The sequence below is a fragment of the uncultured Porphyromonas sp. genome (assembly GCF_938023125.1).
Taxonomy (GTDB): Bacteria; Bacteroidota; Bacteroidia; order Bacteroidales; family Porphyromonadaceae; genus Porphyromonas.
Genome location: NZ_CALHDW010000003.1, coordinates 57,672 through 111,480, shown reverse-complemented (window position 1 = coordinate 111,480; position 53,809 = coordinate 57,672). Strand labels below are relative to the sequence as shown.

General features: G+C 49.2%; 44 protein-coding genes, 3 tRNA genes and 1 riboswitch (1 of these 48 running past the window's edge). Of the genes, 12 read left to right on the top strand and 35 right to left on the bottom strand.

All coding sequences use genetic code 11. The features are described from left to right. From Q0090_RS01250 to rplU, 5 genes are all read right to left on the bottom strand, one after another. Positions 1-568: DHH family phosphoesterase (locus Q0090_RS01250; protein ID WP_297946695.1), on the bottom strand; the 568-nt coding region annotated here is incomplete at its 3' end. A 121-nt stretch (positions 569-689) separates the two neighbouring features. Continuing rightward, positions 690-1,160 (bottom strand): SsrA-binding protein SmpB, encoded by a 471-nt coding sequence (gene smpB, locus Q0090_RS01245; RefSeq protein ID WP_297946693.1) that lies wholly within the window; start codon positions 1,158-1,160, stop codon positions 690-692. A gap of 26 nt (positions 1,161-1,186) precedes the next feature. Then, positions 1,187-2,458, bottom strand: a complete 1,272-nt coding sequence (gene serS, locus Q0090_RS01240; RefSeq protein WP_297946691.1) for a serine--tRNA ligase — start codon at positions 2,456-2,458, stop codon at positions 1,187-1,189. Positions 2,459-2,786: 328 nt separating this feature from the next. Beyond that, positions 2,787-3,047, bottom strand: coding sequence for a 50S ribosomal protein L27 (gene rpmA, locus Q0090_RS01235; RefSeq protein ID WP_297946690.1), 261 nt, complete (start codon positions 3,045-3,047; stop codon positions 2,787-2,789). A gap of 24 nt (positions 3,048-3,071) precedes the next feature. Continuing rightward, positions 3,072-3,389: a 50S ribosomal protein L21 gene (gene rplU, locus Q0090_RS01230; protein ID WP_004332077.1), complete on the bottom strand. Its 318-nt coding sequence runs from the start codon at positions 3,387-3,389 to the stop codon at positions 3,072-3,074. Between the two features lie 299 nt (positions 3,390-3,688). Here rplU and Q0090_RS01225 point away from each other — a divergent pair, with 299 nt between their 5' ends. Beyond that, on the top strand, positions 3,689-4,372 hold the full coding sequence (locus Q0090_RS01225; RefSeq protein WP_297946687.1) for a hypothetical protein: 684 nt from the start codon (positions 3,689-3,691) through the stop codon (positions 4,370-4,372). Between the two features lie 184 nt (positions 4,373-4,556). On the opposite strand, the gene Q0090_RS01220 is transcribed toward Q0090_RS01225, so the two are convergent. The 10 genes from Q0090_RS01220 to Q0090_RS01175 all read right to left on the bottom strand — a co-directional run bounded on the left by Q0090_RS01220 (position 4,557) and on the right by Q0090_RS01175 (position 17,434). Then, complete coding sequence (locus Q0090_RS01220; protein WP_297946685.1) at positions 4,557-6,107, bottom strand: MBOAT family O-acyltransferase; 1,551 nt, start codon at positions 6,105-6,107, stop codon at positions 4,557-4,559. Between the two features lie 27 nt (positions 6,108-6,134). Next, entirely contained in the window at positions 6,135-7,292 is a 1,158-nt protein-coding gene (locus Q0090_RS01215; RefSeq protein WP_297946683.1) for a GDSL-type esterase/lipase family protein, read from the bottom strand. 5 nt (positions 7,293-7,297) lie between these two features. After that, a complete protein-coding gene (locus tag Q0090_RS01210) occupies positions 7,298-8,743 on the bottom strand; it encodes a GDSL-type esterase/lipase family protein (protein ID WP_297946681.1) in 1,446 nt (481 codons plus the stop codon). A gap of 67 nt (positions 8,744-8,810) precedes the next feature. Further along, positions 8,811-10,157 carry a Na+/H+ antiporter NhaA gene (nhaA, locus tag Q0090_RS01205; RefSeq protein ID WP_297946679.1) on the bottom strand — a complete coding sequence of 449 codons (1,347 nt, stop codon included), beginning with the start codon at positions 10,155-10,157 and terminating at the stop codon, positions 8,811-8,813. Between the two features lie 82 nt (positions 10,158-10,239). Beyond that, positions 10,240-11,244: a tRNA dihydrouridine synthase DusB gene (gene dusB, locus Q0090_RS01200; protein ID WP_297946677.1), complete on the bottom strand. Its 1,005-nt coding sequence runs from the start codon at positions 11,242-11,244 to the stop codon at positions 10,240-10,242. Further along, positions 11,244-11,720, bottom strand: coding sequence for a hypothetical protein (locus Q0090_RS01195; RefSeq protein WP_297946675.1), 477 nt, complete (start codon positions 11,718-11,720; stop codon positions 11,244-11,246). The genes dusB and Q0090_RS01195 overlap by 1 nt, the downstream gene beginning before the upstream one ends. Positions 11,721-11,789: 69 nt before the next feature. Then, the gene (locus tag Q0090_RS01190; protein ID WP_297946673.1) at positions 11,790-13,916 is read right to left on the bottom strand and encodes a M3 family metallopeptidase; all 2,127 of its coding nucleotides are present in this window, start codon (positions 13,914-13,916) and stop codon (positions 11,790-11,792) included. A 36-nt stretch (positions 13,917-13,952) separates the two neighbouring features. Continuing rightward, positions 13,953-14,159: an exodeoxyribonuclease VII small subunit gene (gene xseB / locus Q0090_RS01185; protein ID WP_276774806.1), complete on the bottom strand. Its 207-nt coding sequence runs from the start codon at positions 14,157-14,159 to the stop codon at positions 13,953-13,955. Positions 14,160-14,955: 796 nt separating this feature from the next. Further along, positions 14,956-15,141, bottom strand: a riboswitch (cobalamin riboswitch). 188 nt (positions 15,142-15,329) lie between these two features. Continuing rightward, positions 15,330-15,402: transfer RNA gene (locus Q0090_RS01180), tRNA-Gly, on the bottom strand. 67 nt (positions 15,403-15,469) lie between these two features. Further along, a complete protein-coding gene (locus Q0090_RS01175) occupies positions 15,470-17,434 on the bottom strand; it encodes a mucoidy inhibitor MuiA family protein (RefSeq protein ID WP_297946670.1) in 1,965 nt (654 codons plus the stop codon). Between the two features lie 432 nt (positions 17,435-17,866). Here Q0090_RS01175 and Q0090_RS01170 point away from each other — a divergent pair, with 432 nt between their 5' ends. The 10 genes from Q0090_RS01170 to Q0090_RS01125 all read left to right on the top strand — a co-directional run bounded on the left by Q0090_RS01170 (position 17,867) and on the right by Q0090_RS01125 (position 27,724). Next, positions 17,867-20,440 (top strand): DNA translocase FtsK, encoded by a 2,574-nt coding sequence (locus Q0090_RS01170; protein WP_297946668.1) that lies wholly within the window; start codon positions 17,867-17,869, stop codon positions 20,438-20,440. Continuing rightward, positions 20,437-21,084 (top strand): outer membrane lipoprotein carrier protein LolA, encoded by a 648-nt coding sequence (locus tag Q0090_RS01165; RefSeq protein ID WP_297946666.1) that lies wholly within the window; start codon positions 20,437-20,439, stop codon positions 21,082-21,084. Before Q0090_RS01170 ends, Q0090_RS01165 begins: the two co-directional genes overlap by 4 nt. A 44-nt stretch (positions 21,085-21,128) precedes the next feature. Then, entirely contained in the window at positions 21,129-21,479 is a 351-nt protein-coding gene (gene panD, locus Q0090_RS01160; protein WP_297946664.1) for an aspartate 1-decarboxylase, read from the top strand. Between the two features lie 39 nt (positions 21,480-21,518). Continuing rightward, positions 21,519-22,847, top strand: coding sequence for a signal recognition particle protein (gene ffh, locus Q0090_RS01155; protein ID WP_297946662.1), 1,329 nt, complete (start codon positions 21,519-21,521; stop codon positions 22,845-22,847). Between the two features lie 17 nt (positions 22,848-22,864). Then, on the top strand, positions 22,865-23,761 hold the full coding sequence (folD, locus tag Q0090_RS01150) for a bifunctional methylenetetrahydrofolate dehydrogenase/methenyltetrahydrofolate cyclohydrolase FolD (RefSeq protein ID WP_297946660.1): 897 nt from the start codon (positions 22,865-22,867) through the stop codon (positions 23,759-23,761). Positions 23,762-23,930: 169 nt separating this feature from the next. Then, positions 23,931-24,845 (top strand): hypothetical protein, encoded by a 915-nt coding sequence (locus Q0090_RS01145; RefSeq protein WP_297946658.1) that lies wholly within the window; start codon positions 23,931-23,933, stop codon positions 24,843-24,845. Then, the gene (locus Q0090_RS01140) at positions 24,826-25,332 is read left to right on the top strand and encodes a S4 domain-containing protein (RefSeq protein WP_297946656.1); all 507 of its coding nucleotides are present in this window, start codon (positions 24,826-24,828) and stop codon (positions 25,330-25,332) included. Before Q0090_RS01145 ends, Q0090_RS01140 begins: the two co-directional genes overlap by 20 nt. Before the next feature lie 28 nt (positions 25,333-25,360). Then, positions 25,361-25,894, top strand: coding sequence for a histidine phosphatase family protein (locus Q0090_RS01135; RefSeq protein ID WP_297946654.1), 534 nt, complete (start codon positions 25,361-25,363; stop codon positions 25,892-25,894). Positions 25,895-26,064: 170 nt separating this feature from the next. Continuing rightward, entirely contained in the window at positions 26,065-27,084 is a 1,020-nt protein-coding gene (locus Q0090_RS01130; protein ID WP_297946652.1) for an NAD-dependent epimerase/dehydratase family protein, read from the top strand. Between the two features lie 52 nt (positions 27,085-27,136). Then, on the top strand, positions 27,137-27,724 hold the full coding sequence (locus tag Q0090_RS01125) for a hypothetical protein (RefSeq protein WP_297946650.1): 588 nt from the start codon (positions 27,137-27,139) through the stop codon (positions 27,722-27,724). A 331-nt stretch (positions 27,725-28,055) separates the two neighbouring features. On the opposite strand, the gene Q0090_RS01120 is transcribed toward Q0090_RS01125, so the two are convergent. The 3 genes from Q0090_RS01120 to Q0090_RS01110 form a co-directional block, all read right to left on the bottom strand. Then, a tRNA-Lys gene (locus Q0090_RS01120) sits at positions 28,056-28,131 on the bottom strand. Between the two features lie 53 nt (positions 28,132-28,184). Further along, positions 28,185-28,258 (bottom strand) — tRNA-Arg (locus Q0090_RS01115). A gap of 530 nt (positions 28,259-28,788) precedes the next feature. Further along, entirely contained in the window at positions 28,789-30,498 is a 1,710-nt protein-coding gene (locus tag Q0090_RS01110; RefSeq protein WP_297946648.1) for an AMP-binding protein, read from the bottom strand. A 152-nt stretch (positions 30,499-30,650) separates the two neighbouring features. On the opposite strand from Q0090_RS01110, the gene rmuC reads away from it, so the two are divergent. After that, positions 30,651-31,994 carry a DNA recombination protein RmuC gene (gene rmuC / locus Q0090_RS01105; RefSeq protein ID WP_297946646.1) on the top strand — a complete coding sequence of 448 codons (1,344 nt, stop codon included), beginning with the start codon at positions 30,651-30,653 and terminating at the stop codon, positions 31,992-31,994. A gap of 138 nt (positions 31,995-32,132) precedes the next feature. Here the strand turns inward: rmuC and Q0090_RS01100 are convergent, their stop codons facing one another. The 17 genes from Q0090_RS01100 to Q0090_RS01020 form a co-directional block, all read right to left on the bottom strand. After that, positions 32,133-32,768, bottom strand: coding sequence for a nitroreductase family protein (locus Q0090_RS01100; protein ID WP_297946644.1), 636 nt, complete (start codon positions 32,766-32,768; stop codon positions 32,133-32,135). Between the two features lie 5 nt (positions 32,769-32,773). Further along, on the bottom strand, positions 32,774-33,868 hold the full coding sequence (locus Q0090_RS01095) for an FMN-binding protein (protein ID WP_297946642.1): 1,095 nt from the start codon (positions 33,866-33,868) through the stop codon (positions 32,774-32,776). A 59-nt stretch (positions 33,869-33,927) separates the two neighbouring features. After that, complete coding sequence (gene tilS / locus Q0090_RS01090) at positions 33,928-35,349, bottom strand: tRNA lysidine(34) synthetase TilS (RefSeq protein ID WP_297946640.1); 1,422 nt, start codon at positions 35,347-35,349, stop codon at positions 33,928-33,930. Between the two features lie 89 nt (positions 35,350-35,438). Beyond that, entirely contained in the window at positions 35,439-36,260 is an 822-nt protein-coding gene (locus tag Q0090_RS01085) for a C4-type zinc ribbon domain-containing protein (RefSeq protein ID WP_297946637.1), read from the bottom strand. A gap of 5 nt (positions 36,261-36,265) precedes the next feature. Then, positions 36,266-37,363 carry a Nif3-like dinuclear metal center hexameric protein gene (locus Q0090_RS01080; RefSeq protein WP_297946635.1) on the bottom strand — a complete coding sequence of 366 codons (1,098 nt, stop codon included), beginning with the start codon at positions 37,361-37,363 and terminating at the stop codon, positions 36,266-36,268. Between the two features lie 8 nt (positions 37,364-37,371). Then, positions 37,372-39,132 carry an aspartate--tRNA ligase gene (gene aspS, locus Q0090_RS01075; protein ID WP_297946633.1) on the bottom strand — a complete coding sequence of 587 codons (1,761 nt, stop codon included), beginning with the start codon at positions 39,130-39,132 and terminating at the stop codon, positions 37,372-37,374. Between the two features lie 214 nt (positions 39,133-39,346). After that, positions 39,347-39,523, bottom strand: a complete 177-nt coding sequence (locus Q0090_RS01070) for a hypothetical protein (RefSeq protein ID WP_297946631.1) — start codon at positions 39,521-39,523, stop codon at positions 39,347-39,349. A 136-nt stretch (positions 39,524-39,659) separates the two neighbouring features. Beyond that, positions 39,660-41,057, bottom strand: a complete 1,398-nt coding sequence (gene asnS, locus Q0090_RS01065) for an asparagine--tRNA ligase (protein WP_297946629.1) — start codon at positions 41,055-41,057, stop codon at positions 39,660-39,662. Between the two features lie 28 nt (positions 41,058-41,085). Next, the gene (locus Q0090_RS01060) at positions 41,086-42,468 is read right to left on the bottom strand and encodes a pseudouridine synthase (RefSeq protein WP_297946627.1); all 1,383 of its coding nucleotides are present in this window, start codon (positions 42,466-42,468) and stop codon (positions 41,086-41,088) included. A 258-nt stretch (positions 42,469-42,726) separates the two neighbouring features. Then, the gene (gene purB / locus Q0090_RS01055) at positions 42,727-44,067 is read right to left on the bottom strand and encodes an adenylosuccinate lyase (protein WP_297946625.1); all 1,341 of its coding nucleotides are present in this window, start codon (positions 44,065-44,067) and stop codon (positions 42,727-42,729) included. 36 nt (positions 44,068-44,103) lie between these two features. Further along, a complete protein-coding gene (gene ispF / locus Q0090_RS01050; RefSeq protein ID WP_297946623.1) occupies positions 44,104-44,583 on the bottom strand; it encodes a 2-C-methyl-D-erythritol 2,4-cyclodiphosphate synthase in 480 nt (159 codons plus the stop codon). Positions 44,584-44,618: 35 nt separating this feature from the next. Continuing rightward, positions 44,619-45,803: a type IX secretion system outer membrane channel protein PorV gene (gene porV / locus Q0090_RS01045; RefSeq protein ID WP_297946621.1), complete on the bottom strand. Its 1,185-nt coding sequence runs from the start codon at positions 45,801-45,803 to the stop codon at positions 44,619-44,621. A gap of 89 nt (positions 45,804-45,892) precedes the next feature. Further along, positions 45,893-49,432 carry a type IX secretion system sortase PorU gene (gene porU / locus Q0090_RS01040; protein WP_297946619.1) on the bottom strand — a complete coding sequence of 1,180 codons (3,540 nt, stop codon included), beginning with the start codon at positions 49,430-49,432 and terminating at the stop codon, positions 45,893-45,895. A gap of 197 nt (positions 49,433-49,629) precedes the next feature. Further along, the gene (gene lpdA / locus Q0090_RS01035; protein WP_297946617.1) at positions 49,630-50,988 is read right to left on the bottom strand and encodes a dihydrolipoyl dehydrogenase; all 1,359 of its coding nucleotides are present in this window, start codon (positions 50,986-50,988) and stop codon (positions 49,630-49,632) included. A gap of 4 nt (positions 50,989-50,992) precedes the next feature. After that, a complete protein-coding gene (gene gpmA / locus Q0090_RS01030; protein ID WP_297946615.1) occupies positions 50,993-51,739 on the bottom strand; it encodes a 2,3-diphosphoglycerate-dependent phosphoglycerate mutase in 747 nt (248 codons plus the stop codon). A gap of 257 nt (positions 51,740-51,996) precedes the next feature. Next, positions 51,997-52,176 carry a hypothetical protein gene (locus Q0090_RS01025; RefSeq protein WP_297946613.1) on the bottom strand — a complete coding sequence of 60 codons (180 nt, stop codon included), beginning with the start codon at positions 52,174-52,176 and terminating at the stop codon, positions 51,997-51,999. 268 nt (positions 52,177-52,444) lie between these two features. Next, positions 52,445-53,809, bottom strand: partial view of an outer membrane beta-barrel family protein gene (locus Q0090_RS01020; RefSeq protein ID WP_297946611.1) — the 3' portion only. It continues 1,152 nt past the right edge of the window; 1,365 of the gene's 2,517 nt are visible here — the last part of the coding sequence; its start codon lies off the right edge, out of view — the gene reads right to left on this strand; the stop codon is at positions 52,445-52,447.

Genomic DNA, 53,809 nt, shown 5'->3' with positions numbered 1-53,809 from the left:
CTATCTTGGCGCGAAGGACCTCTGCTTGTGCGGAGGGGAGGGGAGTAGAATCTGTTGATTCGGGGAGACGGATCCAACGCTCGTCGGGAGACAAAAAAAGACGAGTAAGCACTTCGCAGGTAGCTGCTGCCTCCGGGCAACTCCATTGCCAGCTAAATTCGTCGCTGGGATAGGGGTGATGGTCGATCATCAAAACGGGGATACTCCGTTGTGCTAGGGTGGCTCGGAGACGCTCCTCTAGTAAGGGACCGATGCGATACAGCGCGTTGAAGTCCAAGCAGATAATTAAGTCGGAGAGCGATAGAGCCTTGTCAATCTCTTCGTCTTGACGCCCCTGCTGTAATATCTCGGTTGCCCCTGGCATCCAACGCAGGTTGAGAGGCATTCCACCGGCCATGATAACCTGAACAGATTTGCCCAGACTCTCCAAGAGCATTCTCATTGCCAAGGTGCTCCCAACGGAGTCGCCGTCGGGGCCTTTGTGACCGAAAAGTACGATATGATGTGACTTGGCAAGGAACTCGGAAAGTTCGTCGTATGCTTTGCGATAGTCTCTACTCTGTTCCATTATTCTTTGGCTCTGCTGATGCAAATATAGTGTATTCTGCCTAGAGAGAAGGCTTTGCGAGGAAACGAATAAAGGGGGAAGATGATGCCATATCCTCTCCCCCTTCTGGTTCCTTATTCACTTAGTGTTTCATTATGCGAGCTAGGGTGCGCTTGTCTTCCCGCTCTTTGATGGAGGCTCGTTTGTCGTAGAGTTTTTTCCCTCTAGCCACCCCGATAACTACTTTGGCATAGCCTCTATCATTGATAAAGACAGAGAGGGGGACAATGGTGACTCCAGGGGTCTTTACCGAGCTTCCCAGTTTGGCAAGCTCCTTGCGAGAGAGCAGAAGCTTGCGATCCCGACGCTCTTGGTGATTGTTGTAGGTGGCGTAAAAATACTCCGCTATGTACATGTTTTTGAGCCACAACTCTCCGTTGGCAAAGAAGCAATAGCTATCTGCCAAGCCAGCCTTACCCAATCGGATAGACTTTATCTCTGACCCCACGAGCACAATACCGGCGGTGTAGCGATCAAGAATCTCATAGTCGAATGTAGCTCGCCTATTCTTGATGTTTACCCGACGGTCCAGCTGAAGTTTTTTATTTGCCATAGACTACTCTTGAGTATATAAATGGGTTAGTTGATGATATCGAAGCCGGTGTAGGGGCGGAGCACCTCAGGCACGATAATACCCTCTGGAGTTTGGTAGTTTTCGAGGATTGTTGCTACAATACGGGGGAGGGCAAGGGCGCTACCATTGAGGGTGTGACAGAGCTCTGTCGCTTTGTCTTTGCGGTAGCGGCACTTGAGTCGATTGGCTTGATAGCTCTCGAAGTTGGATACGGAGCTAACCTCTAGCCAGCGCTCTTGAGCGGCAGAGAAGACCTCAAAATCGAAGGTAAGAGCCGATGTGAAGCTGATGTCTCCCCCACAGAGGCGAAGGATACGCCAAGGAAGCCCCAACTCATCTACTAGCCCCTGTACGTAGGAAACCATGGAGTCGAGTGTAGCATAAGAGCGTTCGGGAGTATCGATGCAGACAATCTCTACCTTGTTGAATTGGTGCAAACGATTGAGCCCTCGTACGTCTTTGCCATACGATCCCGCTTCGCGACGGAAGCAGGCCGAGTAGGCTACGTTCTTTATTGGGAGCTGGCTCTCTTCGAGGATGACATCTCTATATATATTGGTAACGGGTACCTCGGCTGTGGGTATGAGGTAGAGGTTGTCGGCAGGAGCGAAGTACATCTGCCCCTCTTTGTCGGGCAATTGCCCTGTACCGTACCCTGAGTCTTCATTCACCACATAGGGAGGTTCCACTTCTTGGAAGCCTGCGGCGATGGCTTTGTCGAGGAAGTAATTGATAAGGGCACGCTGAAGGCGAGCGCCTCGACCCTTGTACACGGGGAAGCCTGCTCCGGAGATTTTTACTCCCAACTCAAAGTCGATGAGGTCGTACTTCTTCGCAAGATCCCAATGGGGGAGCTTGTTGTCTGGGGTGAGCTGAGGCATGGTGCCTCCTGTTTTTATGCATACGTTGTCTTCTGCGCCATTCCCTTCGGGCACACTCTCGTGGGGCATGTTGGGGATGGTGAGAAGGAGCTGACGAATAGATTCTTCTGCCTGCTTTTTGCTCTCCTCAGCCTCCGAGCTCTGCTCTTTGAGGCTCTGCACTTGAGCACGAAGAGCCTCTCCGGCGGCTTTATCGCCACTCTTCATTTTCTCTCCGATCTGCTTTGCCAGTTGCTTTTGCTCCTGCAGTGAGGTATCCATAGTTTGCTGTGCACTACGGCGTTGTGCATCTAGCTCTGTGATACGAGCTACGGCCTCTCTTGCATCGAAGTGCTTTACTCCTAGGCGAGCGATTACCTCTTCGGGTTGCTCTTTTATTACTTTGATTGTGAGCATATATAGTCTATACTGCTTATATGATTCGTCTCCATAAAAACAACAAGAGAGGTACCTCCAGGCTCTTCTTGCGCCGCCTAAAGCGACCAAGTAGCCTATGTGCACCTCTCCTTGTGATGGATCCTCTCCCCTCTATAGGCCCCTTAAACTCCGCCGGCAGACCCTCTCGGAGGATCCTCTTCGGTGTCGAGTTTGTGGGGATGGTGGGGGAGACCCCTCTTTTGATTGGGCAAGGATAAACAGAGAATGCCGCTGCCTCTCTTCTATTGAGAGATGCTTTTGCTACGGCTTAAACTCTCTGTCTAACTTACCAAAATGTTGCGTTCCCTTACGCTTCTACCACTTCGATAGATACGAATGAGCGATCTTCACCTTTGCGAGTGAAGACTACCTTACCGTCTACAAGGGCATACAACGTGTGGTCTTTTCCCATACCCACGTTTTCTCCGGGATGGTGCTGCGTACCGCGTTGACGCACCAAGATATTACCGGCTTTTGCAAAATCGCCACCAAAGATTTTGATCCCTAGGCGTTTGCTCTGTGATTCGCGACCGTTCTTAGAACTGCCGACACCTTTTTTATGTGCCATGTCTCTTTACTTCTTTAGTTTGGGTTATGCAATAATCTCTTTTACCTTGACTTCGGTAAACTGCTGGCGATGACCATTGAGTTTACGATAGCCTTTTCTACGCTTTTTGTGGAAGATAAGTACCTTATCACCCTTTACGATGGGAGATACCACCTCGCATACCACCTTAGCGCCTTCTACAAGAGGAGCACCTACCTTTACGGCACCATCATTGTCTACGAGCATTACTCGGTCGAATGATACCTCAGCACCTGCTTCCACATTTTTGATGTGGTGCACATACAATTTGCGACCGGCTTCTACCTTGAATTGCTGGCCTTGAATCTCTGCAATTACGTACATACTACGTTTTTCTATTACTAATAATTTAGTCCCGCAAGGCGGTCTGTTGTACGCTACAACACACTCTTAATGAGCCCTACATAGGATTTGCGCCTGCAAAGGTAGCACTTTTTGGCTATTTGGCAATGGATTTACCTCTCTCTCTTCGTGCGTAAGTTTATTTCTTACCAGCCTAAGAGACAAATGCGAGTTTTCCATGTACCTTTGTAGTGGAGGGCTTGGGATTTTCGCCTCGCTCCTAACCCATGATTACCTTTTGGTGATGCAATAAAATTGAACCCAAGAAAATGGAACATACCATGAAACGAAAGAGTCTTCTACTACTGCTCATGATGGGGCTGTTTGGGATCCTAAATATCCATCCGATGGCAGCCCAAACAAACAAAAAGGATCAGCTTGCAAAAGAGGGACGTACTATCGAAGAGGTTGTTCCCAATGGTTGGGAGGTACAATCCGCTACAGGGGACCTCAACAAGGATGGAATAGAGGATTTTGTCTTAATTGTCCGCCCCAACGACCCTGCGCACATCAAGACGAGAGACGACGGCTTTGAGTACAATTTCAATCCTCTGTTCCTTGCTGTCTATTTTGGTTCGCCCTCCGGAGTATACAAGAGGTTCAAGGTATGGCACGATACTGTTAGCGGTCGAGAGAATGAGGAGAGAGACATAACAAATGAACTCTCTATTACGCCCAAAGGGGCAATAGACATACGGGTATCCTATTCGTCAAATATCGGAACTGACGAAACGGGTAGTATAACCTATAGATACAGGTTTCAATCGGGAGACTTTTACCTTATCGGCGAAGAATCTACTTGGGGAAATCGTTTGGCCGCGGAATGGGAGAGGACTAGTATCAACTATCTTTCCGGACAAAGGGAGGTCACTTCTGGGGATCTGATAACAAGAAGAAATCTGAAAACCAAGCAGGTTAAGATCAAGAAAGAGCCTCTTCGCCTCTTGGGTTCATTCCAGATGTAAGGCCATAAGAGAGAAGAAAGTACCTCCCCATCTTTCTAGGTGAAAATCCTTGTAGAAGCTGCCTAGAAATAAAAAGTTTTCAGACCTATACTTTTTCGGATATAGGTCTGAAAATTTTTCTTTTTTACCCAGAGAGGGATCCTAAAATCAGCCAGGGTTTCTCTGAGTTGTGTTCTGTCTGTTTTTAGAACTGGAAGTAGATAAAGGGTTGTACATCGGCACTCTTCATCTGGAATACGAGGAAGATGAGAGTGACGAGTAGCAGGGTTTGTACCCAAAATGGTGCACGCGTTAGGGCTCTCTCTGCCGCTCTTCTTTGGCTGAAAGGCAGGTAGTGTAGCACGTAGCCTATGACCATGAGAAGGAGTACCCAGTGGTAGCCGGATATAAACTCCAGGATGATTTCCGGATGGAAGTTGTCGGTAATTTGCGTGAGTACCTGATTTACCGTCTCGATGCTGTCGGCTCGGAAGAAAATCCAAGCAAAGCAAACGAAGTGGAAGGTGAGGATACCTCCGATCGTCTTGCCAATGGGATTTCGTTTGAGATGGGGTCTGTCTTTTGGATAGAAGAGGGTGCTCCATCCTTTGTGTAGCGCCAGTGCTATACCGTGCATTCCTCCCCATAGGATAAAGCGGAGGGCAGCTCCGTGCCACAATCCCCCTAGTAACATGGTTATGATCAGGTTGATATAGGTTCGGATACGCCCCTTGCGATTGCCCCCGAGGGGTATGTAGAGGTAATCTTTGAGCCAAGTAGAGAGGGAGATATGCCACCTATGCCAGAACTCTGTGATATTGGTGGAGGTGTAGGGGACATCGAAGTTTTTGTTGAATCGGAAGCCTAGGAATAGGGCAATACCAATGGCCATATCCGAGTAACCGGAGAAGTCGCAATAGATTTGGAGGGCATAGCCATAGACTGCCATTAGGTTTTCTAGGCCGGAGTAGAGCGTGGGGGCATCGAATATTCGGTCTACAAAGTTGAGACTAATGTAGTCCGAAATAACGGCTTTTTTGAATAATCCCAGAAGGATAAGAAAGAGCCCTCGCCCAAATTCCCCACGAGTAACCCACGGACGGCGATGTATTTGTGGAATGAAGTCTTTGGCTCGTACAATGGGCCCTGCCACCAGCTGTGGAAAAAACGACACGTAGAAGAGGTAGTCGATCCAGCGTCTGAGCGGTTTTATATCTCCTCGGTAGACATCAATTATATAGCTCATGGTCTGGAAGGTATAGAACGAAATCCCTACGGGAAGGAATATATCCCAAGGCTCCCATTGCATGGTACTTACGGTCTCCATACCCATAAGTCCGCCTATGCTGGCAAATGCTTGTACTACAAGGTCAAGTAAGAAATTGAAGTATTTGAAGTAGGATAGTATCCCCAAATTGATGACCATACTCAAGGCTACCCACTTTTTCCTGTTGGGGGAGTCTTTGGGGGTATTACTCAGCGCCTGAGCTATGAGAAAGTCGCTTGTGGTGGCAAGCATTAGAAGCAGTACATAGAATCCGCTACTCTTGTAGTAGAAAAAGAGAGAGAAGCATACGACATAGATGATGCGGAGTGTAGTGGTGCGCTTCGAGAGCCCCAGTAGCCCGTAGATCGGCAGAAAGAGTAGAAAGAGGACAAAGAACAATCCACTAGAGAAGATCATTGGGGAGTCTTCGTGGTAGCGAAGTAGGTCGGGGAGTAGGGACCCATCGAGTGTAGAGAAAAAGTCGATCATATACCGGAGTTAGTAGGGGGAGCTATTTTACTGTAAAAGGTCAAGTAGGGCATTGCCGATGAGTTGACCTTGGTGTGTATATCCATAAGGGGAGAAGTGAACGCCATCGTAGGCATAGTAATCTCCCTCTTGGCGACGATTGTAGCCGCCTTCTTCGCAGCCGAGCGCTTCGTACATATCGAATAGCTCCAGATTTTCTCGAGCGGCAATTTGACGCAGCACCTCGCTTACAACCTCTACCTGGTCGTTGTATGTACGATTGCGACGGAAGCTCGGTGGCGGCGTTGTGAGCATAAACACAGCCTTGGGATGCTGCTTGCGTAGAAGGCGAATGAGTTGCATTACTTGTGCTTCAAAGCCACTCCTGCTTACTTTTCGCGCTTGGGCCTCGTTTGTGCCAAAGGATAATACAATATGGGTTGGGTGTAGCCACTGAGTTTGCTGGGCAAATCCCTCGTGGGTAAAGGTGGAATATATAGCCCCGTTAATGCCAATGGCATGGTACTCAACGGACTGCTTTTGTTTGAGTAAGACAAAGCCTCCATAGGTTGCTCCCTGGGAGGGCATCTGTTCATTTCTTAGGAAGATCCTTCTCTGCTCTGTGGGGAAGAGAAGGGTGTCTGCCACAAAATTCCCAATTCTCTTTTTCCCCTCAAGTAGTGTTGCACTCCCAATAGAGGGCACGAGAGAGGGGGTGGATGGTGTGCGATAGACAATAAGTTGGTCGAAGGGGTGTGCGTTGCTACTGATCGTAAAGGTGTAAGGGCTGTTGTCTGCTTTGGAGAGAATCATTCCCGAGACTCCCACCTGTAGTGGGGGGCGTTTGATGTACAACTTCTCGCTATTCCACTTGACAGAAGACTCGATTTTGTAGGAACGTGGCGCATTGGTGTGGGCTAGCTCGTAAGGAATAATCAATCCAGGACCCTGCAAAGGTAGCTTTCGAGCGAGCGTTGTACGGATGGCCTCGGGCAAGAAGCCGGCTTGTAGGTGGCTATCCCCCAAGTGTAATATCGATACTTTTTGAGGGGAACTCCGGTGTATCATGGCAGACAGTAGGGCTGTTTCCTTTTCATCAATTTTGATGGAAGGAGCCTGAGCTACTGCTGCAACCAACGAGACGAAGAGCAGGATTGCCAGCGTCAGAAGATGGTGATGCCATCGGTTGTATAGCAGTCTTGGCAACCCTTTCATTGGTGAATGCGTTGGTAGTATTTTTCTTCGAATAGGAAACTATTATAGAATACATCAGCGAGTCTCTTGCCGCCTTTGAAACTCAAATGGGTATAGTCTTTGGCTGCCCATCCCTGTTTTACAAAGTGACCCATACTATCCTCTCCACCCATGGCTTCGAAGGTGTCCCAGAAGACAATGCCCTTTTCGCTTGCCAGTTTTCGCTGTGCATTGCGTAGAGCATATATGGAAGACATGGTGTGGGGTTCGCCACTAGAGCGCTTGGCCCTGTCAGAAACCCCCATAATTATGATATCGGTATGAGGATAAAGCTCTCTTAGATGATCGATAACCTCAGACATTCGCTTGGTGTAGTAGGTATAGTCTTTGGTCTTATCAGAGGCCACGTTAAGCCCATATTGTAGGACAATAAGGTGGTAGGGGCGAAGAGCGGCAAAGCGCTTGCCTAGCTGTGTGTCTATCTGCCCCAGCTGGAATCCGGAGCTGCCTCTGTGCGAGAAGTTGTCTAAGATCACCCCGCCTCCTTGTTTTGTTCTGTCGAGGGCAAGTCCGTAGAATTTGGCTCCTTCGGCTCCGGAGAACGAGAGATTCATCTCACCATTTTGTCCCTTTATGGCATAGGCATTCATCTCCGAGGAGGGAGGAAGGCTGTAGCGTTGCGTACTATCGACTCCACTTACGGTTACTTGTACTTCTTTGTTGGAGGTGTAGAAGATGGTGGCACAGTCCCAAGACGAGTATCCCTTGGCTACTTTGTATTGTAGAGAAGCGCTGCCTTCGCAAGTATAGTAGTGCCCCGTGAGAGGATACAGATCCTTAGATTGTCGGATAATGAAGTGATCTTTCCATCCGGAGAAACTATGGGTAATCCCTTGTCGATAGCCGGATACTTCGCTAGAGAAGGGCATCCAGCCAACACCTCCCCCACCGTAGCGACTCTGCAAAAGGCTACGAAGGTCGATGGTAAATATATCAGCCTCGATAAAAGAGTCGCCTAAGAAGGCAATTCTGAGCGGGGAGCCTTCGATTTTCCGTTTGGCCAGTGCGGCATACGTATTGCGTAGCCCAAGGTGAGAGGGATCGAAGTCTTCGAAGTAGACTTTGGGAGTGGTTTGAGTTTCCTTTTGCTCCGGCTCTGAGGCCTCGGAGGGTACTTTACTCTCGAGGGTTATGTCTTGTTTTTTGAGTTCTTCGTAGATGGCATCGCGCTTTTTCACCTCCTTTTCCGAGTCGCCATTGGCCGCTGCCGAGTTGCGAGCCAATTGCTCTTTGTCCTTTCCGTTGGGAGAATCCGCACCGGAGGGGCGCAGCTCAGAGAAAATATCCACCTTTTGTAGGGATATCCCAAAGATCTTGTCGGGCAGGTAATAGAGCAGCGAAATAATGGCAAAAGTGGAGAGAAGCATTCCCCAAAGGTACCACGTGTAGTTCTTTTTTTTCATTACCGAGAGAGTATAAGTATGGTACTTTTGGTACTTAGTTTAGCACACTTTTCTACAAAGTAAATACCTATCCGTGATGTTCGTGCTTGAGCACAGCCTTTAGGAAGAAGTACCCTAAGAATCCTGAGAGAATACTCCCTGTGAAGATACCGATCTTGGCATCGTTGAGGAAGTGTGCAACCTCGGGCTGAGTATACGATAGGGAAGAAATAAATAGAGCCACCGTAAAGCCGATACCACCCAGGCAGGAGAGTGCCAATAGGTTCTTGGTCGTCATCCCCTGGGGGAGTCCGCCCTTGGATAGTTTGGCAAAGACGATAGAGAAAAGGAAGATGCCCAAAGGCTTGCCCAATAGTAGTCCCAAAACGATGGCCAAGGGCACACCTACCAAAGACTCCATGGAGACACCCCCGAATGCGACCCCCGCATTAACGAAGGCAAAGAGGGGCAGTACAAAAAAGTGAACGATGGGGGTAATCTGTTGCTCCATGCGTTGTACGGGGCTTACAGCACCGCGTACGTCTCGTGCCATAGACTGTACAACGGCAATTTGTTGGTGCGGGAGCAGTACGTTCTTACCCTTTGTCTTGTGTTCACTCTCGGGTAGTAGGCGGAGCATGGAGCGCATTCTGTCTGCCATGTGGTCTGTGCTAAGTTTGGGTCTGGCGGGTACCAAGAAGGCGACTAGTACGCCGGCGACGGTCGTGTGTACACCGGACTTGAGGAAGAAGGTCCACACAACGAAAGCCCCGATGTAGTAAACGAGAAGGTTGCGCACGCCCAATCGTCCCAAGAGATAGATGACGCCCAAGCAAACGGCTGCCCAGAGGAGCATCATTAGATTGAGGTGTGTGCTATAGAAAATAGCTATGACCAAAATGCCGCCTATGTCATCGGCTACCGCCAGTGAGGCTAAGAAGGCTTTGAGTGACGATGGAACGCGTTTCCCCAAGAGGGAGAGTACGGCAAGAGCAAAGGCAATATCCGTAGACATCGGGATGGCCATACCATTGCTGGCAGGGGCCTGGTGGCACACAAGTAGGAAGAATAGGACCGGCACAATCATCCCTCCCATTGCGCCTACAACGGGGAAAACGGCACGTCGTACTGTGGAGAGCTCTCCTACCAAACCTTCCTGCTTTATTTCTAATCCCACTTGGAGGAAGAAGAGTACCATCAGTACATCGTTGGTAAAATCGAGGAGAGTCATCGTCTCTCCGGCGTGAGAGAATATATTAAACTCCCCAATCTGCACCATGATTGGGTATTGGAGAAGTTGGTTATAAAGCCCACTAACAGAGGGAATGTTTGCGATAATGACCGCTGCTACCGCTGCTAAAAAAAGGAGAACGGAGGAGTCTACTCTTCTTTTATATAAGCGTTGTAGAGGTTTGATTAATTGTCCAGTTTTCATCTTGTAGATAGTATAAAACAGCAGGGGAGCAGGGTTGCTTTGAAGCTAAATCACTCCCTTTTCCCGACAAAGGTAGTATATTTTATTCTTCGATAGGAGGGGTATTTTGGGTGAGTATTGTACGTACTTGGGCCAGAATGTCGAGTAGTTGCTCCATGGTGGTTGCCTGTAGCATGGCAATGCGCCAGGGGCGGAAGTTGGCAATCCCCTTGAATATGGGAGAGGCTGCTAAGTGCCTACGAGAGTGGAGGATGCCCCTGCGCTCGTCTAGCTTGTCTATGTTATTCCTGATCATTTGGATGAGTGTATCCAGCCGCTCCGAGGCAGGGCGATCTTGGAGGAGCTCACCGGTGTCGAGGTAATGGCGCATCTCCTCAAAGACCCATGGGCGACCAATTGAGGCTCTCCCCACCATCACGGCATCCACGCCATACTTGTCGAAGGCCTCTTTTGCCTCTTGAGGGGTGGTAATATCTCCATTGCCAATGATCGGGATGGTAATGCGGGGGTTATTCTTTACAGCCCCAATGAGGCTCCAATCCGCATTGCCGTTGTACATATCGCTGCGGGTCCGCCCATGGATGGTGAGGGCTGCAATTCCACAGTCTTGGAGCGCTTCTGCCAGATCTTCTATGATGATATTTTGGTGATCCCACCCGAGGCGCGTTTTTACGGTAACGGGCACTTGGCTCGCCTTTACCACAGCTCGTGTGATCTCCAGTAGTAGGGGGATGTTACGAAGCATGCCACTGCCGGCGCCTTTGCCCGCTACTCTTTTTACGGGGCAGCCAAAGTTGATATCGAGTATTTCGGCACCTGTGGCGGAGGCAATAGTGGCAGCTTCTGCCATACTAGCCACGTCTCGTCCGTAAATCTGTATGACGGCAGGGTGTTCGTCGGAGTGTATGAATAGTTTGTTGCAGGCCCCACGTACGGAGCGGATCAGCGCATCGGCACTGATAAATTCACTATATACCATAGAGGCTCCAAAGCCACGGCAGAGAAGACGAAAAGCGCTGTCGCTTACATCTTCCATAGGGGCTAGGAGGAGCGGTTGAGAGCCGAGATCTTGACCAGCTATGAGCATCAGAGTTTGGGAATAAGAGGGTCTGTTAGTTTGTTGTAGAGGGCTTCGATAGCTTCTTCTCCCCAGGGGATTGTGCCTAGGTAGCCCCCTTCGGGCATATGTCGTGAGTAGGGGCGTACGTTGATTGGGATGTTTATCGGGTTGGGTGTTTTGCTTTTTTGGGAGTGATAGAAGAACAAAAGTTCTCCCTCTTTCATCTCGGGAAGGGTGCGATAGGCAAGGGCAGCGAGGTGCTTTTGTGGGTCATTTGCGCTAGTCCAGAGGGCAAAGTCGTAGCAGCGGCTCCCCTCTTTTCCAACTTTTTCCCGTAGTTGGAGCGTCTTTTTATTCTGAAAGACGGTGATAAGCCCCTGAGACCCGGATTGCTCAATGGGTTGGCTTTTGATGATTTGTAGGGCTGTCGAACGAAGGTTTTGAGCGTAAGAGGGCAGAGCAATAAGGGCTCCTAATAGAAGTGTGATAAGCCGAGTGCTCATGGTCTTGCCGGTAATTAGAGAGGACGACAGACCCCAAGAGAGATCTGTCGTCCAACGTGTAAACTTAGATTATTTGAGTCCTCTAGCAACGAGTAGCGGAGTGAGATCTACTTGTTGATGCCCTGTAAAGGCGGTAAAGAGGCTCATCAAGTCTGTACTATTCCCCTTAGAGAGGATCATAGAGCGTAGACGATCTCCATTTTCGGCATTGAGGCCACCGTGTGCCATCATCCAAGCATAAATGTCATTGTCGAGGGCTTCGCTCCAGAGGTAAGCATAGTAACCGGCAGAGTAACCATTGCTCCAGATATGGCGGAAGTAAGAGGTGCCATAGCGGGGGGGGATTGCCGTGTAGAGTGCATTAGCTTTGCGGAGTGCATCTTCTTGGAATTTATTGATGTCCGTCACGGCTGCAGCCTCTTCCGGAGAGAGTGTATGCCATGCCATATCGAGGAGGCAAGCTGCGATGTTTTCTACCAATCCATAGGCTTGGTTGAACTTTTCTGCATCGCGCATCTTCTTTACTAGCTCCGCCGGCATAGCGGCACCGGTCTTGTAGTGCTTAGCAAAGTTGGCAAAGATAACGGGGTCTGCAGCGCAGTGTTCATTGAACTGAGAGGGCATCTCAACGAAGTCGCGAGGTACATTTGTACCCGATAGAGAGGGGTACTTCTGAGAGGCAAACATGCCATGTAGGGCATGACCAAACTCGTGGAATAGAGTATTGGTTTCGTCCCAAGTGAGGAGGCAAGTCTCGCCCTTTGCAGGTTTCTTAAAGTTGCAAACGTTGTAGATAACGGGCTTGAGACCGAGTAGGTAGCTCTGCTCTACAAAGTTGCTCATCCAGGCACCACCGCTCTTAGAGGGGCGTGCGTAGGGGTCGAAATAGAATAGCGCGATTACAGAACCGTCCTTATCTAGTACATCCCAAGTGCGTACATCTTCGTTGTAAACCGATATGTCAGTACGGGGCTTGAAGGTGAGTCCGTACATCTTGTTGGCAGCAAAGAATACGCCGTTGTTGAGTACAGAGTCGAGAGCAAAGTACTGGCTGAGGGTTGCCTCATCTATGCCATACTTTTCATTGCGTAGCTTCTCCGCATAGTAGCTCCAGTCCCAGGCTTCGAGGGTGAAGTCAGCCCCCATCGTTTTGCGAGCAAAGCTTTCTAGCTCTGCCTGATCAGACTTGGCCTTGGGGTCTGCTAGCTTAGCTAGGTTGGTGAGCATGGTAATTACGTTTTCGGGCTTGGCTGCAAGTTGGTCTTGTAGCTTCCAGGCGGCGTAGTTGGGGAAGCCTAGGAGTTTGGCTTTGTCGGCACGTACCTTGGCAATCTCTAGTACAATCTTTTGCGTATCGTACTCGTCGCCTTTGATACAACGGTTGATACTTGCATCATAGAATAGCTTACGAGTCTCGCGCACATCAAGGTTAACCATAATGTCTTGTTGGGTTGTATTAACAAGACTAAAGGCGTACTCGCCATTGTGTCCTTCCTTCTCAGCAAGGTCGGATGCACTCTTGAGTTGCTCTTCGCTGAGCCCTGCAAGTTGAGCTTTGTCCTTGATATAGATGAGGGCGTTGGTTGCCTTGGTGAGCTTGTTGCCGAAGTCGGTAAGGAGTGCCGCCTCCTTTTGGTTGAGGGTTTTGAGTTGTTCCTTATCCTCGGGAGAGAGCAATGCTCCGGCTTGCACGAAGTTGTCGTAGTAGTGCTTAACCAGGCGTTGATCTTCGGGTTCTAGAGAAGAAAGATCTCCATCGTGGATTGCTTTTACACGCTCAAAAAGCTTGTCGTTGAGGTAGAGAGCATCGCTGTGGGCTGAGAGCTTGGGGGTGATCTCCTCTTCGATGGCAATGAGTTCATCATTGGTATCGGCACCTGTCAAGGCGAAAAAGACGCTGGATACACGACTGAGTACACGACCGCTCTTCTCGAGAGCAACGAGTGTGTTCTCAAAAGTAGCAGGCTCGGGGTTGTTGGCAATGGAGTCTATTTCAGCCTCGTGCTGCCGTATCCCCTCCTCGAAAGCCGGGAGATAGTGTTCGATCTTGATACTATTGAAGTCCGGAGAAGCCATATAGGTCTCCGCAGGGTTTACGAAAGGATTGGATGCCAAGTCGGCACTGCTTTTCCCTCCGCCCGTACATGCTGTGGTGATAGCCATAACTGCTACTAGGGGAATGAATTTCTTGAACATAATCTATTGCTTAAGGTGAATGATTCTCTTTTTCCTCTACTGTTGCTCTTCTTGATTGAGCTGGGCAAGAAGCTCTTCGATGCGTTTGTCGGTCACCTTGAGCGTCTCTCTACAGTAGGCGATGAGCTGAACAGCTTCGTCTGTAAGTTGCATAAGCCGATCTACATCGGGGCTGTCATGCTCGATGGTTTCTACTATATCGGTCAGTCGACTGATAGCTTCGGCATAGGTCTGTTGCTTCATAAGATTTCATTTAGAACTCAGCTGTACAAAGATAAGAGATTTCGCTAGATAGACCTACAAATGGGCTAAATCTGGCGGGTGTGAAGGTGGGGCTTGAAGGCCCCTTTCGTAGCGGAAATAGGTCCGGCTGCCGTAGAATGGTAGGCGATAGAGGGGGTGAGAGCCTCTCGGCTCAGTCGGTAGTAGAAAAAATAGACCCCGAACCCAACCTTTGTGGAGCTCATCCCACAAAAGGAAAGAAGGTACGGGGTCTACCGAATACACTAAGTCGGCCTGTAACAAAAGGCAACAAAACAAAGCCGACCCTGGCACACGCTACCTCTGCGATGAGCAGCACATGCTTGATTCTTTCTGTTTTCTAGGGAAATTGGGGAGGTTAGATAGTGGTAGTGACGAACGCTGAGTGGCGAGGCGCAAGATGAGTGAGACAGAGGGGTTTGCGGAGAAGTACTCTCTCACATTCTTCTCTCTTTCGGGGTCGCGCTCCGACCGCTAAAGAATAGTCAAACAAGAGAGATGCGCATTTTTGTTTGTGGCAAGAAGTGCCGACTGCAACCGCTCGTTTGCACAAAACCAATACACTTAGCCTTGCAAAACAACTCGGGTAGGGATCCTCGTTGCCTCTCGGACCAATGATCGGTCGCGCACAACCGAAGTCGTAGTCTTTGCATCTTCGCTTTTCTTCAGATGAAGAAAACTCCACTTTCCGGCAAAATCTCTCGGTGTCGTACACCTCTTCTTTGCATTGCCTTGCTCTCTAGGCACGTACTACAACATCCTCCTTAGCTTTTCCTCGAAGCCGCAGAACAAGCTTTGCAGGTCTTCTGACTTATCTCCTTCTCGCTACACCTTCCCAACGCATAACAGATTAGCATCAGTGGCATCACGTAGCGAGTTTTCACAAGAATCACAGCAGCGGGACTGTTGGAGAATTGCACTCCTATTCCCTTTTAATCAGTTAGCCATCTCTTTCTTAAGAGGGTTTCCCGTACGTGGAGAGCCCTCGTGAAGTAGATAAATAACCGAACAAAGCCGCAGCAAAGGTACTAATTCCTTAGTTAATTTGCAACGAATAACTAGAAAATATCTGGTTTTCTCCCTCTCTCAGACTTGATAAAAAGAAAGTACCCCACCGTACTACGATGAGGTACTATCCCTTCTAAATATAAGAGCGGTAGACGAGGCTCGAACTCGCGACCCTCAGCTTGGGAAGCTGATGCTCTACCAACTGAGCTACTACCGCATCTCAAGATTCCCTTTTTCCGAGTGCAAAGGTATAAATTCTCTTGAGATATACAATACTCCTTAGTTTACTCTACGTAGAGTTTTTTCTCCTTGGGGCTTTTTACAATGTATTTTAGGTTGAGGGTTTTGCTCTCTGAGGGGTTGAGTTTGAGTTTCCACTTCACCTCTCCCGTATTGGGGTTGTACTCACCGCCCGAGATGTTTTCCGTACGAACAGAGATCTCGTCGTTGGTCGAGACGGGAACCTGATCGTAGAGCGTGATTTCGATGGGAGTTGATTTGCCGTTTCGTAGAGTCGTATTCCAAGAGCGTGTTTCTTCTGTTTTGCTGCTCAAGAATCGGCTACTGTTCTTTTCGATTTCCTTTTCTCGCGTTACACGGATACCCTTGTCGCGCCCCAATGACACTTGTAGAGTATCGGTGAGGGAACGAGTGTCGAGGAGGGTTTTGCCCACAAAGCTATTTTCGTAGAAGATATTTACTTCTCCGGAGAGTAGCTTGTATTGCTCCCAGCCTCCGATGTGTGCCAAAAGGAAGGCATCGGGATCGGCCTTGGGTACACAGACGTATTCGTAAGTAGCAGGGAGGGAGTATCTCTTTACTTCGAGGATAAAAGGTTTCTTGTCCGAGGGGATAGAATAGGGCGTTTGCAGCTCAAACTCTACTGCCGTTTGGCGTTCGTCTTGTTTTACTTCTAGGGTAGAGTTTCGTTCTCCGGCACTGCTGCGCATCTTTCTTGAGGCGGAAGGCGCTTCTTCCTTGGCTACAGCCATATCCATAGATATCCCTGCGGCATAACCTGCTACCACTACCTCATTTAGTTCTTCGTCCTCAGACTCTAGATAGGTGGTTGTAAACTGACTGGTAATGGGGATAACGCTTTTCTTGCATCCAATATAGGAGATCTCTAGAGAACCTCCGGAACTAGGTATCGTGATGCTGTACTTCCCGTTTAGGTCGGTCATCGTGCCTATGTTAGTCCCGGCAATGCGCACGGAGGCCCCTACTATAGGCTCGTTATCCTCTTCGAAAAGGACCATCCCACTCGCTTGGTCGTCCTTGTTTTGGGTATAGCGAGGGGCCGGAGTGTTGTAGTTGAGGTAGTAAGTCTTTTGGGTAGGGGGCGTATTGGAGATTTTGGGATCGAGTGAGCTGATCGTTAGGTGTACCCTGTTCCAATCCTCTCGTGTTGCTTGATGGATGGTAGCTTTGTACGATAGTTCGAGGGGCTTGCCTAGGCCTGAAGAGCGGAGGTCGTAGGAGGGAATCCAACTTGCATTCTCCACATAGTAGCTAAGCTCTACGGGGCAAGATAGCGCTCTCTTAGCATCTACCCGGATGTGTACTTCGCCCATGGGGTTCTCGTCTAGTTTGCCCTGCTGAGAGATCTCTTTAGTGACAATGTCTCTTTTTTCTCTTAGTTGTTTTAGCTCTTTCTCTAGCTCTAGCTTTTGATTGCGAAGGTTCAGATTTTGCTCTCTGTAATAGTCGTTTACGCTCTTGAGGTTGGCCAGGTTGATTCCGGAGCTAGTCCCCTTGATGGAGCGATTTTCTTGCAAAAAGGCCAATTCGTCTTGCACTACAGATACTTTGTTGCTAATGCGGGCAATTTGCTCGTTGAGGCTCTCCAATTTCTTTTGCCACTTGGCCATCTCCTCGCTTGGCGCTCCGGAGTTGGCGAGGTCGTACATGTGATTGACAGATAAAACTGTAACATCTCGGCTTGCCAACTTGACCTGTACGCTTTTGGCTTCGGCATAAGGCGAGATGCCTGTTAGGATGATTTCGGAATTGCCTTGAGGTATGGAGATGCTTCCCTCGCGCACTACTTCGGCTCCACTCAAAAAGACGGTAACGTACTTTACGGGAGGGGTGGCTTTAATTTCTGACAGCTCTTTTTTTGCGGGAACTTTTGCCTCAAATTCGGGGGCGATCTGTGCATGCATCTGTGTGCCTGTCAGCAAAGTGCACAATGCTAGTGTGTGGCAGAGAATGCCCTTCTTGCTGAGTGAGAATAGGTTCTGTTTCATAATTTTCTCTGGTTGTTTATTGTTTGGCAAATGTAATACTTTGGAAGAAAAATATCGATGTCGGTGAGCTATGAGAGGAGAACTGATACCCCTTCCCCTTCCCCTTGGTTGCGATTAAGGGGTGGGGGAGGCTACGCCTTGCAGGGGTTGCGCTTCGAGGATTTTTTGCCCTACGTGTGAATGCAAAAAAGATGCTGCCTAGTTTTTCAAAATTTCTTGCCCCGCAACAAAAAAAATTTCAGCCAGAAATGGGGGAACATTTTGGGTGAGATTTTTTTTGTTTTTGCCTGAGAAAGAAAATCTTTTTAGCCGGATGTTTATTCGAGGGGCGCTTGTCGGATTTTTTATGCGGACTATTCGCCTCCTTTACATATAGGAATTCTAGCCTTATTTCTTGCTAGATACCATACTAAATTGTATCTTTGCCGAGCAATGAATCCGCAAAATAAGAAACAACATAAGCCCTCCCTCTCTCGAAAAACAAGCAGAGGAACCCAAGGGCAAAACTCTAAGGGTAAGAAGCCTTCCGGCGATACGTGGTTTGCTCGCAAACGCAAAGGTGTAGTCGAAGATGCGAAGAGTATTAGTGTGCCGCGCAGTAGTATAGATTTTATAATCGGTACTCTGCTCCTATTGGTGACGCTGTATATCTCGGTCGCCATGGTGCATTACTTCTTTACGATAGAGCAAGATCAGAGTATTTTACATAGCACACAAGATGCCACCGAGCTCGTTGTGGGCGAGAATGCTGCCGAGAGCATCAGCAACTGCACGGGTCTCTTGGGCGCACGCATTGCCGATGGTCTCATAGATGGATTCTTGGGGCTGGGAAGTCTCTTCTTGCCCATTTTTATGTTGAGTGTTGGCTTCCGATTTATTTTGGGTTGGAGCCGAATCTCTCCGCTCAAGAGCTTGCTTTTCTCCACCTCTATGGCGCTTTGGGTATCCCTCTTTTGTGCCTATCTCGAGTCCATCGTTTCGCTGCAACTTCCCTTTGCGTTGGGAGGGGCATCCGGAGAACAGATCATTGCCGCCTTGGGGGCTCACGTAGGCTCTATTGGGATTATATGTATTCTGGTTGTCTCTTTTGTGATTGTACTTGTGCTTTGTAGGGCGAGTATTGTAGGCAAGGTGCGTACCATGGCCGAAGGCAAGAAGAGAAAAGGCAAAAAGAACGAGGCTGTTGCCCCCGAAATGCCGGGAGAAGACGATGACCGGGAAGAGATGCCGGGCGAAGAGCCGAGTGACGAAGATACCGAGGAGACTCAGCCCGTGGATACGGACGAAGAGCCCGGCGATGTGGAAGAAGAGGATCAGGATTCGACAGAAGGTAGCCACCCTGCCCAATCATTTGTCAATGGCAAAGAAGAACCTCTCACCCCTCGTGGAGGCGCAGCCCCCTCAGAGCCCCTTCCCTCTCAGCTTAGCTCCGGTATGACTATTGAGGTCGCACAAGGTGACGAAGTGGGTGATGAGTCTGCTCTACAAGAGAGACAAGCCTCGGGTAATACGACCCACGATCTCCCGGGATATACCTTCCCAAGTCTCGACCTCCTAGAGCGTTATGATAGAGAAGCTATGATGCCCGATATGGAAGAAATATCCGAGAACGAGCGTCAAATCATTGATACCTTGGAGAGTTTTAAGATCAAAGCTCGCCCAACAAAGGCTACGGTGGGTCCTGCCGTTACACTCTATGAGATAGAACCCGATGCCGGGATTAAGATCTCCAAGATACGTAGCCTCGAAGATGACATTGCCCGTAGCCTAAAGAGCGAAGGGGGAATCCGTATCATTGCACCCATCCCCGGGAAGGGAACCATCGGTATTGAGGTGCCAAATAAACGCCCCCAGACGGTGGCTCTCTATTCGCTGCTTACCTCGCGTAAGTTTGTCGAAAACAATATGCACTTGCCGGTGGCTATCGGTAAGACGATCACGAACGAAGTCTTTATGTTTGACCTTGCCAAGATGCCGCACCTCCTTATTGCCGGTGCCACAGGGCAGGGTAAGAGTGTGGGGCTGAACGTTATGATCACCTCGTTGCTCTACAGCAAACACCCCTCCGAACTTAAGTTTGTGATGATCGACCCCAAGATGCTCGAGTTCTCCATTTATGAGGCACTAGGGCATCATTATCTGGCTAAACTCCCCGATGAGGGTAGCTGTATTATCACAGATATGAATAAGGTGGTACCCACGCTCAACTCGCTATGTATTGAGATGGACAACCGCTACAGATTGCTATCAGACGCCCGAGTGCGCAATATCGCAGAGTACAATAGCTTGTTTGACAAAGGAGAGCTATCGGCTGCTGATGGGCATGCTCGTCTGCCCTACATTGTGCTGATTGTGGATGAGTTTGCCGATCTTATCATGACCTCGGGTAAGGAGGTGGAGAAGCCCATCGCACGTATCGCACAAAAGGCGCGTGCGGCAGGGATTCACATGGTGCTGGCCACACAGCGTCCTACTACCGATATTATCACGGGTACAATTAAGGCCAACTTCCCGGCTCGAATTGCCTTCAAAGTATTCTCGGCGGTGGACTCAAAAACCATCCTTGATGCACCCGGAGCCAATCATCTTGTGGGTAGGGGTGATATGTTATTCTACCAAGGAAAAGATATGCTCCGCCTTCAGTGTGCCCTTGTGGATACGCCCGAGACGCAGCAGATTGTGGACGAGATATCGCTACAGCCTGGCTATAGTGAGGCCTACCAATTGCCCGAAGCTCCGGTGGAAGAGGGGGACGAATCTCGTACCATCTCCCTTGATAAGCGAGATCCTCTATTCGACCAAGTTGCCACCATGGTGGTAGAGACGCAACAAGGGTCTGCCTCAAAAATCCAACGACAATTCGAGATCGGATTCAACAGAGCCGGCCGTATAATGGACCAATTGGAGGCAGCCGGGATTGTCTCCGCTCAGCACGGAAGTAAACCACGTGAGGTGCTTATCTCCGACATTCTCACTCTTAATAATTTACTAGAGAGTCTACGATGAAAACAAAGCGTATCGCCCTATGGGTTGCTTTGCTCGTATTTGTGGGGTGCATACTGCCCTCTGTGGCTACAGCCCAAACGAAGCAACCTTCGGCACAAAGCCTTATCAATACAGTGGCTCAACGCCTAGAGAAGGGCGCCAAGATCACCTTTACCGGAGAGCTTTTCGATGCCTCCGGGGCACGTGTCGAAACCAAAAAAGGGGTATTGTACACCTCGGGGAAAAAGTTTCGCATGCGCTACAATCCCATAGATGCCAACTACAATGGTCGGGAGTTTAGCTTCTATAATGCAGAAGATCGTACCTATACCATTATGCATCCCTCTATGGAAGATCTAGCGGCTCTTAACCCCTTCGTCTTCTTGTCTTCTTCGGCGTCTGTGTACACCATTAAGGAGATTAGTGGCACCAAGAATAGCCGCATTATTGTTTTCACTCCACGCAAGAAGATGGACAACATCACGGCCCTAGAGGTCTCTTTTTTACGCAAGACGAATGCCCCCTCCCAGATTGTAGGTATCTTTGCGGACGGTATGCGTCTGGTGATGAATGTAACCTCCATTGAGGGAGAGATCCCTTCGAGTCAAATGTTCATTCAGCAGCAATCCTCATACCCCGGTAGCGAACTTGTGGATCTTCGCTAGGACTATAAAAGAAGACGAATTAACGATTAAGAAAATAGAATTTCATGTTACTGCAAATGCTTAAGGCCAAGCTCCATTGTGTGCGAGTGACTGAGGCTAACCTCAATTATGTAGGCAGCATTACAATAGACAAGGCGTTGATGGAAGCGGTGGATATATTGCCGGGAGAGCGTGTTCAGGTTGTTAATAACAACAATGGCGAGCGTTTTGAGACCTATGTGATAGAGGGGCCCGCCCATAGCGGAGTGGTCTGTCTCAATGGAGCTGCAGCGCGTCTTGCTCAACCCGGAGACATAGTTATTATTATGGCGTACGCCATGATGGAAGAAGCCGAAGCGCGTACTTTCAAACCCAAAGTGGCGTTCCCGGACTCCGTTACCAACCGATTGCAGTAATACAAAACCTAGATTAGACTATAAACAACATCCCGATATATGTTTGAGAATCTCAGCGAACGCTTAGAAAGATCCTTCAAAAACCTCAAAGGTGAAGGCCGCATCACCGAGATCAATGTAGCCGAAACGCTAAAAGATGTGCGCCGTGCTCTACTTGATGCCGACGTTAATTACAACGTAGCAAAGAAGTTTACCGATACCGTTAAGGAGACAGCTCTTGGGCGTAATGTGCTCACGGCTGTACGCCCTAGCGAGATGATGGTAAAAATCGTACACGACGAGTTGGCTCGCCTCATGGGGGGAGAAGCTGTGGAATTGCGTCTACAGGGCTCGCCCGCTGTGGTGCTTATGTCGGGGCTTCAGGGGTCGGGTAAAACCACCTTCTCGGGTAAGCTTGCCAAGTTGCTCAAGACGCAACGCCATAAAAATCCCCTTCTTGTTGCTTGTGACGTGTACCGCCCTGCTGCTATCGATCAGCTAAAGGTCCTAGGCGAGCAACTCAATATCCCCGTATATGCCGAGGAAGACAACAAGAAGCCTGTGCAGATAGCAGAGCGTGGGGTTGCCTATGCTCGTGAGCACGGTCACGATGTTGTTATTGTGGATACTGCAGGCCGTCTTGCCGTAGATGAGGAGATGATGCAAGAGATTGCAGCCATCAAGGCTGCGATCAACCCGGACGAAGTGCTCTTCGTTGTGGACTCGATGACGGGTCAGGACGCCGTAAATACAGCAAAAGAATTCAATGATCGTCTTGACTTTGACGGCGTTGTTTTGACCAAGCTTGATGGGGATACACGAGGCGGGGCTGCCCTCTCTATCCGCACCGTAGTGACCAAGCCAATTAAGTTTGTTGGTACCGGAGAAGGGATGGATGCTCTCGATGTTTTCCATCCGGAGCGTATGGCCGATCGTATCCTTGGTATGGGTGACATCGTTTCTCTTGTGGAACGTGCCCAGCAACAGTACGACGAACAAGAGGCTCGTCGCCTAGAGCAACGCATCGCCAAAGACCAATTCGACTTTAACGACTTCCTCAAACAGATCCATCAAATCAAGAAGATGGGGAATATCAGAGACCTCGTTTCCATGATCCCCGGTGTGGGAAAAGCCATCAAGGATATCGATATCGATGATGACGCTTTTAAGGGAATCGAAGCTATTATCTACTCCATGACTCCCGAGGAGCGCTCGCATCCCAGCCTGCTCAATGGGCAGCGCCGTAAGCGTATTGCCAAGGGGAGTGGTACCACCGTGCAGGATGTAAATAAACTGATTACCCAGTTTGATCAAGCACGAAAGATGATGAAAACGGTGCAGGCTATGGGTAGCAACCCCAAGCAGATGGCACGTATGCGTCGTAAATAATAAACAACAATACAACTATGGATCCAATGTATCAAATACTAGATGGTCGTAAGATCTCGACAGAAATAAAGCAAGAGATTGCTCGCGAAGTTGCCGAAATGGTGAAAAATACGGGGCGTCGTCCTCACCTCTCTGCCATATTGGTAGGGCATGATGGTGGGAGCGAAGCTTACATGGCCTCTAAGGTAAAAAGCTGCGAAGAGGTAGGCTTTGGTTCTTCTCTTATCCGCTTCGATAGCGATGTGACGGAGGAGAGATTGCTCCAAGAGATCGATCGTCTAAACAGCGATGACAGCGTGGATGGCTTTATCATTCAGCTCCCCTTGCCCAAGCATATTGATGAGCAAAAGGTGATTGAGCGTATTGATTACCGTAAGGATGTGGATGGCTTCCATCCAATCAACGTGGGACGTATGAGCATCGGTTTGCCCTGCTTCGTCTCAGCTACTCCCCAAGGTATTGTAGAGCTGTTGCGCCGTTATGCCATCCCCACAAGAGGAAAGCACTGTGTGGTACTAGGGCGTAGCAATATTGTAGGAAAGCCCATTGCCCAACTCCTTATGCAGAAGGGAGAGCCCGGAGATTGTACGGTAACCGTATGCCATAGTCGCACTCCCAATATTAAGGAGGTGTGCCTATCTGCCGACATCATTATTGCGGCACTTGGTAGTCCCGAGTTCGTGACAGCCGATATGGTAAAGAAGGGAGCTGTTTTGGTGGATGTGGGTACAACACGAGTGCCCGATGCTACCAAAAAGAGTGGCGCTCGCCTAGTGGGAGACGTGAAGTTCGACGAGGTTGCTCCACTTTGCTCCTACATTACTCCAGTGCCCGGAGGGGTAGGACCCATGACGATTGTATCGCTCATGATGAACACCCTCAAGGCGGCTAAGAAGGAAGTCTTTTGCGATTAGTTTCCCCAAATAGCTGCATTCCTATAAGCAAATAAGAGTGATAAATGGATTTTCCCGCCCTGTCGGTTTCCTTCCTAGGGCACTTCCATTTGTCACTTTTCTTTTATTAGAGAGACTTCACCAGAGGGGAGAATAGAGGCAAGCTGATCACTCAATCTATACTACGTCCATGGCGCACTATCTGATTGTTCGCACCTCTTCGTTGGGGGATGTTGCCCTTAGCCTTAGGCTGGTCTATGCCGTGGCTAAGCAGTATCCTGAGCATCGCTTTACCTATCTCATGAAGCCTTCTATTACGGGGATTCTGGTTAGTCCTCCGCACAATTTGGAGGCAATGGCTATAGATATTAAGCACTCCGATCGCACGTTATTTGGGCTTATATCTTTGTCTAACAAACTGATATACGACCGGTTCGATGCGATCGTCGACTTGCAGCGTAGCTGGCGCGGTCGCTTTTTGTGCCGTCGCCTCCGTTGCTGTCGGGCTCGGATTCGCTGTACACGTATCGCCAAAAGTGCTGTGATAAAGCGCTGTCAAGAGCATATTCCTCTGTCGGATGCAGAGCAGATGCTTTCGTTATTTGCAGATACTTTTGCTCGTGCGGGGCTTCATGTGCAAGTACCTTATCCCTCATTCCCTAGAATCCATTACCCTGAGATTCACCCTAATCCTTTTTCCATTGGGATTGCTCCATTGCAAGGCGAGCAGCCCGACCAAGTTGATTTTGAGCATACAGCAGGGCTTATTACTGCGCTTCGGGAGGCATTCCCACGCGCCACGTTTTATCTTCTTGGAATCAAAAAGGAGTTGTATTCTAAGTATAGCACCCTTTTTGAGTTGCTACCTCGAGGGGTCAATTTCATCACCGGACTCTCATTTGCTCACGAATTGGCCTACCTATCACAGCTCTCTTGTCTTGTGTCGGTAGATAATTCGATGGCCTATCTTGCCCGCTTGATGGATACCCCTCTCATAGATGTTCCTTCGATCCATACGGAGGAGAATACTCTTTTATCAATCATTCATCAAATACAATCAATAACAAGCGAACAACCTGTTTCCCATGAATGTGAGAATCAATAAATTCCTAAGCGATACGGGCTTAGGCTCTCGCAGAGAAGTAGAATCCCTAATAGAAGAGGGGCGTGTTTGGATCAATGGAGATCGAGCTGAGCTGAGCGATGTAGTCTCAGAGGACGATGTCGTAGAATTGGATGGGGAGGAGCTTCCCGTGCGCGACTTACTCCGTGATATGGCAGCCGAGCAAAAACAGCGCATTGCTGAGCAGGCTTCTGTACGAATTGGCCGAGAATACATTGATGTAGACGAGGATAATGATCGCTCTTATCGCGCTCGCCCCAAGAATACAGGAGCAAAAAAGGATCGTCGTACCGATGGATTTGCTCCCATGGGGAAGCCTAAAACCGTAGGCGGTCGCCCTGCAAAGTTTCGCAAAGATAGAGAAGACGAGCACCCTTCTGCCCGTGGAAGTAGAGAAGAGCATCGCTCTTTCGATGCTAAGAAAAAGGGGCGTAAGGGATCTTTTGACGGCAAAAAGCGCTTTTCTTGATCAGTTCGTTTAGCAAAACCTTATCCCTATGAAAGTTAGTTTAGTACGTCACACTTCTGTGGAGTTAGATGGCAATTTTACTTGCTACGGAGCTCTTGATGTAGAGGTGAATCCTACCTTTGAGCAAGAGGCTGAAGGGGCGAAAGCTCGTATTGCAGATCTGCATCCCGATGGAGTCTTTACAAGTCCTCTCCGGAGGGCTGTAAAGCTAGCTACCTACTGTGGATATGGCGATGCCGTGCGAGATGATCGCTTGCGTGAGATGAACTTTGGAGCCTGGGAGGGGAAGCCTTGGAGCGAGATCCTGACCACCCAAGACATCCCGGCGTTTTTTAGATATTACGTGGATCATCGAACCCCCGGAGGGGAGTCCTTGGGCGATCAGCAAGAGAGGGTGCGTGCCTTCTTGGATGAGAAAAAGCAAGAGGGCTACCGGCATATATTGCTTTTTTGTCATGGGGGTGTGATCAATTGTGCTCGCACACTTGTGGGCGAAACCACTATTGTGGAGGCCTTTGCTTCCCTACCCGGCTTTGCATCCCACACTCTTCTTGAGTATTAATTAAACCTTATCACCTCCTCGCCTTCGGGTGGGCGGGGAGGTCTTTTATCCTAACTTTCGATTATTATGGAGGGCATAGAGCCATGTTTATCTCCCCTATTTTGGGTAGAATAGCTCATGCCTGCCAACTATTGCGTATATTTGAAGCAAAATAACTAGAGAGAATCATTATGAACGATAAGACCAATGTGCTCCTAGTGGGAGCTAGTACCGAGATCGGTCGTTATGTGCTGAAGCAATTATTGGCACGCAAAGATAAATTCAATATCACTGTTTTTGATATAAAAAAGAGTCGCTCACAGACGCTACTTGAGCCTCTTCACGAAGAAATAAACGTTGTCTATGGCAATCTCGCTCTACCGGCAGATACGGTAGAGGTGGTCAAAGGGCAAGATTTTGTAATCCATTGCGGTTTTCTCTCTTCGCAAACGGCTTGTAAGAAATACACTCTTGCTGAGGAGGTTAATGCCTTGGGAACTCGTTTCCTTATCGAGAATCTCGAGCATTATTCTCCCCAGGCCTATTTGGTCATGCTCTCCTCTATTGAGGTATATGGAGATAGACTCTCTGTACCCATGCTCCGTACAGACGATTTCTTGGCTCCCTCCATTGGCAACTTCTCGGCACTTACACGCATACAAGCAGAGAAGTTCGTACAGGATAGCTCGCTAGAGTGGACTATCTTCCGCCCTGGTATTGTGATGGGGACAGAGATGGAGGATATGGATGGCGAAATCTTCTTGATGCCTCTTGAGTCACACCTTGAGTTTGTACATGCCGAGGACTTGGCTTTCGCCCTTGTAGAGAGCTATCAGCATCGCTCTTCTCTCTGGAATAAAATCTTCAATGTGGGTGGGGGCTCTACGTGCCGTGCCATCTACTCGGACTTCCTTTCTCGTCTCTTCTCTACGATTGGTTGGGGCGAAATGGACTTCCCCGAGCGCACTTTTGCTACATACAATCGCTATGGCGGTTATTTTTCCGACGGAGATGCCTTGGAGGGAATCCTCCACTTTCGTAAGTATTCGATAGAGGATTATCTCTCGGAGTTGGCTAATGCCAAGACCCTAGCAGGCAAGTTGGCCACAAAGCTCTTTGGCGGTCTCCAGAAGAAGAATCTCTTAGCCAAGAGTGAGCCTTACAAGGCATTCCGTCAAAACGACTCGTCCAAGATGAAGTACTACTTCTAGAGGATAGAGTAACCCTTTCACCTGTATTATTCACCTTTTAAGTTCCGTATATATGGTAAAAAAAGTTCTCTTTAGTCTCTTTGTCGCTCTTATCCCTGTGCTCACTTTGAGTGCCCAATCTCAGAGATTCCCTCATACAGAGTCTCATGATCATAGTCACGATGGTAGGGTCTTTGTGGGAGGAAGTCTCAACTACTGGTATAATACCGATAACCAAAAAAGTACCTTCTCTTTCCGACCGGAGGCAGGATATTTATTCAATGACACTTGGGGGGCTGGAGCTTTTTTTGCCTACGAGTTCGAAGATGGTCAGCACGGCGTAGGGGTAACTCCCTTTGTGCGTTATTATTATTTGCACCGTCTACCCTTCAATCTCTACCTCGATGGTTGTGTTGGATGGAATATGACGCTCACCAAGGATGTTCTCAACAGAACGACTACAACGCACGGTTGGGAGGTAGGAGTGCGTCCAGGGGCTTGTATTGACCTTACGGAGGGGCTCTGCTTGTGCCTACGCTTAGGCTTTGTTGGCTACCGCGATAATTTTGGCATGGGAGAGGAACCCGGTATGGGTACAAAGGGCTTTGGTGTCCGCTTTGCTCCCGAAGAACTTCAGATCGGGCTCGAATTGGAATTCTGATCTCAGCCCTACTAGCAGGGGTATTCCCGCTTAGGATGGGTATGTATATAGAGAGAGGGGTAGATTTGTTTCTACCCCTTTTTTGTGCCCTGATTCATCCTTCTCTTGGGCTTGTAGAGAAGAGAGCCGAGAGGAAATAGTACAAAGAGAGCCCCTTGAACTACTAAAGGAAGAGAAGAGCAGAGTGGAATAGGGAAGTATAGGTGATATTGTTTTTGTTGCCCTTGAGGGCGCAAGAGGGCTCCACTAGTGTAGGGAGAGAAGAATCCCCACCACTCATTAGGGCAACAAAAAAGCCCTCAGTGTTGAGGGCTAAAATTTGTTTGTCAGATGGTGACCCCGGAGAGGCTCGAACTCTCGACCCACTGATTAAGAGTCAGTTGCTCTACCAACTGAGCTACGGAGTCATGCACCTTACTTGGTGACTTTTTTGGGAATCGCCTCTCCCGCTTCTCGATAGTGACCGATGCAGGATTCAAACCTGCAACCTTCTGATCCGTAGTCAGATGCTCTATTCAGTTGAGCTAATCGGCCAGTCCTAATAGGCGTTATCGATTTCCGAATGCAAAGGTACTACTTAATTTCTAATGCGCAATACCCTTGGGGGAACTTTTTTGCGTTCCGACTAGCGTCTAAGGGGTTGCTTATGTCCTATATATTTGGTTTTTAGTTTTTTATGGAGGAAAAGAATTTTTTCTCTGTAGATCAGATTTTTTTGCTCTTGCCCTCGTTTGAATGGAAAGTGGAGGCAAAATACCCTCTCAGCTACTGCCAGGCTTGGGAAGCTTTGGGAGAGGGGGATGAAACTCTGCCCAAGAAAATTTTAATTCTAGGCCTGTAGCAAAAGATTTTTAGGGTAGAATTCTGAGATTTTTCAGGCAGAATGGGAAGGTGTTTTTGGCTGGAATAGGGGAGTCGTTTTGGGTGGAAAAGAAAAGCCCTTTGGGGATCAATAAGATTCTCAGGAACTATTGCCTTCCTAGAGGGAAGAGAAAACAAGAAGAGGCAACTCCGTAGGGGGAATTGCCTCTTTCCATATAATGCAGGCCTACCGGCTAGGCATGTTAGCCATTCTTCTCTTCGTAGAGGAATCGTTTAATGCTTCGTTTGGGAGTCTTTACAAAAGGCTCTTCTTGTAGAATAAAGCGAGTGACCTTTTCGTAGGCAGCTACTTGATTGTTGAGTTGTGCTCGGAACTCTTCAATTCGCTGCCAAGCGGCCTCGGGGCTGAGTCCTTCGCGTTGGGCTACCTCGGGATCGGGTACGATAAGGGCTACGAGTCGGTCGCCTCTACGTACCACTAGGCTCTCTGCCACGAGGGCGAAGCCGTTGATCTTTTCTTCGATCTCCTCGGGATAGATATTCTGCCCATTGCTGGAGAGGATCATGGTCTTAGAGCGCCCACGTATGTATAGGTTGTTGTGGCGGTCTAAGGTGCCGAGGTCGCCCGTATGCATCCAGCCATCGGAGGTGAAGAGCTGCTCATTGGCTTCCGGATTTTTATAGTATCCCTGGCATACATTCATGCCTCGTACTTGTATCTCTCCGGGGGTATTGAGGGGGGCGCCTTCTTCGCGTACGATGCGTACTTCCATGGTGCTGAGGGGCTTGCCACAGCTCCCGGCTACCCAGCGTTTGTGGTTTTCGTAGCTGATAAGGGGGCCGCACTCGGTCATCCCATACCCTACTGTTAGGGGGAAATGGATCTTCTTTAGGAAGCGACCCACCTGCTCCGATAGGGCGGCTCCACCTACAATTACTTCGTAAAACTCTCCCCCTAGTGCCTGCTCGAGTTTGCGTCGGATGCTCTTGTATACGATGCTTTTGACCCCGGGTATGTGGGTGAGGAACTTAATAAGAGGTTGCTCTAGCTTGGGAGCAATTGCCTGCTTGTAGATCTTCTCCAGGATGAGGGGAACGGTTATGATGAGTTGTGGGCGTACCTTGGTAAAGGCGGCCATGATAACACGGGGAGAGGGAACTTTGCCCAATATGGTCACGTGCGCCCCCATGGTGATGGGGGTTACCAAATTGAATGCACAGCTGTAGGCGTGTGCTAGAGGCAAGAAGCAGAGCTCGCGATGCCCCCGATACATGAGGTCGAGTCGGTGAGCATAGAGGGCATTACCCGCTATGTTTTGTCCGGTAAGAAGTACACCCTTACTTACCCCTGTAGTACCACTTGTGTAGTTGATGTACATTACCTCGCTATTGTCTCGCTGAGCAAAGCAGATGCTCTCACGGTCGAAGTTACCGCCCTCGGTGTAGAGTTTCCATCGCTCGCGGTGAGCAATAGACTCCCTTATAGTATTTTCGTACCCCTCATCTTGCTTAGTGATGCGTACTATATCCAGCTCTTCTATCCCCATCAGTATCTCTACCTGGGGGCAATGATCGAGGTCGATAGCGGTGCGGAGCTTCTGGTCTAGGAACAGAACACGGGAGTCGCTATGATCAATAATACGCTCAGCATCCTGAGGATTGAAGTCTTGCAGGATGGGTACAATGACCGCACCATAGGTAATAGTGGCAATAAATATAATGCACCAGCGAGCCGAGTCCGCTCCCATGAGGGCCACCTTGTCTCCGGCTTTTATATCTGCAGTACGGAAGAGGGCATGGAGGCGTGCAATCTCTTGGGCAGCGTTACCATAGGTGAATGTTTCGTCCGTATCGTAGTCGGTAAATGCTGGTAAGTCAAAACACTCTTTGAAGGTATCTTCGATTACCTTTAGTAGGTTTCTATTTATATCGTCGTTCGTGTACGTATTCATGCACAGTTATTCTTTAGCTGTGCAAAAGTAGCTCTTATTTATGAATTGAGGGTACAGATAGGTACACAAATTGCTATAAAGTGTGTATTTATAGGTCAGATGGGGTGGAATATTGTACCTTTGAAGTCTGTAGAGTAATACCCTAAAGCAGTATGATATATTCCCTTATCGCAGCGATTATCGTTGTTGTTTGTCTTTGTTTTTTGCTTCTGAGAGAACATCGTATTTCTTTGTCAATCAGGGAAAAAAGGGAGCAAGAGCAAGCAGAGGTGGTAGCGAATCGCACTCTTATCGCTATGCAAAAGGAGGAAATCCGAAGAGTAACCGAGGAGCGTGAGCAAAGGCAAAGCTCCCTTGAGCAATTGAGGAACGAAAAGGAGAACCTAGAGCATGAGAGCTATCGTTGGCAGGTAGAGTGCCAGCATCTGCAACGTGCACTTGAGGAGGCAAGGCAGAAGAATCAAGACCAAGCCAAAGAGCTTCAATTGCAGTTCAAAGAGATTGCGACGCAGATTGTAGAAGAGCGCTCCAAAACCTTAGGAGTACGCAACGAGGAGACCCTTCGCCCCCTCCGGGAGGATATAGAACGCCTTGGCAAGAGGGTGGAGGAGACCTATAGTGCTGAGTCGCGCGAGCGTATCTCGCTGCAAAGTACCATCCGAGATCTAATGCAGCAGAGCGGCACGCTAAGTACCGAGACGAATGCTCTTATCAAAGCCCTCAAGGGGGATAGCAAAGTGCAGGGGGACTGGGGCGAGATGATTCTTGAGAACATTTTGCAGTCAAGTGGCTTGCGGCGTGGTGAGGAGTATATGGTGCAAGAGACGTTGCGAGATGAGCAGGGAGACGTTGTGCATCCTGCGGGTGAGAGAAGTGCTCTGCGCCCCGATGTGATCGTGCGCTACCCCAATGGTGGAGCCATGGTGATCGATAGTAAGGTCAGTCTTACGGCTTATAGCAGATATGCTGCCACGGAAGATGATGAGGAGCGTAAGCGTTTTGCTCAAGAGCATCTCGATAGTGTGCGCAAGCATATTATGGAACTATCGGCCAAGCGTTATCCCGAGTTTGTAAAGGGGGCTCCCGACTTTGTCGTACTATTTATCCCCAATGAACCGGCTTATACTCTGGCTCTCATGCAAGACTCCTCTCTCTGGGAATCGGCATACGCAAAGGGGGTTGTGCTCATTAATGGTACCAATTTGATCGCCGTGCTGCGCATGGCGCAAGATATGTGGCAGCGCGATCGTCAAATTAAAAATGTGGAAGAGATTGTACAGCGTGCCAGTTCCATGTACGACAAGTTTTGCATTTATGCAGCTACGCTTGTAGAGACGGAAGAGAAGATGGTAAAGGCAACAGAGAGCCTGCGCAAGGCACGAGGGCAATTGAGCGAGGGGCGAGGAAACTTTATCCATCAGATGGAGCAATTACGGGAATTGGGCGTCAAGAATACCAAGAATATCCCGACGAGTATTTTGCCCCCTACGGAGTAATCTTTACTCTATTATAAGGTTCTGTCCCAAGTATCTATCCGTTGTGTGATAGGCACTTGGGGCAGACTTTTATTGTGTTAGTTTAAGATCTCAGTCTCTGCCTCCCACAATCATCGGAGGCATATCTCTGGATTCTCTTTATTCCTCGTTGTACATATTGTAGGAGATGTTGCTCTCCTGCCATTTGTCTTTGGGGGTTACCTCACCATCAGGGTAACCTATAACAATGGTATTCAGCGGGATTAAAGTCTCGGGGAGCCCAAGCACCTCAGATACAGCGGCGCAGCGCTCTTCTGAAGGGTAGGTGCCGGTCCATACGGATCCTAGTCCCAGCCCGGTAGCAGCTAGGAGAATATTCTCTGAAGCTGCAGAGCAATCTTGAACCCAAAACTCACGGGCGTTGCCATCGAGCGCCTTGGTCATGTCGCCACAGACCACGATAGCTAGCGGAGCTCTAGCCACCATCTCTGCGTAGGGATTGGCCTTAGCAAGCTTTTGTAGCAAACTCTTATCCGTAACAACGACAAAGTGCCAGGGCTGTTTGTTTACGGCCGTTGGAGCTGCCATCCCGGCCCGGAGCAGCTTTTCAATCTTATCATCTTCGATAGACTTGTCTAGATAGGAGCGGACAGATGTGCGCTCGAGAATATTATTGAGAACCACCTCAGAGGTTTCCTGTTTTTGAGCCCTCTTACCCTCGGTTACTGCAAGCTTATAGCAGAGGAATACAAGTGCAATAGCGAGTGTTACATTGAGAATCGTTGAAGTCTTCATATCGTTTATTTTTTGTTTTGGGGAGTTGAATATTGACTGCACTTAAGGAGATAACCTGTGGGACAAACAAAGCTACAGTAGGGGCGCATAAGCACTGTGGAGAGGCCTACAAACAGGATAGCAATGGCAATGACCACCCATGAGGCTGATTGGAAGATAAAGGCAGAGAAGGGCTCGTAATCGATCCAATCGAACCATATGCCGGTCCATAGGCATAGCATGAGTACGGCCCATAAGACCTGACGAAATATATCCAAGAGTTTGATCGTCTTTGGCTTCATTTTGATCTTGTATTTTACGCATTTCCCTGCTAGCTCTTGCAATGAGCCAAACGGACACACGTGCGTACAGTAGTATGATTTCTTGCCAAAAAGGGGATACACAAAGGCGGTAATAAGCATGATAACCGGTATGATTAGCGCTACTACATTCATCCCATTTGACATATAGCTGATCATTGATGTGTAGTTCAGAAACGAGCCGCACCAGAAACCGAGTACGACAACATTAAGGATTTGCTGAGCTATCCGGTAGCGTTTATCTCGAACAAAAAGCGGTACAATGGCCGCTAAGAGTACGACGATTAGTCCGGCTATAGCCTTAGCAGAAAGGTCGAAATCTGACCAGATTGATCCCTTTACGGGATTATTCGCCGCGTACTGAAGTCCTCGCTGCACGTTCTCGATGATAGCCTTTGATGAGAATGTTGCACCGGATACTCCGTCTACCTTCAGCTGCTGTGCCTCCTCTAGGGTCAGTCCATCCCACTCACTAAGAAGTACTGATGCCGACTCAAAGAATTCGGGTGTCTCTGAATTTGGGAGGGGATTGACACTTTTAATTCTACCATCTTGCAAAGTGATTTCCAAAGGTACGGTACCTGCATAGCCTATGATGTCTTTCCCTAGTTCCGTAGTATTTAATCGTATAGAACCATCGTTAAGAAGGGTCATTGTGTCCGTCTTAGTAGCCTCTTCTTGTTGCTGCTTCAGATCTCGTCCTAAGACTTTTCCGTCTCTGCTCAGACTTACGGCCATGACCACCAGGAGAGATGTTATCAAATATAACAGTTGCTGTAGTTTCCCTGAATAATTCTTCATATAGCCTTTATACTATGGTTGCTTTTCACATTAAGGAGTTGCATTCAGATGGGTATCCTTTATTCCACGATAGGGGAGTAGGTGAGTTGTAGATAACAATGGGTGTCGGGGGTGACAGTAAAAGCCTCCGTGCGCTGTAGGGGCACTAACCAGAGCGGTTGCTCACAAGCCCGAAGTAGGGGGATGGAAGAAAAGAGCGCCGGTACCACCCCTTTTTCGTTGAATATCTTATGGATCGTTTTCCGCCCTTTAAGCCCAAAGGGTTGTATCTTTTCCTCCGGATCTATTGAGGAAATAGAGAGGGTAACCTCGCCTTTAGCATCAGAGCAGTGCAGACTTAGGGCATCCCAATCCAGCACGATAGAGAGAGGAGAAGTGGGGATAGCTTCATTCTTTTCGTGGATGGAGTAGGAAAAAATGCCGTAGGAGGTGCTTATCTCCCCTTGGTTCGAGTCTATGCGAAGGTATTCCACGGCTTCTTCTTTCTCTCTTGGAGGTTTGGAGATGAGGTGGAGTAGCCCTTTGCGACATTCCAATGTATAGTTGTTTGCCGTAATACTAACAGGTTGCGAAGATGAGAGTTGTGCCGAAAATTGCTCGATTGCATCGGCAGAAAATCCTTTTCCCTCCATAATATAATGGAGTAGGGTATGGGCAACGCCCGAGCGGAGTAGGCTCTCTACTTTATAGGTTGATATAGCGGTATAAGTGATGGGAAAGGGCTGAGGTACACGTGCTTCTGTAAGTAGTGCTTCGATGCCTTTTTGGTATATAGTCTCGGCGTCCCGCAGGTGTGCCAGTGTGCTTCTGGAGGTGGTAAGGAATTGGGGATTGAGTTCTTGGAAAAGAGGAATGATGCGATGACGGATAGCATTTCGCTTGATGGAGGTGTCTTGATTGGTGCTGTCGCTACAAAACGATTGTCCCAATAGAGCGAGAAAATCGTGTATTTCTTTGGGGTGCACCTCAAGTAAAGGACGGATAATTGAGCCACGTTGGGGGCGAATGCCACGGAGCCCGGTAAGCCCTGTCCCCCGAGAGAGATTCCCCAAAAGGGTCTCTACATTGTCTTGCAAGTGATGGGCTACGGCGATGGCTTCGATGCCCCGTTTGGAGGCTTCTTGCTCAAAAACTTGATAGCGGAGGTCACGAGCGGCCACCTCCACGGATAGCCGGTGGGTGGAGGCATAGGCACGAGTATCGAAGTGATACACCTCTAATTCAATCCCCAATTGAGCTGTGAGATCTCGGCAGAATTGCTCATCTCGTAGGCTTTCTTCTCCCCTCAAATGGAAATTGCAATGTATGGCAATTGGGTGATACTCAGTAATCTGTAAGGCAAGTAGTAGGGCCACCGAATCAGCCCCTCCACTTAGGGCTACGAGTACCGAAGCGTGTGGCTCCAAGAGTTGATAGCGACGGATACTTTGCCGCATGGTGCGCATCAGGGGGTGATGATAGATCTGAGGATTCGTCTTCATAAGGCGAATTTACAAAAAGAGGGCGTACCAAAAGTTGTTACTTCTGATACACCCTACATTTATATTAGGAGGAGATACTCAAAAGGTGTTTATTGCATTTTGAGTAGATCTGGGTCGATAATGATACGTCCGCAATACTCGCAAATAATCTCTTTTTTGTGGAGTTTGATTTCGAGCTGACGCTGAGGGGGAATGCGATTGAAGCATCCGCCACAAGACTCACGGTCGATGGGTACAACGGCTAGTCCGTTGCGAGCTCCATTGCGAATGCGGTGGAAGAAAGCAAGCACACGGGGATCTTGGATCTCTTTTTCTTGCTTAGCCGCTTCTTTGCGCAGCTTTTCTTCGTCTTCGTGTGTCTCCTGTATGATGCTATCAAGCTCCGACTTCTTGGCCTTTAGGTCGCCTGCACGGAGTTCGAATTGTTCCTTGTATTTTGCAATATCAGCCTTGCGAGCTTGCAGCTCTTGGGTGTATTCGCGTATTTTCTTCTCGCTGAGGGTAATCTCTAGCTCTTGGAATTCAATCTCTTTTGAGAGGTTGTCATACTCGCGATTATTGCGAACATTATCTATTTGAGCCTTGTATTTGTCGAGCAACTCGCGAGACTGAGCTATCTTGCTGCGCTCTGCAGTCACAGATTGAGATAGAGTCTTGGCAGAAGATGCGGTATTGTCGAGACGCGTTTGCAACTGAGCAAGGTCATTCTCTATGTTCTCAACTTCGAGAGGAAGTTCGCCACGAAGTATTTCAATTTCATCTATGCGCGATAGGGTTGCCTGCAGGCGAGCCAAAGCGGTGAGACGCTTTGCTACACGTTCTTCTGCGGTTTCTTGTTGGGCAACCGACGCGGCATCCTCCAGCTTTTGAGCGGTAGGTTCTTTCTTTGCTGGCGTTTCTTTCTTTGCCATATTACTTATAGGTGATTAACCGGATTATTGTCGTACAACGACTCTCGAAGCACAAAGTTAGGGAATTTTGCCGAGATAATGTCGCTAAATAGCCTGCGGGCAACAGATTCGCTCTCGTGATGTCCGATGGTGACAAAGAGGAGATGACCGGCCGCATCTAGGTAGTCGTTGTATTTTGCTTCGCCGGTGAGGTACACATCGGCATGCTGTGCAATCGCATTGGATAGGAAACTCCCTCCACTTCCACCGCACAGAGCAACGCGAGAGATCGCCTTCCCCAAAGGACGAGAGTAGGCAACATGCTCAACCTCAGGCCACTGAGATACTTTTTTTAGGAACTCTTCTTCGCTTATGGGATGGGGTAGTTCGCCGATGACACCTGTGCCAATTTTGTTTTGTGGAGTTGCTAGCGAAATGAGTTCGTAAGCGGGTACTTCGTAGGGATGAGTGGCGTAAATTGCTTGTATTACATTGTGGACGAGATGAGGCTCAACAAGGAGAGAAATTTGAGTTTCTATCACCTCCTCCAGTTCTCCTAGAGAGCCAATTGCGGGATTCGCTCCCTCCAATGGACGAAAATGCCCTCGCCCCTCTACCGAAAATGAACAACTATCGTAGCACCCCAATCTGCCTGCTCCTGCGGCACACATGGCACTCTCCACTTCGGGCGCAGAGGCGGTGGGCACCATAACCGATAGCTTGTAAAGGTTGCAAGGCTGCGCTACAAGGACGCGTATCTGTTGCAGGTGTAGCCGCTCGGCTAGGTAGTAGTTAATACCTTTAGCTGCATTATCCGCATTGGTATGAGCCGAATAGATGGCTACATCATGCTTGAGGGCGAGAGCAACGGTGCGCTCTTGGTAGGTCTGACACCCGATGCGTTTGAGAGGATGGAAGAGTAGGGGATGATGGGTAATAAGGAGATTACAGCCGGCCTCCAGAGCCTCTTGTACAGTGGCTTCGGTTGCCTCTACGGAAAGCATGGCCCCAGTGCATTCGAGCTGTGGGTTACCTACTTGCCAGCCGCTATTGTCCCAAGTCTCCTGTAGAGACAAGGGGCAAACTTCTTCTAGGGCTGCAATTATATCGAGATGGGTAGGCATCTAAGGATTTACTGCTCTTTGGCCGGGCGGAGGATGAGGTTGAGTTCATCAAGTTGTACCTGATCGATGGCCGAGGGGGCATCAATCATTACATCACGGCCGGCGTTGTTTTTGGGGAATGCAATGCAGTCGCGGATGGAGTCTAGACCAGCCATGATAGAAACCCAGCGGTCAAGCCCGAATGCTACCCCTCCGTGGGGAGGTGCTCCGTACTTGAAGGCGTTCATCAAGAAGCCGAATTGCTCCTCGGCCTTCTCCTTGGTAAACCCAAGTACCTCAAACATCTTATGCTGCAATTGTGAGTCGTGGATACGGATAGATCCCCCACCAACTTCTACACCGTTGATCACCATGTCGTAAGCATTGGCGCGTACGGCTCCGGGATCGGTGGAGAGGAGTGAAATATCTTCCGGCTTGGGGGAGGTGAAGGGGTGGTGCATTGCGTAGAAGCGTTGCGTCTCTTCGTCCCACTCGAGTAGGGGGAAGTCCACAACCCACAAGCACTCAAATTTGTTGGGATCTTTGAGCCCAGCAAGGTCGGCTACGTGCAGGCGGAGTGTACCCAATTGCTTGAGCACACTGTAACGTTCCGTGCCGAGTAGTATGAGGACGAGGTCTCCACTCTTTGCCTCTGCTGCCTGAGCTATTGCTTTGAGCGCATCAGCGTCGAAGAATTTGTCCACGGAACTCTTGAACGAGCCATCGGTATTGCACTTGATCCAGATAAGCCCCTTTGCACCAACTTGGGGGCGCTTTACATAGTCTGTAAGTGCGTCAATCTGTTTACGCGTGTACTCAGAGGCTCCCTCCACGGCAATAGCTCCCACGTAGGCGGCTTCGTCCATAAGGCTCATGCCATGCCCTTGGGTGAGAGATGTAATCTCACGGATGGGCATCCCGAAGCGGAGGTCCGGTTTATCACTTCCATAACTATTCATGGCTTCGTGCCAGCTCATTCTGCGGAAGGGGGTAGCGAGATTTACTCCACGTATTTTGCTGAAAAGCTCTACGGCAAGTCCCTCGAAGACTGTGAGGATATCCTCTTGATCTACAAAGCTCATCTCGCAGTCTATCTGTGTAAATTCGGGCTGACGATCGGCACGAAGGTCCTCATCACGGAAGCACTTTACGATCTGAAAGTAACGATCCATCCCAGCCACCATCAATAGCTGTTTGAAGGTTTGAGGCGATTGGGGGAGTGCGTAGAATTCATTCGGATTCATACGTGAAGGCACCACAAAGTCGCGGGCTCCTTCGGGAGTCGACTTGATGAGCATAGGGGTCTCGATCTCCAAAAATCCTAAACGATCTAGGTAATTGCGAGTAAGGAGAGCCATGCGGTGGCGTAGCTCAATGTTGCGCTTTACGGGGTCGCGACGGAGGTCGAGATAGCGATACTTCATGCGGAGGTCGTCCCCACCGTCGGAGTTGTCTTCGATGGTAAAGGGAGGTACTTCCGAAGGATTGAGTACTCGGCAGCTTGTTACCTCTAGCTCAATATCCCCTGTTGCTATCTTGTCGTTTTTGGCAGACCGCTCACGCACCACGCCGGTGGCTTGCAGTACACATTCGCGCCCTACACCATCGAGAGCCGATTGGAGCTCGGGGTGGGCAGAGTCGAATACGAGTTGAGTAATGCCATAGCGATCGCGAAGATCGAGGAATGCCATAGCCCCCATTCTACGAAGTTTGCTTACCCAACCTGCTAGAGTTACCTCTCTACCTATGTGTTCTTTGCGGAGCTCTCCGCACGTGTTTGTCCTATACATTTTGTTCTTCTATTAGCCTATAATCTCTCTATCAGGAGAGCTGTCAATTCCTAGTTACAAAGGTACTAATATTTGTATCTATATGGTTTCACGAAAGACAATCCCCACCCCTACAATCGAAAAGAATGCAGGGAGTGGGGATTTTTATGAGAATGGGTACACGATCAATCCCCCCTCAAGAGAGGAGTTGCACCCAACAAAGAGGAGGAGCCTATTACTCTGCTCCGGCTTTTCTATTGAGGAAGATATGGGCAAGAAACCCAATGATAACTAAGCCTAAGCCACCGCCCAATGTAACATTGCTCGTCTTATCTAAGAAGTGGGGTATAGCGATAACTAACACTCCGATGAGGAGGAGTATTGATCCGAGATACTTTTGGAGATTGTTCATATAGCTCTGTACTATCTATTTTGTTCTGAGTGCAAATTAAGCAATTATTGCTGAATCGGAGAAATCTTTATCCAGAAAAAGCAGCCCTATTGCCCTATTAGGTAGGGAAGATAGGCTGGCTTTCTCTTTGATTTCATTAGAATTCGGCATTATTCGGGGTACGAGGGAAGGGGATAACATCGCGGATGTTGCTCATCCCCGTTACGAAGAGGAGGAGACGCTCGAAGCCTAATCCAAAGCCGGCATGAGGTACAGATCCAAAGCGACGAGTATCTAGATACCACCAAATATCTTTCTCGGGTACACCCATCTCTTGAGCGTGAGTGCGAAGTTTTTCAAAGTCAGCTTCACGCTCACTACCACCGATAATCTCTCCGATTAGCGGGAAGAGAACGTCCATGCCTCGTACCGTCTTCCCATCCTCATTTTGCTTCATATAGAAGGCTTTAATCTCCTTCGGATAGTCGGTCATGATCACGGGCTTTTGGAAGTATTTCTCTACGAGATAGCGCTCGTGTTCACTGGCAAGGTCTACGCCCCAGTACACGGGGAATTCAAATTTACGCCCTTCGGCAATGGCCTTTTCGAGGATTTCGATCCCTTGTGTATAGGTGATGCGTTCGTAGCTATTGGCGAGAACGAAGCGAAGACGATCCATCAGATCCTTATCAAAGTGCTCTGAGAGGAAGGCGAGGTCGTCTGCACAATTATCAAGCGCCCACTGTACGCAATGCTTGGTAAACTCCTCTGCGAGGTCCATGTTGTCGTGTACATCGAAGAAGGCAATCTCGGGCTCAATCATCCAAAACTCGGCAAGGTGGCGAGGAGTATTGGAGTTTTCTGCACGGAAGGTGGGACCGAAAGTGTAGATACCACCAAGGGCAAGAGCGGCAAGTTCCCCCTCGAGCTGTCCGGAGACGGTGAGGGCGGTAGGTTTGCCAAAGAAGTCTTTTTTGTAATCTACCTCGCCGTCCTTGTTAAGGGGTAACTTGTCTAGGTTTAGAGTCGTTACACGGAACATCTGCCCGGCTCCCTCGGCATCGCTAGAGGTGATGATGGGGGTGTGTACATAGTAGTATCCCTTCTTGTGGAAGAAGTCGTGGATGGCAATAGCCATATTGTGTCGGATACGTAATATAGCTCCGAAGGTATTGGTGCGGGGGCGTAGATAGGCAATATCGCGGAGGAACTCCAAAGAGTGTCCTTTCTTTTGTAGAGGATAGCTATTGGGGTCGCATGTGCCAAAGATGGTAATTTCCTTGGCTTGTAGCTCGATGCTTTGCCCGGCACCTTGAGAGGCAACGAGAGTACCTCGCACGGCCAGAGATGCCCCGGTAGTGATTTGTTGCATAACCTCGGGTGAGAAGCGAGCCAGATCTGCTACGATTTGTAGATTATGGATACAGCTACCATCGTTGAGCGCAATGAAGCTTACTGCTTTGTTGCCACGGCGCGTACGCACCCAACCCATAACTGTGATTTCTTGATCTAATGTAGGCGAGGCAATAACCTCTTTAATCATCAATCTTTTCATGTACAGATATTGTTATACTCTCTCTATTTTATTCGTAGAAGTCGTGGCGGAGATTGCGTACTTCGTCCTCTGTGAGGTAACGCCATCTGCCTCGAGGTAGATCTCTTTTAGTTAGTCCGGCAAAGTAAACGCGATCGAGTTTGTAGACGCGATAGCCCAGGTGCTTGAAGATACGACGCACGATGCGGTTACGGCCCGAGTGGATCTCGATACCCACAATGGCGAGATTGTTTTCGTCTACATAGCTGATAGCATCTGCATGGATTTCCCCATCTTCGAGCTCTATACCCGAAGCAATTTGTTGCATGTGCTCTACCGATACGGGTTTGTCGAGTGTTACTTGATAGATTTTCTTCTTCTCGTACTTTGGGTGCATGAGCTTTGCTGCTAGGTCTCCATCGTTGGTAAGAAGGAGAAGTCCTGTGGTGTTTCTATCGAGGCGTCCTACCGGATAGATACGTTCACTACAAGCATTACGCACCAAGTCGATGGCTGTGAGTCGCTTCTCGGGATCGCTGCTGGTAGTTACGCAGTTGCGTGGCTTGTTCAGAAGTACGTATATCTTCTTTTCAATGGAAACGGGCTTCCCATCCACCGAGATAAAGTCTTCTCGTGTGACGTGCTTCCCTAGTTGAGTGACCACCTCTCCGTTTACAGAGACGTGCCCCTCCACGATGAGTTGGTCGGCAACACGGCGAGAGCATACGCCTGAGCTGGCCAAGAACTTATTGAGACGAAGCGGAGTCTTAGGATCCACTGGCATCTCAGGATAAGAGATAACCTCCTCCGGTCTGCGTTGAATTTTCTTCTTTTTCTTTTTCTTCCCCTTGGAGGAGGCTTGGGCATCATGGGCTGTTTTTTCCTCGAGTGGCTCTGCGCTATGACGCTTCTTTTGTCGCTCAAAAGGATAGATGGGTCTATTGTCTGCTCTCCCTCCTGCTTGCGAAGAATTTCTTTCACGGACGTGGTGGGGGGGGCGGTGTGAAGAGGTGCGTACGGGTTCTTCTTGCTCAAGCATTTGCATGGTGCGCCCTATCACTTCATCGGCTTCGCGTGATAGTTTGGCAAACATGCCTTCGAGCGATATATCCCAATCCTCGTCATTATTGGTCTCCTTTGGCTGTGCCGCAACACGGGTGGCATCATTGTTTCTACTAATGATAGATGCGCTACCATGCTTGTCTTCATCGGTGGAAACAAGGATACAACTTTTGCGATCGGTGGCTTGTGTAATCCGGGTGCGCGTACGCTTGCGCCCTCCTATATTTGTTTTGGCCCGAGTCTCGTCGTTCGAGATTTTTGAATCTGAAGCCGTGGCATCTTGTTCCTTCCCAGATGCTGCCTCTCCGGAGAGCTTCTCCTGTCTTTGGAACTCTCTCTCTTCAGATTCGAAGGAGTCTTTATTTTCCATTCAGATAATTTAGTGATCTACTTTTGAGTGAGTGTAGACTCTTTTTATTTTGTCCTAATAAAATATTTGTCTTGATCTCGTACACCTCTCGTGTATGGAATCAAGATGATGAAAAGGAACACGCTAGACGGAATAGAGCGATGTTTGTCTATCCTATCTTGCCCCTTGATCAAAAACTTTTCTTGATTCTTTGGCTATTGCTTTGTCTGCTTTCTGTTTATTCCTTTCCTACAGACCCTCACAAAGGTAGTGATTTATTTATATACCTACGTAGGTTTGGGGAGAAATTGCCCGCATTTCTTCTTTGATGCTTGGGGCTACATCCAACGTGTCAATAAAGCGATGGATGCTCTCGGCGGTCATGGCTTCGCCCGTACGTGTGAGTTGCTTTAGCGTTTCGTAAGGATTGGGGTATCCTTCTCTTCTCAGTATGGTTTGTAGGGCTTCTGCTACCACTTCGTAGTTGCTCTGCAAGTCGTGGGCGATGGCATCTTCGTTTAGAAGGATCTTTCCGAGTCCCTTCTCGAGGCTCTTTAAGGCAATGAGGGTGTAGCCCAAGGGTAGTCCTTCGTTGCGGATAACGGTAGAGTCCGTAAGGTCGCGTTGTAGGCGAGATATAGGGAGCTTCGATGCCAAGAATAGAGCTATCGAACTAGAGAGCATAAGATTGCCCTCTGCGTTTTCAAAGTCAATCGGATTCACCTTGTGGGGCATGGCAGAGGAGCCAACTTCGCCTGCTTTGATGCGTTGTTTGAAGTAGCCCATGGAGATGTACATCCATACGTCTCGGGCAAGATCGACCAAAATAGTATTGATGCGCGCTATGCTTTCGAGTAGAGCTGCCAGGTGATCGTAGTTGGATATTTGGGTTGTAATTTGCTCTCTTTCGAGTCCCAAAGAGGCTACGAAATGGTTGCCAAACTGCTTCCAATCGATCTCGGGGTAGGCTACGTGGTGGGCATTAAAGTTACCCGTGGCGCCTCCAAATTTAGCCCCAAAGGGGATCGCATGATAGAGCTTCAATTGCTCCTCTAGTCGGTACACATACACCCCGAACTCCTTGCCTAGGCGAGTGGGGGAGGCGGGTTGCCCGTGCGTCCGAGCCAGCATGGGGATTTCTGCCCACTCGTGAGAGTATTTGCGGAGTTGCTCCAATACTCGAGAGAGAGCCGGCTCAAAAACCTCTTTGAGGGCTCCACGGAGCATCATCGGGAAGGCTGTATTGTTAATGTCTTGAGAGGTGAGTCCAAAATGCACGAACTCCTTAGCCCACGATAGATTGAGGGCGTCGAAAGCTTCTTTTATGTAGTATTCAACGGCCTTGACGTCATGATTGGTTACAGACTCTATCTCCTTTACTTTGGCAGCCTCTTCAGGGGTGAGCGTGCGGTAGAGGTCGCGTAGCTGTCCCTTTGTGGCTGAGTCTATTTTGTTTTGCAGCTGAGGAAGTGCGTCCGATAGGGCAAGAAAATATTCTATTTCAACCCAAATGCGATAGCGAATTAGGGCATATTCGGAGAAAAAACCACGCAGGTCTTGCGTCTTGGATTGGTAGCGACCGTCAAGGGGGGTAAGTGCAAGAAGACTATCGAGAGACATAAACAAATTGATAATGATGAGGGATAGAAGACTTTTTTATCGATATAGGAGAGCTACAGCTTGGGCGGCAATTCCCTCTTTCCGCCCTGTGTAGCCTAAATGTTCTGTGGTTGTTGCTTTTATAGAGATACGTACCTCTTTGCCCAAAATGGCAGCGATACTCGCCTTCATGGCCTCGATATAGGGAAGCATCTTGGGAGCCTGTGCTATGATTACGAGGTCTATATTGCCAATGCTCCAGCCCTCGGAGGCAATCAACGCCGCTACACGCTCCAACAAAATACGACTATCTATCCCCTTGTAACTATCGTCGCTAGGCGGGAAGTGGTAGCCAATATCGCCCAAGGCCGCAGCTCCCAAGAGGGCATCGCAGAGGGCATGGAGGGCCACATCCCCATCGGAGTGTGCTTCCAATCCCATCTCGTAGGGGATTTCTACTCCGCAGATATGTAGGGGGTATCCTACTGCTAGTCTATGTACATCGAAGCCCGTACCAACGGAGAAGGGACAACTCATATCGCAATCGTATTTAGGTTTATTGGGGAGCGCTCTTAGCGAAGGAGGTTGCGAATCCCATCCATGTCAAAGGAGAGCGAGAAGCGCAGCGTCTGATCCAGAGGGTTGCTGGGGACTGCTGATATTAGGTAAGAGGCATCGAGACTGAAGACGCTCATCTTGAACCCCGCACCTGCTGTAAAGTATTGTAGGTTCCCCTTATTGGGGTGTTGGTACTGATAACCGGCACGGAGGAAGAAGCGATTGTTGTAGCTATACTCGGCTCCGATACCTAGGTTTATCTCTTGGAGTTCTTCCTTAAATCCCCCGGGGGCATCGCCAAACGACTTGAAGATGCCGGCAATAGAGGAGGTTTTTTGGTACTCTTCTATCTTACGTGCATATTCTTCCGGCTTGGTAGGATCCTTGATAGGAGGCGTGGGAACCAGCAGTTTGTTGGCCTCAATATTGAGAGAGAGGGCGTTGTAGTCGTCGAAGGGATAGAGAATACCCGTACCGATACGTAGGTTGGTAGGGATAAACATAGACTGATTGCCACCATAAGATATCTTGGTACCGATGTTGCTAACGTTGAAGCCAAAAGTCCAGAGAGGCTCAGAGTCTCCGGCCACGAAGTACTTTGTTAGATAACCGGCAATGTCGGCAGCAAAGGCGTTGCCCGCACGATTTTCTCCCGTGCTACTTGCGGTGTTTTGATCGCTACGGATATAACGGAGCACAACCCCCATGGAGTAATCGGAGGTTATCTGCAACGAGTAACCAAAGTCTAGAGCAAACTCGTTAGGATGAGCCTCCCCTAGAGAGCGTGCGAGGTCGTCGAAAGTACGAATGGTACCAAGCGAGAAGAAACGTAGAGAGGCACTAAGAGCTTGGTTGTTTTCGCTACCAATCTTGTAGTACCCGGTGAGCTCCATTAGTTTGATATCGTTTACCAACTTGGCAAGCCATGGGGTGTAGGTGAAACTCACTCCGGCCTTGCTCGATAGTAGAGCGTACTTAGAGGGGTTGTAATACTGCGAATTAACATCGGGAGTAGAGCTTACACCAACATCTCCCATACCCGCAGCACGAGCACCCGGAGAGATGTGGAGTGAGGGTACAGAGGTGGTAACTGCGTTGAAGCGTTGCTCTTGTACTTCGGTTTGGGCCACGAGGGTAAGCGTGGAAATAATAACGGAGACTCCTATAACTAGGAGACGCTTTAGGATTGTACGATTCATCTTAATTCAATACGTGTCAAGTTGTGTAACTTAGTTGGTGTACTCTTTGGTTCACAACTCTATTGTGCCGCAAAAGTACAATATTCTATTCATTTGGTTGCCCCGGAGGGACTCTCTTGTAGAAGTATTTTCCCCCTTGTTGTCGTGCTTTTTCCGTTGCTTCCGGATAGGGTGCATCGGTATATGTATAGCCCGCTTGAGGGGGAGGTTTGATAGGAGGTAGTGGGAGTCCAAGGAATGCTAATGCTCCCTTGTGTGGGAGAAACAAGGCTGAATGTTTGGCTCTTAGCTACGCATCTCCCTGTGAAGTCGAAGAGCTCGATGGTAAGCGACATCTCCTCACCGGGGGTGCTTGTAAATATCTCAAAGGTAATGGGCGAGCCAACTACGGCCGGATTGGGATAGGCCTGAGAGGCGGCAACTTGAGGTGCCAAATCCTTATTTACACGAAACGAAAAACTCTTCTCCGTTGCATTATTAAAGACGTCCCATACACGGAGGGTGGCGGTGTGGTCTCCCTCGGGTAGTGTGGGGAGTAGGTACACAACGGAGCCCTTGCCGGCCTCTAGTTGGTTGGCTCTGTAGTAATCGTTGAGCGTAAAGGTGTAGGTGGGGTTATTGTCGATAGAGAGTGTAATACCATGCCCTAGTCCGCCTGCCGATAAGTTAATGCCGCTTGTGTCGAATAGCTCTGCCACGAATAGAGGAGTGGGGCCCACCACAAAGGGGGCGGTGAGGGTAGAGTCGTTGAGATAAACTCTCCGGATCTCGGGAGGGGTATTGTCCTCTTCAGACCCACTCTCTCCCATCTGTAACTTGAGGGATTTATCCACACCCATGGCTTCTCGTTTGAGCTCGGGAGAGTAGGCATAGAAGTTGATTTTCCCTTTTCTATCCGAGTAGGAGATATCCTTGGGTACCACAAAAGAGGCGGTGAAATGTCCATTTACAACCTCGGCATTGCCGGCATAGATAATCCCGGGATACTCGGAGTATTGGTACACATTCTCTTGATACTCGGGTATGTTTTCTTCTAGTGTAGAGGAGATTTGCTCAGCATCGAATACGGTAATGGCCATGGTGCCATTGAAGTTCCCATCGACAGTACCGCCTATGTCGTGTATTGCCCCTTCGAGTGAAACACGCTCAAGAGCATGTAGGAAAATACCCTTTTGGGGATCGGGTTCCTTCCCATTTATCTTGAGGAGGGTTACTTGATGCGTAGGCATTTTAAGGCGGAGCGCAGGGTCGCCTATCAATGCAAAGTTGAGTTTGTTGATGGTGTCTGAGGCGTAGGCATTGTTCTTGGCATTGCGCAATACATCGCCCAATTGGTGCAATCTTCCTCCCTTGTCTTGGGTGAAGAGCGTGCGCAAGAAGTATCTGTTTAGCTCCTGGTTGGGCACGTCGAATACCACACGAGTGGTGGTAAAGAGGGCAGAGGCGCCTCCTCTATCGTTGAGGAAGGCCATTTCCCCGGCCGAGGTTGTGCTATTGTCGTAGGGACTAAAGTCGCAAGTGGCCGTGATCCAGAGGGGGAGGCGCTTGTTGCTCAGTCGCTGTATGTCGGGCAGGGTCATTATCTGCTCGTCCGTCCAAGCCGTAGGGCTTCCATGCCCTGTATAATTAACAAGTAGGAGGCCTTGGTCTATGGCATCGAGGAGTTTGCGTTTGGCCGTGGGCACGGTGGTAAGTCCATTAACGGTGCTCTTGGGGAAGGCATCGAGGTAGACCTTATTTACGATGAGCTCGGGTTGTATCTCCTCTACTATCTCGGTAAGTTCATTGGCTTGCTTGGCATGTGAGTAGCTATCCTTGTTGTCTGCTAGGAATAGAGTGCGCGTCTTCCATACTCCGGGATCCCTATTTTCTGCATAGCGAATGGTCTTGTCTACGGTAGCTTTGGCCTCGCCAATAGTGCGAATGGGGAACCTGCCAATCCCGATAGATAGCTGCTTGCGTCCATTGGTCAGATGGTCTTCTCCATCGCGGAGGTAGCCAAAATAGTCGTCCGTAGTATAGCTATAAACGTTGAGAGAATTGACGCTTTGGTAGGTGAGAAGGAAGGGGGTGTTTTGGAGACCGATGCTCTCCCAATTCGTACTTACCTTGCGATTGTCCCCGGCTCCATCGCCAAAGAGAAGGAGCTGTTGTACCGATTCTTTAACATCAGGGTGGGCCGTCATCCAGCGATCGTGGAAGTACTTTGCCATGAGTCGATAGGCCGTAGCGTCCGGAGTTCCTGCGTTGAATTCGTTAAATAGGGCTGCCTCTTCCACAACGAGTACTTGCAAGCCATCCGCCGAACGGTGGTACTCAGCAAGCCGCTCTGCTTCGGAGAGAAAAGCCTCAGGAGAGAGTATGATGAGATCGGGAATGGGGGCTGAGTGTATATCTTGGTTGGCCACCTCGCCTACAAAGTTTGGGGCGTAGGCATCTTGCCAAGAGCAGGCTAAGAAGGTATAGGGTTGCCCATTTGGGTCAAGCGCTTGTGTGCTAAAGGAGTGCGAGCCTTCGCCCTGTGTGGTCTGTACACGATAGGGCAGAGCCCCCTCGGTGGAAGTGGCAAGTATGATCCCATCTTGTGGCAATCCAGAGACCTGATATAGGAGAGCATCGCTGCCCTCTTGCACCTTGCGAAAATCGGTTTGACGCCCACTTGTGTAGCGCAATCTTTGCTCAATGATGAACTCGAGAAAGTCTACATAGGCATTCTCTCCGGTGGGGCGATAGGAGGCCTCGAAAGCAAGATTTTTGGAGTTGCTCGTGGCCGTTACGTTGGGTTTGAAGTGATAAATGCCGGCAAGGAAGTCACGAGATGTATGATCTTCGCCCAAAGAAATAGCATCTTGTGAGATCTCTTTGCCATCGAGCGTGAGTGTAAAGAAGCCTTGGGTGTTGGGGCGAGCCATGTAGGCATAGTTCACTTTGAAGGTGTTGCCGGCTTGCTCCCCGGATCCCAAGTCTACGAGGATTCGTTTGGGTTGCCCGCCCATGAGAGGCTCTCCAAAGAGGAGCCGTCCCGATTGTCTGGGCGAGAATTTATCTTGCTCGTGGAGCACGAGAGCGTCGTAAGTAGTGGTGAGTGCCGGAGCCGATTGGGAGACTATTGGCTTGCGCTCCTCCATGAGTAGAGGACCGGGCGTAGCTGCATCGCTAAGGAGATAATACCCTAGGCGAGTGTAGTGATTGGTTACATGTCGATAGCACTTTTCGGCAGTATCGTAGTACCAGGTTGTTGGCCCCTCTCCGTAGAAATAGATTGCATTGTTGTGCCTGAGGAGGGGAACTTGGGGGAGCCCTGCCACCGAAGAGGCTTTCTGCAATTCCTCGCTAAGTAGTCTGCCGCCGTGCCCATAGACGCCCACCGCCTCGGGATTGCTAAACCCCATCTGGCGCAATTTGTCATAAGAGAGCGTGTAGAGCCCCGACTTATCCACACTTATTTTGACCCACCGGCCCGAGGCTAGGGGTGACTTCTCGCCCGCTGTGTCTTGGGCAAAAGCGGATCTCCCCATACCCAAAAGGAGGAGGAAAAGACTCCCGATAGTAAGAGTGAATCGGTTCAGTTTATGGCGATGGTCTGTAGAAAATGGGACTACAGAGCGGAGACTATTGCGCTTCTTCATGTTTATATAACGGATAAGTAGGGCTCTCTAGTGTATGGGGAGAGGGGAGATTGTTGCAGGAGGATTTCTCTCTCTTACTAAAGAAAAAGACCTTGCCTCCTAGTGTACTGACTTCGGAGCAACTAGGGGGCAAGGGATAGGATCGTTAGGGGGATGCCTTACAAATAGTTCTTACAAACTTGGTTGCAAGCAGAGGCCTAGGCTACGGGGCTACTCTCGATAGTTTCTTTGATAATCTCCCCAACTGTTGGGTGGGGGAACACTACAGAGGCGAGCTCGTGTGCCTTGATGCCTCTTTCTATGGCAACGGCTATCACAACGATGAGTTCACTGGCAGGATTGCCTAGCATGTGCGCCCCGAGTAGGGAGTCATCCTCTCCGATAAGGATCTTGCAGACGCCATTGGCCATCTCGTTCTCAGCCACAAATCGCCCGGCAAAGGCCATGGGCAATTGGTGCTTACGGTAGCTGATACCCTCTTTTTTGAGCTGATCTTCGGTCATACCCACCCCCGCAACTTCGGGTTGTGTGTAGATAATTCCGGGGATGGCTCGGTAGCTCATTTGGGCATCTTTGCCTAGCATATTATCGATGGCTACTTCAGCTTCGCGTATTGCTGTGTGGGCCAAGAGTGAGTAGCCCGTGATGTCGCCTGCGGCATAAACGCCGGGGAGCGAAGTGCGCATCGTGGCATCTACTTTTACTCCTCGTCCCTCCATCTCAAGACCGAGGGGAGAGAGCTTTTCAGTTACAGGGCGGCGGCCCACGCTTAGTAGGATGCGTTCTGTTGGGATTACAAAACTATTGCCTTCAAACTCTACTGTTACCCCTTCGGGAGCTACGGAGGTGACTTTGTGCTGGAGGTAGAATTTTACGCCTAGCTTGGTGTATTCGGCACGTAGCAAGGCGCCCATTTCGCTATCCATACCGCCCAAGATCTCGGGGAGCATCTCAATAACATGTACCTCTACACCCACACGATTGTAGAAAGCGGCAAACTCCATCCCGATAACGCCTCCGCCAATGATGGCGATACTTTTGGGGAGTTCTTTGCTCTCAAGAGCCTCACGGCTGGTCCAGTATTCCACGGTATCCAACCCGGGAATGGGGGGAACGAAAGTCTCACTACCCGAGGCGAGGAGGAGACGAGGAGCTGTATAGGTTTCTTCTCCTACCTTTACACTGTATTCTTCGGGCGTGGTGGGGGGTAATATCTCCCCTTCGCCCGTGACTACGGTTACTCCGGCATTAGTCATCTTACCCTTAATGCCGGCAACGAGCTTGCGTACGACTTTGTTTTTGCGAGCATTTACTTTGTCCATCAAAAACTGGTCGGCCGAAGCCTCGATGCCATACTTCTTGGCATCCTCAGTGAGGTGCCAAATCTTGGCGGAGTAGAGCAGCGTCTTGGTGGGTATGCACCCTTCGTTCAGACAAACGCCCCCAAGGGCACGTTTTTCTATTAATAGCGTATTGAGTCCTCCACGGGCGGCACGTTCTGCAGCTGTATAGCCGGCAGGGCCTCCCCCTAGGATGATTAGGTCGTGTGTAGGCATAGTCTTATTTCTTTTTCCCTTGGTTAGCAACGGCCTCTTGTAGAGCGCGTATTTCGTCGGGGTCTCCCAAGAAACGATCGCTTACGAGGTTCATATTGTCGTCAAACTCAAAGAGGTAGGGTACGGCTGTGGGGAGATTGAGGGCTGGAATATCTTCATCGGATATTTTCTTTAGCACCTTGATAATCCCTCGGAGGCTATTACCATGAGCTGCAATGATAATCTCATTGTTCTTGGCGAGGTCGGGTAGGATTACATTTTTCCAAAACGGAGTGATGCGCTCTACGGTGTCTTTGAGCGACTCGGTAAGGGGCAACAGTTTGGGATCTACTGCGGCATAGCGAGGGTCGGCAAGAGGAGCGCGCTTGTCGTCTCGGTCTAGAGCCAAAGGGGGGACGTCGTAGCTTCTGCGCCAGATGTGTACTTGCTCATCGCCATACTTTTCTGCCATTTCGGCTTTGTTCAGTCCCTGCAAGGCACCATAGTGCTTTTCGTTGAGGATCCAGGTCTTTTCTACGGGGATCCAATCAAGATCCATTTCGTCTAGGACCACGTTTAGCGTTTTGATGGCACGCTTGAGGTATGAGGTGTAGGCTTTGGCAAAGTGGAACCCCTCGGCACGTAGCAGTTGCCCGGCTTTATGTGCCTCCTCTATCCCCTTTTCGGAGAGGTCTACATTGGTCCATCCTGTAAAGCGATTTTCTTTGTTCCAAACACTCTCGCCGTGGCGGAGCATAACTAGTCTTTTCATATCGAGTCTTGTTATAGACGTTATTACAATTCCCTACAAAGATAGGCTATGTTGGTCGAAGATAGCTGTTTTTATGTTCTTATTGTTGCTATTTTTCGCTTTATGCGGACAGGTGGCGAAGGGCGGGTCGGGGAATATGCACACCTATCCTCTCCCTTAGGCCCGAGAGGCTCGCAGCGGGAGGAGTAGGTGGTATGGTCGAATTTCGTGGGCTCGTTATGCCTAGGGGGATAGTGAGGAGTGGATGGTTTGTGGGGTTATTTCCGCACGGGCAAGTCGGGATTTGCATTCGTACGGCTGATGGTTACCCATTTGGCTACGGCTTTGCCATTTGCGCCAAAGAGCAGAAAAACGGGCTTGTAGTTGACTTCGATTTGTTTCCAATAGAGTCCACTGGGGGAGGTGATGGCGCAGCCGATGAACTGAGGTTGCACCATCACCTCCCCATGCTACCCCCACTCTCGTCATTGCTTCTCTTCTCTCCCTTGGCCCGTACGGAGCAGTGGTCGAATGTCCAGAGCCCACAATCTATGCCACGTTCTCCCCCTCTGGTTATAAGTGTGCAGTACGATTATACCCATCTCAAAGGGTTAGAACGTAGGCATATTCAAGATATAGGCATGCTGGGATCCTGCTTTGAGACCCTATCTTTTGTGGGGCAGAAGGCTACTTGAGGGGCTTTTCATCGTCCTCAACGTTACCGCCCTACCTAACGCCGGTTTGTGTATCAAGGTCGGTTGTTGAGAGACTTTGATCTCGGGTTACTTTACGACTCTTTCCCGAATTAAAGTTGTACGAAACCTTAAGCCCGATGGAGCGAGACTGGATGTGATTAACCTGACGATGCTCAAAGCCGTCTCCCCACATCTTCGTCTCAAAGCGATGGTATTGTGAGAAGGGATGTTTTACCGTAAATGTTACATCTAACTTATTATCCCAAAAACTCTTCTTCACGTAGAAGCTGTACCAATGGCTGTACGAATAGGTCGTACGTAGTTGTGGTGGATTGCCATTGTAATACCACGATGCCCCCAAGAACCATGCTTTGGAAAGTGAGATGTCTGCACTGACCATGAGTTTATTTTCCCAGCTCCGTTGCTGTATCCCCTGAGGGGCATAATCAAACAGATGATACCCAAAATCTCCGTAAAACAAGAGGGAGAGGGGTGTGATAGGACGCCAATTCATCCAAACACTAACACTGGGCTTCCGGTGTATCCCCGCATTGGCATAGGTACTGCACAGGATGTCGGGATTTGCTTTATCCCGGTAGCTTATGGGCATAATTGCATTGTTCGTCTGGTTGTATCCTGCGCTCAGACTAAGGTAATAGTTATTGGAAAATAGAGTGTACGACAGATTCAAATTATGCTGACGCTCCGACTCCAAATCGGGATTGCCAAAAGAGAGATCGTAAGGACCGGATTGACTTTTATATGGATTCAGACTCCAAATAGAGGGGCGGATGGGATTCATCTTATAGAAAAATGACAACTGTTGTCGATCTGTCAGATTGTAGGAGAGATTGAGTGTTGGTATTAGATGCAAGGCTTGCGTCTGAAAGTTTCGCTTCTCGTCTTGAGAAAAGGAGATCTTGTCGTACATAAATTCTCCTCGCAAGCCCAAGCTCATCCCGAAGAGACCCTTATTCCATGAATAGTTGGCGTAAACTGATGCTACACTCTGCAACTGGTTCATATCTCCCAACTGATAAAGAGGATTATCTATAGGTTGCCAATCTTTCTTTCCGTAGTCCCATGTATAGTACTCGGGATGGGAGCTACCTAAACGGATTATCTCTTTCGCCCCGATTTGTATGGCATGAGCACCTCCCCAACGGAACTGATAATCACTTTGTAAGGCATGCTCATTCAAGCCACCTCGGGAGAGTTCTTTGCGACGAGTTTCGTCGAAAGGAGACTTCTCCCAAGAGGTAAATCCATCATGATACTGCCGCTCAGTTATATCGTTATATCGCTGATCGGGATTGTATGCGTAGCGATAACCAATGGAAAAACGAGGCGTTTTATCATCAGCGTAGAGTTTACGATAAATGAGATTCCCCTCAAC

Coding starts and splice junctions, on each gene's coding strand:
- smpB (WP_297946693.1), bottom strand. CDS start 1,160: ATGGCAAATAAAAAACTTCAGCTGGACCGTCGGGTAAACATCAAGAAT.
- serS (WP_297946691.1), bottom strand. CDS start 2,458: ATGCTCACAATCAAAGTAATAAAAGAGCAACCCGAAGAGGTAATCGCT.
- rpmA (WP_297946690.1), bottom strand. CDS start 3,047: ATGGCACATAAAAAAGGTGTCGGCAGTTCTAAGAACGGTCGCGAATCA.
- rplU (WP_004332077.1), bottom strand. CDS start 3,389: ATGTACGTAATTGCAGAGATTCAAGGCCAGCAATTCAAGGTAGAAGCC.
- Q0090_RS01225 (WP_297946687.1), top strand. CDS start 3,689: ATGAAACGAAAGAGTCTTCTACTACTGCTCATGATGGGGCTGTTTGGG.
- Q0090_RS01220 (WP_297946685.1), bottom strand. CDS start 6,107: ATGATCGACTTTTTCTCTACACTCGATGGGTCCCTACTCCCCGACCTA.
- Q0090_RS01210 (WP_297946681.1), bottom strand. CDS start 8,743: ATGAAAAAAAAGAACTACACGTGGTACCTTTGGGGAATGCTTCTCTCC.
- nhaA (WP_297946679.1), bottom strand. CDS start 10,157: ATGAAAACTGGACAATTAATCAAACCTCTACAACGCTTATATAAAAGA.
- dusB (WP_297946677.1), bottom strand. CDS start 11,244: ATGCTCATAGCTGGTCAAGATCTCGGCTCTCAACCGCTCCTCCTAGCC.
- Q0090_RS01195 (WP_297946675.1), bottom strand. CDS start 11,720: ATGAGCACTCGGCTTATCACACTTCTATTAGGAGCCCTTATTGCTCTG.
- Q0090_RS01190 (WP_297946673.1), bottom strand. CDS start 13,916: ATGTTCAAGAAATTCATTCCCCTAGTAGCAGTTATGGCTATCACCACA.
- xseB (WP_276774806.1), bottom strand. CDS start 14,159: ATGAAGCAACAGACCTATGCCGAAGCTATCAGTCGACTGACCGATATA.
- Q0090_RS01175 (WP_297946670.1), bottom strand. CDS start 17,434: ATGAAACAGAACCTATTCTCACTCAGCAAGAAGGGCATTCTCTGCCAC.
- Q0090_RS01170 (WP_297946668.1), top strand. CDS start 17,867: ATGAATCCGCAAAATAAGAAACAACATAAGCCCTCCCTCTCTCGAAAA.
- Q0090_RS01165 (WP_297946666.1), top strand. CDS start 20,437: ATGAAAACAAAGCGTATCGCCCTATGGGTTGCTTTGCTCGTATTTGTG.
- panD (WP_297946664.1), top strand. CDS start 21,129: ATGTTACTGCAAATGCTTAAGGCCAAGCTCCATTGTGTGCGAGTGACT.
- ffh (WP_297946662.1), top strand. CDS start 21,519: ATGTTTGAGAATCTCAGCGAACGCTTAGAAAGATCCTTCAAAAACCTC.
- folD (WP_297946660.1), top strand. CDS start 22,865: ATGGATCCAATGTATCAAATACTAGATGGTCGTAAGATCTCGACAGAA.
- Q0090_RS01145 (WP_297946658.1), top strand. CDS start 23,931: ATGGCGCACTATCTGATTGTTCGCACCTCTTCGTTGGGGGATGTTGCC.
- Q0090_RS01140 (WP_297946656.1), top strand. CDS start 24,826: ATGAATGTGAGAATCAATAAATTCCTAAGCGATACGGGCTTAGGCTCT.
- Q0090_RS01135 (WP_297946654.1), top strand. CDS start 25,361: ATGAAAGTTAGTTTAGTACGTCACACTTCTGTGGAGTTAGATGGCAAT.
- Q0090_RS01130 (WP_297946652.1), top strand. CDS start 26,065: ATGAACGATAAGACCAATGTGCTCCTAGTGGGAGCTAGTACCGAGATC.
- Q0090_RS01125 (WP_297946650.1), top strand. CDS start 27,137: ATGGTAAAAAAAGTTCTCTTTAGTCTCTTTGTCGCTCTTATCCCTGTG.
- Q0090_RS01110 (WP_297946648.1), bottom strand. CDS start 30,498: ATGAATACGTACACGAACGACGATATAAATAGAAACCTACTAAAGGTA.
- rmuC (WP_297946646.1), top strand. CDS start 30,651: ATGATATATTCCCTTATCGCAGCGATTATCGTTGTTGTTTGTCTTTGT.
- Q0090_RS01100 (WP_297946644.1), bottom strand. CDS start 32,768: ATGAAGACTTCAACGATTCTCAATGTAACACTCGCTATTGCACTTGTA.
- Q0090_RS01095 (WP_297946642.1), bottom strand. CDS start 33,868: ATGAAGAATTATTCAGGGAAACTACAGCAACTGTTATATTTGATAACA.
- tilS (WP_297946640.1), bottom strand. CDS start 35,349: ATGAAGACGAATCCTCAGATCTATCATCACCCCCTGATGCGCACCATG.
- Q0090_RS01085 (WP_297946637.1), bottom strand. CDS start 36,260: ATGGCAAAGAAAGAAACGCCAGCAAAGAAAGAACCTACCGCTCAAAAG.
- Q0090_RS01080 (WP_297946635.1), bottom strand. CDS start 37,363: ATGCCTACCCATCTCGATATAATTGCAGCCCTAGAAGAAGTTTGCCCC.
- aspS (WP_297946633.1), bottom strand. CDS start 39,132: ATGTATAGGACAAACACGTGCGGAGAGCTCCGCAAAGAACACATAGGT.
- Q0090_RS01070 (WP_297946631.1), bottom strand. CDS start 39,523: ATGAACAATCTCCAAAAGTATCTCGGATCAATACTCCTCCTCATCGGA.
- asnS (WP_297946629.1), bottom strand. CDS start 41,057: ATGAAAAGATTGATGATTAAAGAGGTTATTGCCTCGCCTACATTAGAT.
- Q0090_RS01060 (WP_297946627.1), bottom strand. CDS start 42,468: ATGGAAAATAAAGACTCCTTCGAATCTGAAGAGAGAGAGTTCCAAAGA.
- purB (WP_297946625.1), bottom strand. CDS start 44,067: ATGTCTCTCGATAGTCTTCTTGCACTTACCCCCCTTGACGGTCGCTAC.
- ispF (WP_297946623.1), bottom strand. CDS start 44,583: ATGAGTTGTCCCTTCTCCGTTGGTACGGGCTTCGATGTACATAGACTA.
- porV (WP_297946621.1), bottom strand. CDS start 45,803: ATGAATCGTACAATCCTAAAGCGTCTCCTAGTTATAGGAGTCTCCGTT.
- porU (WP_297946619.1), bottom strand. CDS start 49,432: ATGAAGAAGCGCAATAGTCTCCGCTCTGTAGTCCCATTTTCTACAGAC.
- lpdA (WP_297946617.1), bottom strand. CDS start 50,988: ATGCCTACACACGACCTAATCATCCTAGGGGGAGGCCCTGCCGGCTAT.
- gpmA (WP_297946615.1), bottom strand. CDS start 51,739: ATGAAAAGACTAGTTATGCTCCGCCACGGCGAGAGTGTTTGGAACAAA.
- Q0090_RS01025 (WP_297946613.1), bottom strand. CDS start 52,176: ATGGTGCAACCTCAGTTCATCGGCTGCGCCATCACCTCCCCCAGTGGA.